Genomic DNA, 46,058 nt, shown 5'->3' on the forward strand with positions numbered 1-46,058 from the left:
GTTGCGCTTCAGCGCTCTTATTAGCGCTGAAGCGCAACAACGTACTTTTTTACAGTGATAGTTCGTTGTAAGAATTAGTTTTTAGGTGACAGGATAGCCAGCAGATGCGATCGCTTCCCGAATTTCTGTCTCCGGTTTTTCCGTTTCTACATTCACTAACTTAGTTTTAGGATCGGCTTGTACCACAGCGTTAGGATCGACTGTTTTAATCGCTTTGGTAATAGTATCGCTACAAGCAGAACAAGCCATGCTAGGCACTTTTAATTCCATGTCCAAATTTTACTCCTGTTCGAGATATTCAGTTATTTACTATTTTACTAAACCGCAGAATTTAGGATTAACGCAACTAGTTATCAAGATTACCGATTAGATCGCCCCTAATAGATCCCCCCTAACCCCCCTTACCAAGGGGGGAACTAATCTCAAAGTCCCCTTTTTAAGGGAATAACTAATCTCAAAGTCTCCCTTTTTAAGGGGGGAACTGATTTCAAAGTCCCCCTTTTTAAGGGGGGAACTATTTCAAAGTCCCCCTTTTTAAGGGGGGAACTGATTTCAAAGTCTCCCTTTTTAAGGGGGGAACTATTTCAAAGTCCCCTTTTTAAGGGGGGAACTGATTTCAAAGTCCCCTTTTTAAGGGGGGAACTATTTCAAAGTCCCCCTTTTTAAGGGGGGAACTATTTCAAAGTCCCCCTTTTTAAGGGGGATTTAGGGGGATCTACAATTTACATCCAACCTCCACCAAAACGACCATTTCTTCCACCCATCATGCCCATACCACCAGCATTAAACCAGGTTCTTAGCCAAGATTGCATTTGATGAATTTCTTGACGTTGGCTAATACTAATTTGTTCGGCTAATTTACTCACTTCATTGTGTTTAGCCAAATTATTTCCTAATAGCTGATGAGACATCATAACTGCGCCCATGTGATGAAATCGCATATCTTCCAAAAATGCTCGATCTAAATCATTTCCTTTGAGTTTAGTTAAATCTCGCATCATTGGATGATATGTTACTTTGGTATTTTGATTCGGATACCACTGTTTTAACCATTGTTGCATTTGCTGAATTTCTGCACTTTGTACTCGGATAATATCATCAGCAAATTTTCTCATTTCTGGGCGATTTGTTCCGGCTTTTAATAGTTTAGCAGTGGCGATCGCTTCTTGATGATGGGGAATCATTTGGCCCAGAAAATCAGCTTCATTTTCCACCCTCATCGAGTGCATCATTCCCATCCCCATGCCGCCGATCATTCCGGGACAACCTGTTACTGAAGAATTTGTTTCTTGATCCGTTGAGGGTGAACCAGCATTTGTTACTTGGCTAGTGGCTAAGGTTGCTGCGCCAATACCTGCAATGGCAAGAGCAATTAATAATCTGTTTGGCATTAACATATCTTTTAACCTCCCAAAGCTATTGTTTCAGCTTTCAGGAATTCATAACTTTTATGATAAAGTCTCCTCTTAGGCGGAGAGTCAAGAGAAAAAAGCGAAAATTAACTTTTTTTTCAGTTTTTTCCTTGTTCAGTGCCTTACTGCCCTCCTCTAGGTATGTTGTTGTATGTTGTTGCGCTTTAGCGCTACTGTGAGAGCGCTAAAGCGCAACAACGTACAATATTAATCAATTTCAGGCATGATAAATAAGCACTTGCCAAATTTTTGTTAGGGTAATTCACTAAAATTATGGATCTGCAACAAACTGCACAATTATTTGTCAATGGAATTGCTGTAGGTAGCGTTATTGCTCTAGCAGCAGTTGGATTAACGTTAACTTACGGAATTTTACGACTTTCCAATTTTGCTCATGGCGACTTTATGACATTAGGAGCCTATTTTACTTGGTTAGCTAATACTGCGGCGGGGATCAATATTTGGCTGTCGATGATGTTAGGGGCGATCGGTACAGTTGCGGCAATGTTATTGTCAGAAAAAATAATTTGGTCGCCAATGCGCGATCGCCGTGCCACTTCCACAACCCTCATTATCATCTCGATCGGATTGGCTTTATTTATTCGCAACGGCATCATTTTTATTTGGGGCGGTAGCAACCAATCTTATGCTTTGCCTGTAGTTTCCGCAATTGAATTTTTTGGCATTAGAATTGCTTTCTATCGAATCTTAGTGGTAATTTTGGCAATCTTAGCAATTGTGGCGTTACATTTACTATTGCAAAATACCAAAATTGGCAAAGCAATGCGGGCAGTTGCCGATAATGTTGATTTAGCCCGTGTGACAGGAATTAATGTAGAACGAGTCGTAATTTGGACTTGGGTAATTGCTGGGAGTTTAACGGCTTTGGGCGGGGGAATGTATGGTTTAATTACCGCTGTGCGCCCGAATATGGGCTGGTTTTTGATTTTGCCGATGTTTGCTTCGGTAATCTTGGGTGGGATTGGCAACCCTTATGGTGCGATCGCAGGTGCTCTAATCATCGGTTTAGTCCAAGAACTCAGCGTTCCCTTCTTGGGTAGCGAATACAAATTAGGCGTAGCACTCTTAATGATGATCGTCGTGCTACTCATTCGTCCCCAAGGTTTATTCAAAGGCACGTTATGAGTAGCAGCGACGATCGATTTTATGAGTTCAACAAAGCGAGATTACTCAATGATGTGGAAATAATAAGCAGCCACTAAAAAGTTGACTGCTAACAGAAACAGCGCCCAACCTGTACGAAATGGGTAAGGTGGTTTGCCAGTTTTGGGTACAGTTGCACCAGTCGGATTGGTAGCTGGGGTTGCCATAAAGTTTAGCTCCTAAAAGATGAGACTTTTATTAAGGAATACCAAAGAACCTTACCCTTTGGTACAAACCGATATAAATCTTTTCGTCTCTTAACAAATGCAGGGGGGCAGAGGAGAAAGTTTTAGTTTTGAGTTAATTAACTTCTCCTTGTCCCCTTGTCCCAAGAGTCCTCTGCCTACTCAAAAGCGTGGTAGGAACTCCGCACCAAGGGGCCGGAACGGACGTGGGAAAAGCCGAGTTCATGAGCGATCGCACCCAGTCGCTCGAACTCTTCGGGTGTCCAGTATTTCTGCACTGGTAGGTGTTCTAGGGAGGGGCGGAGATATTGACCGAGAGTGATGCGATCGCAACCCACTGCCCTTAAATCTTTCATTGCTTCGATGATTTCTGCTTCGGTTTCCCCATGCCCCAACATTAATCCTGATTTTGTCGGGATGTTTGGGTCAAGATTTTTAACGATTCTGAGAACGTTTAGGCTGCGATCGTATTTTGCCCCCCGACGCACTGGGTTTTGCAACCGTCGCACTGTCTCAATATTGTGGTTATAACAAGCGGGTTTTGCCTTGACTACAGTGGCAATGCGCTGATATTGCTTTTCTTCCAGCGAGATTTTTACTCCCAAGTTGCCCGGATCTAAAACACTTTCCTCTTCCCCTTGTCCCCTTGTCCCCTTGTCCCCTTGTCCCAAGAGTCCTCCCCAGAAATCAGGGGTTAATACTTCAATTTGGGTTTCCCGGTTGAGTTGGCGAATCGCTTCCATTGTTGCCACAAACCAACCTGCACCCCCATCGGGCAAATCATCTCTGGCAACAGAAGTCAGCACCACATAACGCAACCCTAACAATTGGACTGACTCGGCAACTTTTTGCGGTTCATCGGGGTCAAGGGGCATGGGTGCGTGTCCTTTGTCTACCTGGCAAAAGGCGCAAGCCCTAGTGCAAGTCGGTCCCATCAATAGAAAAGTTGCGGTTTTTTGCGAATAGCACTCACCTCGGTTCGGACAACGCCCTTCTTCACAAATAGTATGAATCTGTCTTTGTTTAATGATTCGTTGTACTGTGGAAATTTCACTTGCTTTGCCAATGCCTCGCTGTCTTAACCAAGGAGGCATGGCTTCAATTTCCTGGCGCATTTGCGAATTGACAAAACCAGATATAACTGTTGGGTTAGTTTCAGAAGACATGATAATTGGAGTAATTATATGTTAAAGAGGTTAACAGAACTCTTAATAAATAGCATGATGCACATTGTAGAGCTTTGGCTAAACTAGCATTATGATTAAGAGGCAACTTCAATCAAGCGTAATATAGTCCCTATTAGAGGAATTGGTCGTGCCAAACAAAATCTTAGTTATTGATGACAGCGGAGTGATCCGTAAAACGGTAAAAGATATGTTACCTGCTGGTAAGTTTGAGATTGTAGAAGCCAAAGATGGTGTAGAAGGGCTCAATCTCGCCAAGAAGGAAAACCCGAATTGGATTATGTTAGATTTCATCTTGCCGAAAATGAGTGGCTGGGATGTTTATCAAGAGTTGGAAAAACAACCAAAACTTCGCAAGATTCCCTTAGTAGTAATGTCAGGGCGTAAGGAAGAAGTAACATCAAAAATTCCCGATGCTTCTTTCCAATTTATTGAGTTTCTTGTTAAGCCGTTCGATCAAAAGCAACTAATGGCGGCTTTAAAAAGTTCATTCGATAAGGCAAAGCTCAGAACAGACGTAGTACCCCCTACACCAGTACCCCCAGTAACACCTCCAGCACCCCCAATAGCTGGCGATGGTGCAAGTGCAGGGGAAATTCAAGCTTTGAAACAGCAAATTGCTAAGTTGAATGCTGAGGTAGAAGGTTTGAAGAAACAACTGGCTCAAATTATGACTTTTATTAAGCAGAAATTAAAATAGTAGCCTTTGTTAAATAGGTATTTTCCTAAGTCTAGTAGTCATGGGACGCTGCTAGGCTTATTTTTATTAATTTAATATTTAATTTAAGATTTTCTCCAATTTTGCTTGCGATCGCTAAATCAGAGAACTTTGCTACAGATAGTTATATAATCAAGTTAGCTTTTAAAATTAACACCTGAGCAATTTTATTCCAATTGTGTAGCTTGACCAAACTCTACTTTTCTCAGCCTTAAACTGCCTTAACTGAACAGTATTGATGGTAATTTGTGCATTTAAATGGAGACAAGAGAATGACATTAAATTCAAATAAATCAGTCGAAAATTTTGAGGATTCTGGTTTTCTTGACTCTGAAGTTAGTTCCGATCCGGCAAATCCTGATTATGATGCTAATGTAGCAGGAATTGAACAAGATATTAATCATTTTTCCGATATTATTGCCACAGTTCCGCTTCATTCTGAACCAGAAAATGATGATAAAGCTGCTGAACGTCAAAAAAGAATTATGAGTCGCATTCCGCAGTAAGTGGCTACATAGATCCCCGACTTCTTCAAGAAGTCGGGGATCTGGCTGAATCATTGGGCGCTAAGTAGCCTTTCAATTTTTCCAAAAGCTTAGAATTTTGCAGGGTTACTCCCACTTGATTATTAAAAATTTGCATATATTTTTCATCACTTTCATCAAAACTAGCTTGGAATTGATGTGGTACTTCTAGATCGTAAGCTAGGGAAAATTCGGAAAAATCTCCGTGTTTTCTTTTATTAATTAATTGGGTGACAGCAATCAAATCACCATCAGGGTTAAATACTGGCATACATAGTAAACTGCAAGTGCGATAACCTGTTTGTCGATCGGTTTTTCTGGCTGTTTCTGAGTCTGGGTGATTGTACAAATCAAAGGGAATATTTAACAGTTTTTTGCTGGCGGCAACTTTACCAGCGTAACCTTGTCCAACTTTAATTTTGATTTCTTTAAATGAACCATCATCAAAGAGAATTTCTGTCCATAATTCTCGTTCATCATTATCTAATAACCAGAGGGTACTGCGATCGGCATGGGTAAGTTTTTTCGCTTCTTCCATTACCCTTTGCAGAATTTCTTTAATCTCCATGCTACCGTTACTAACAGTGCGTGTAGCAGCAATTAAAGCCGCTGCTACTCTTTGTCCCCGCGCTGTTTTATGATAGGAACGGAAACTTTCTAAAACTATTTTAATTTCTTGGGCATCCTTCAGCAAACGTTGTTCATCAGCAGTAGTAAAACCAAGTCGATCGATCTTTTCTGCTAAAGGCTTACTTTGAGAAACTCCCGGTTTTAATTTGTTGAGTAATTGCACCACTGCTACTAAATTTCCCTGCTCATTTAATAGCGGAGAAGTTAACATTGTATAAGTACGATAGTTATTCTTTCTGTCTTGTTCCTTTGCTGTAGTTGAGCGAGGATCGTCATAAAAATCAAAGGTAATATTAATAATTTTTTTCGAGGCTGCTACTTCACCGAGAATACCTTTATTTGTGGGAATGCGAATTTCGAGAAATTCATCACTGTCTGATTCAGCAACAATTGACCAAAATTCATTCCTTTCTTCATCTAATAAGAAGATGCTGGTGCGATCGGCATTTAACGATCTACCCATTTTTAAGGTAATTCTGCGTAAAATTGAATCGATAATTTCATCACAACCTTGAATATCCATAACGCTAGTGAGTACCGCTAAAGCTTGCGTCACCACGTTATTGGGTTGATTTTTTAATTCTTGTTTTAACGCCTCAAATTTCTTGGCATTATGCAGTGCTACGCCAGCTTGTTCGTTAAATGTTTTCATCGATTTTTGATCTTGAGAATCGAAGCTAGCTTGAAAACATTCTGGTGCTTTAGGCCAATCATTTGGGTTATATTTAGGAAAATCACCCAATCTTTTTTTGTTAACTAATTGAGTGACACCAAGTAATTCTCCATCAGGGCTAAAAACTGGCATACATAATAAACTACAAGTGCGATATCCAGTTTTTTGATCTGTGTTTTTGGCGGTTGCCGAATCGGGGTGTTTGTAAAGATCGAAAGGAATATTTAAAGGTTGGGTTGTTTGAGCAACTTTCCCAGCAAAACCTTGTCCAACCTGCACTCTAATTTCTTTAATTTCGCCATTTTCAAAGGGAATTTTTGTCCAAAGTTCATTTTTTTCTGGATCTAAAAGCCAAAGGGTACTGCGATCGGCATTCATCAATTTTTTTGCCTCTTCCATAACTCTAGTTAAAGTAGCTTCTGAGTCTAAACTACTTTGAGAAAGAGATACTGTAGCTTCTGTTAAGGCTTTTAATGCTTGGACTTTTTGAGTTTGTTTATAAAATAATTGGCACTTTTGCAGAATTTGGCGAATTTTTGGGGCATATTCAGCAAATTGTTTTTCATCTATTTCAGTAAAACCTTGGCGATCGATTCTTTCTGATAATGAGGTGCGGGGATTATTATGGGGTTTAAGCTTATTAATTAATTGAATAACTGTAACTACATCTTTCTGTTCATTGAACAGTGGTATAACTAACCTATTGTATATGGGATAGTAAGTTTTTTCTCTGCCAACATCTGTAAATAAATTAATATTTCCATTGCCAAACTTAAAGGGCTGATTAATCAGTTTTTTGAAGTTACTAACTATACTTTCACTTTGTTGATTAACATTTATTTCTAATTCTGGTTGCTGCCCATACCTATCTGTAGCAGTAATTGACCAAAGTTCTTGATTTTCTTCATCAATGAAAAAAATTCTCGTGCGTTCAGCATTCATCAATTCACCTAATTTCTTGGTGATTGAACCGATTATTTCTTTCAAAATAAAGTCAAAAGCTTTGCCTTCCATTGCATCTAACATAGAAAGTAATTTTTGCTCTTGAGCTTCAATAACCTGCAAAAAATCTGCCTGCAATTCAGCTAAAGCTTTGCTAACCCAAATGTGGTGAAATATCTCTCGATAGATGCGGTTACAAATTTTTAATTTTCCTTGTTGTTTAACTACTAAACCGGAAAGACGCAATTCTATTTGTTCTGTACTTTCATCGGCTATAACTTCTTCTGACCGCAAAACTTTTTGATAAATGTTTAGTAGCGATCGCGATCTTTTACTAATTGTCAGTAACCGATCTCTAATCGTTCTTAAATGTGGTGGTTCATCTCCGGCTTCCCAATTTTCAATTAAACGCGATCGCACCAAGTTTTCTACAAATTTTTCTTCTTGACCTGTGGGAATATCAGCTTCTAAACTATAAATTAAATTACACAATTTTTGGGTGAGAAATGGTTGTCCGCCCGTCCAATCTAACACAGCTTTTAATATAACTTGAGGGTGACGTACTTTATTGGCTAAACCTGCCACTAAAGAGCCAATTTCCTCTAGTTTAAACCCATTTAATTCAATAGCACGTCCAATATTAAAAGGTGTAGTTTTCTTGTCTTGAATTAAATCGGAGGGAGTTGCTACCCCCATTAAAGCAAAAGTAATTCGGTTGTCAGGTTCATTGCAAGAACGAATATAAGCAAAAAAATTATCGGTGGGAAAGTTGAGGTTAAGAACGCTATCAATCTCGTCAATAAAAATAATAATTTTTTGATTAACTGATTCTAAAAGTACTTCTTCGATAAATTCGCTTAATCGATGTACAGGTGTGAGAAAAGCGCGATCGCGCAACCAACATTGTAAATTAATTTTTTCTACTAATTGAAAGCTGGTTAATAGCCGTCGCATGATTCCCGCATACCATTGATCCGGCGTAATATCCTGACTACCAATTTTATTTAAATCAATTGCTGCACAGGCGAAACCTTTAACTTGTAATCTGTGCATTGTTCGCACTCTCAAGCTAGTTTTCCCCATCTGTCGGGAATTCAAAACATAACAGAACTCACCAGCTTTTAAACCTTCATAAAGTTCTCGATCTGCTTGTCGTACAACATAGCTAGGTGCATCTAAAGGTAAATGTCCGCCAACTTTATAAGTGTAGGTTGAGTTTCCTGTGGTAATCATTATTATTTATTAATCAGTAGAGAACACCGCTAGTGCAAGAAGGCAGAATGGAAGAAACTTTTTTTGATGATTCTCTCGCTATTGGTCAATACTTAATTGCTTGTTCATAGGCGATCGCGAAAATAAAATTTGTACAAATTAAATCGCGGAATTACTTGATTACCCTGAAATTTCACCAATCCCATACTATGTAATTTAAATGCTGGCACAGATTCCAATTCTATCGCTGTGTCCGCCGTCACTACTTGAGCAAAAGCATCTGCTAATTCTGGATGCTGTTGCAAACTCCATAAATGTCTCCGCAAATGGTCATTATAAAGACCCGCCTCTGTAGGCGCAGTTTCTAAAAGTTTTTCTAAGGTAATTTCCTTTTGAGAAATTCGATAAAGTGCTAATCTAATTAAATAAGGATGTCCCCCTACTAAAGCCATTAATTGCTCAATCTTACTGGTTTGCCAATTTAAGTGATGTCGCTCGATTAAAACCTGTACCTGATTAAAATTAAACTCCGGCAATTCAATGGGCAACCCCACATTAAACGGTGATTGGTTAACATTTAAAGGTATATAAACTTCAGTGGAATGTACTACCACTAACCGCAATTTTCCCCAAAGATTACTATCACCACTGCCATATCCCGCTTCCTCAAACCAAGCACGTAGCAAGCCAAAAAAATCATCAGCAATTTTCGGGTATTGGAAAATGCGATCGACTTCATCCAAACCTAAAACTAACGCATTATCTGCTGCTGGTAACAGATATTCTTCAAAATAAATTGTGCAATTGTCCTTACTTCCGTAGGTATCACTCCAAAATTTATCTAGTTGAGAAGCTAAACCTAATTTGCGCGAAATAATCGCACAAAACCATCTCAAAAGCTGATTTAAATCCGTAAAAATTTCTGTATCTGCTAACTGAAAACTCAAAGGAACTGTCCGGTAACTTAATTTTTCTTCTGCATGATACAAAAGCCTCGCCATTAAAGATGTTTTGCCCATCTGTCTGGGTGCTTTAATCCGAATTAACGCCCCCGGTTGAGAAATAGCTGAGTAGCACTGATTTTCACAAGGAACTCTTTCCACATAAAAAGCTGAAGCTAGGCGCACTTGTCCGCTGGGTATTTCTGGGTCTGCTACTGGTAAAGGAATTGCAGGCGTAACCTCGTCAGTATATGGAGGTGTAGATTTATCCCATGTGACTTCTTTTCCTGATAATAAATTACTGATTTCTTCGAGTAAACAAGGCGTATCATTAGGGGAATTCCACTCCCGTTGTCGTACTTCTGCTAAATAGCCACGTAAATCATGATTTAGAATAGTATTAGCTGGACAATTTACCCGAATAGTTAATAATGTTAACTGATGATTTCGTTGGCGATCGCGCAACTCCCGCACCCGTCGTAAAATTTCAATCACCATTTCACTTACCGCAGATTCGGGAGATAACAGCAGCAAAAAATAATCTGATTGCTGTAATTTCTGATTAATATCAGCCACCCAATCTGCCTGGGCTTGATATGAATGAGAATTTCCGACTACCCCATTGTTAAAATTTAGAGGAAACTTGTATGATTGTCCGCCTAATTGGGCGATCGATCGCTCTAACTCCGTAGCTAAACTAGTATCCGGTTGCTGATGATGATAGCTAATAAAAAAAGTCTTGCTGGTACCTGTCCTGTCTAATTGGGAATTTTTAGCTTTATATGCTCTGGTTATTGCACCTTGTAAAGTTTTTTTCTTAACTTCTTCACCTAATACTTGAGATAACTTTCTCCATAGCCTATAAGCAACATCCTTTTCCACATATTCAGGATTTTCAGGATGAATCTTTTCGTAAGTCAGTCCCGACCAAGAACCAATAAATACCTTTCTTTCTAAATCACTCAAATACTTTCCCGCATCATCATAGACTAACTTATCTACAAATTCCAAAGCTTGCTCAACTTCCATATAATCAACTTATTTCCTATTGCTGCTGCCTGGTTAAAATTCTCTAATCTTAATTCACCCTGAGCAATCAGGATTAGTATAACAAAAATTTAGAATTATTGTCCATAAACCTTAAATTACTGAGCTTTACAGAGGTTTCCTGAAAAATTCTGAATCAAGTAATTTAATCGCACAGACTTTTGCTAAACCATCAAAAATTAAATAGATCCTGAATTTTTCTATACATGGACTTTTCTGGTTTGCTATTGCTTAAAATATTGCTATAACTACTATTAAAGCCTATTAATGGTTTATTTTGAACTCTAAGACAAAACAGATAATACTAACGCAGTTTTCCCAGGGACAGTCTATCAAAATACTAATAAAGCAGGCCAATACTTACCCAAACAACCAATTGAAAATATTTCCGGGGGGGGGAACTAATGTACAATCCTACAAAATACATGATCGATGGTTTCGTAGAAAACATACAAGCGGGCTACCGTCGCAATTACGGAGGTTTGAAACCGGACTACGCCGACATTATCGGCTGGGCGGCTAACATGGCGCTAGAAAATATTGCCAACAGCGACGCTCTCTACCACAATGTTGAGCACACAATCTATGTCACCTTAGTGGGACAGGAAATTCTTTGGGGTAAGCATATTCGTGAAGGTGGAGTAACTTGTGAAGATTGGTTACATTGTATCATTTCTCTTTTATGTCATGATATCGGATTTGTCAAAGGCGTGTGCAGAACTGACAAACCATCGGAAAGAAAATATGCTACAGGTATCGATGATTTGATGATTACACTACCCTTTGGTTGTACTGATGCCAGCCTGAATAACTATCACGTAGACCGAGGTAAATTATTTATTCAAGAACGTTTTGGCGGTCACAGAATTATTGATGCCAATATCATCAAAAAGAATATTGAATTAACTCGTTTTCCCGTACCAAATGATAAAGACCACCAGGATACCAAGGAATATCCTGGCTTAGTGCGTGCCGGGGATTTAATTGGTCAATTAAGTGACCCCCGCTATTTACAAAAAATTAGTGCTTTGTTTTATGAATTTGAAGAAACAGGAACTAATAAAACTTTGGGTTATAAAAACCCCAATGACTTACGCAAAAACTATCCCAAATTTTATTGGGGAGTAGTTTACCCTTATATTGAACCAGCTTTGGAATTTCTCGACGTAACGTTGGAGGGTAAGCAAATTTTGGCTAATTTATTTTCCAATGTATTTCGCATGGAACATTCTAAACAGCAAGATAATTAGCAAGTAAGTAGGTGTAAATAAATAAAGTGATAATAGTTAGATTCGGATGGGGCGGGCAGGATGCCCACCCCACAAGAAAGCTGTAACTCTTGTGGGGTGGGCATCCTGCCCGCCTTAATTTTCATTTTATTTATATCTACCTACTTAATGGGATTTGGAGATGGGATAAAATCCCAAAAATCCCTTCTTTTCCCATTACTAATACCCCTAATCTATCTCTCTTCTGCCCTCCAAAGCACGGGCTAATGTTACTTCATCGGCATATTCTAAATCTCCACCTACTGGTAAACCAAAAGCAATTCGCGTTACTTTGGTGAAAGGTTTTAATAATTGACCGACATAAAGAGTAGTTGTCTCACCTTCTACGCTAGGAGTAATTGCTAAAATTACTTCTTTTGGCTTTTGCTGACTTACCCTTCTGACTAATGGGGAAACATTTAATTGTTCGGGTCCAATGCCATCCATCGGGGAAATTACACCACCTAAAACGTGATATTTGCCGCTAAATTCTCGCGTTTTTTCTAAAGCAATGACATCGCGAGAATCAGCGACTACACAAATAGTATGGTTATCCCGGTTTTGATTGCGGCAAATTTCGCAAACTGGTTCAGCTGATAGGTGAAAACAAACGGAACATAAACCTACTTGCTGTTTAGCTTCGATTAAAGCTTGGGCAAGTGCTTGTACTTCATCTTCGGACCGTTTCAAAATATGTAAAGCCAAGCGTTGCGCCGTTTTTGGGCCAACTCCTGGTAAACGTTGTAATTGTTCAATCAAACGAGCTAAAGGGCGTGTATATACCATTTTCAGTTATGAATGCTGAGTACTGAATCAGGATTTTCGCCTCAGCATTCAAATGCTAACAAGTTTAGAAGTCAAAGTAGATATAAGGTAGACCTTGTTTGGGGGCTAACATCCAAACTGCGTACAAACTCAGGGGTACTAACATAATTTTGATCGGCCAATTTAGTTGTAGCTTTAAACCGCGATGTAGGGCGAAAATTATTGCCATGATGCCGACTATTGCCCAAAGTAATAAGGCGATTTCTCCTCTTTGGAGTCCGATCGCTTCTAAGTATACCTTTTGGGCAAACTGAATATCAGCATTGTGTCCCCACAAATGAGTAAATACCCAAGTCGCATCTCTTAAATTAGGCAATCGGAAAAAGATCCAAGAAGTAAATACCATTAATTGCGTAATCGCCCAAGCTACCAGGATACCGGGAATAGTTTGCCACCATTTTTTCAGGATTGAAACATTATCAGATAGAGTTTCTGTTAAGCGGTGAACTACTAAAGCGATGCCGTGATATGCACCCCAAACTACAAAACCCCAAGCTGCACCATGCCAAATTCCGGCAATTAACATGACAATTAATAAGTTTAAACAGGTGCGTTTTAAACCTTGTCGAGAACCGCCCAGGGGAAAGTAAAGATAATTCCGCAACCAATCTCCTAATGTAATATGCCAACGTCGCCAAAATTCAGCAATGCTAGTAGTAAAATAGGGAAAATCAAAATTTGGCGGTAAGTTTAATCCCATTAACAAAGCTGTACCCAAGGCAATATCAACATAGCCACTAAAATCGAGGTACAGTTGTAAACCATAAGCAAAGGTCGCTAACCACAAATCTCCGCTACCAGCACGTTCTAAATTATCAAAGCTGACTCCGACTAAAATGCCGATTCGATCGGCTATTAAGGCTTTTTTCACTGCCCCACAAGCGATTAACCAAAGTCCTTCTACTATTTGATTGGTGCTAGGAAATCGCAGGGTATTTAGTTGCGCTGCTAAGTGATGATATCGGGTAATTGGCCCAGAAATTAATTTAGGAAAGAACAGTTTATAGGTAGAAAATTTGAGGAAGTTTCCGGTAGCTGGCGCACCGCGATAAACATCAATTAAATAAGCGATACATTCAAAACAGAAGAAGGAAATTCCCAAGGGGGCAATTAGTTGTAGATTCAGCCAAGTTGCTTGTTCTTTGATTACTGGTAAGTTAAATAGATATGCGATCGAATTTAAAAAGAACGGTATATACTTAAAGCCAAACAGTAAGACAACATTCAAGAAAATCCCTAGCCATAAAAAGCGCAAGCGTTTCTTATTCCAGTTTTCTTGTACTGTTTGCCATTCTTGATTAGACATTCGCCAATCTTTAGAATTTAACCTTAATAGCGATCGTTTACCTAAGATTAATCCCAGACGAAAGTTAAACAATGTCAGGGCAAAAAGTAGCGGAATGTAATAAATTTGGATCGAAGCATAGAAGATTACGCTGGCTAACAAAAGTATCCATAACCGCAACCACTGACTTTGAATTAACCAGTAAATTGCCAGGACAGCTAATAAGAATACGCCATATAACAGGGAAACAAATGTCATTCTTGCTAGTTGGTAGTTAGTAGTTGGTAGTTGGGGACTAGGGCGGGGTTAGGGGTTAGGGGGTAGGGGTTAGGGGATGGGGGAAAGGGTGTAGGGTTTGGGGAAGAAGACATATTCCGCTACACCCCACACCCCAACCCCCAACCCCCAGATTCTCCCCATCTCCCCATCCCCCCATCTCCCCATCCCCCCATCTCTCTATCTCCCCACTTCCCCGTTATTTTTGGGCCAAGGAATCAGGGGATCTTGTGCTAGTCTTTTAGCTACAGCAGCAGCACCGTAGCGGTTTAGGTGACTGGGATCTGAGAAATATTCATTTTTTCTCGGCCATAATTGATTCCAATTGCGGAACACGAATCCTTTTCTTAAGGAAAGGCGCAACATATACATTTCAAATTCTTTTTCGTATTGTCGCCTGTGGGCATCTAAGTATTCTCTAGTTAGGGGTAAATTAATGAAAACGAGGGGAATTTGCCGGGATTGAGTATACTGCACTAAAGATTCTAAGGCGGCGTTTTGTGGCCCTCCTAAATAAAAATCTTTGTAGTCAGTATCATAATCTCCTTTGACTTTGGCGTGTTTTTCGTAGTAGGTTTCAGGATCGAAGCGGAGAGAAATTGGTAAGAAACCATCCCAATTTAGGGGACGTTCTTCTATTTGTTGATTTTCCGATCGCACTTTCTCCGGTTTTTCTGGTTCCCCAAAAGTCTTGGCAAACCAATCGCGTAATTTGGCATTTAAGCGATCGCGTTCTTCATAACTTGCGGAAATCTCACCTAATTTTTGATTTAACACATTATCAACATCTTGGGCTTTTATTTCCCCGATATTTCCTGATAATTCCGCCACTATTGGTGGAGTTTCTGACTGCTTTTCTGGAGTTTGATTATCTAAATTTTTTGGTTTATGAAATGTCCCTGTTGCTACTTCTTTGTAACCTGGAGATGCTGCCAGTTTGCTATAAGTTAAATCAAATCTCCCGCTATTGACAGCCCTTGCACCATCTGCCCAAATAATCAATTTTGGCATTTGTTCTGGGGTGAGAATCCGGCGAACTAATAGGTCAGCAATTTGAGCCGTTGCGCCATTAATTCCGAAGTTGAAAATTTTAACTTGGCCGTAACCTTGCTCTGCTAAAGCTTTTTGCAAAATTGCCGGATCGATACCACGCATAGCGCGAGAACTGCCGATAATTAATATATCAGGTGGGCCTTGTTTCTGGACTTGCTTTTGGTAAATTGCCAGCTTTTCATCAAACTGATCGTTGTCAAAACTGGGAAAATCTGGCTGTTTCACACTTAAGGTAACATTTTCCCCGGTTGGGTCTACCCTTACTTCAGTATTTCCTGGTTTTGTAAATCCAGTGGTATCAAAAATATTTTCTGGTAGGCGGCGTTTTCCCTGGCGAGATCTTCGGTTTTGGGTGGTATTTTCCTGAACTAATTCTCTGTTTGCTGCTGCTTGTTGTTCCGGGGTGAGATTTTCATATCTTTCTCGGAAAGCGGCATCATTTAACACCGCAGAATTTTCTTGGGGACTGTCAGGAATTTTCAGTACACTACCGACAATTAAATCTGTACTTAAAGCCAACATAATGCCCAAAGCGCCCCAAACTAAAGCTACTCTTGCGCCGCTGTAATTAGCATTTCCTGGTAAAGCTAAGAAATTTTGTTTGGTTTCGCTGGGGGTGCAAATTTGCGATCGCGTCAACACCCCATAGCAAGATTGCCCAAATTTATTAACTCCCTCTTGAACTTTTTCAACTTGCGTTTCTAGCCAACCAGATGGTATATCTTCTATATTGGGAGCCGCACTTTTTAAACCCGAATCTTCTGGTTCCGAGTCAATTTCTTCGGTGACAAAATGTTCGGTAGTTGCAAAGTCTGGGGCAGTTTCTGGAACTACTACACCGCGAGCCGCAAAATCTTTTCCGAAAGTCCAACTTGGTTGTTTTTCCCCCGATCGCCGACCGTAAACTCTTACCCCAGCAATCCCCGGAATTTGCAGTTCACCGATCAACTGAATCACGGGCGAACTCACTTGCTGTTGCAGCGGACAAACTAGCGCATCAGTCATCACATACAGCAAATCTTCCCGCCGCCGCACTTGAATGCGAATTCCGCCTGTTGCTAAGCGCCAATCAATATCTGTATTTAATAATTGTCCGAGCAAAAATTCCAAAGCTTCTTCATCGCCATTCGCTGCTAGGGAGCGAGTAGACTGCGCTAATTGGGGATGATTATTCCCTGGTAAATCTAACCATTCTACCCAAACTGGGGTTTCGTCTAAATGTTCGTGACCATAAATAATCGCTGCTTTCAACCCTTGGGGAGCTAAGCTTCTTAACATTGGGGTGAGATTTGCGATCGCCTTATGCTTATTTGGCACAATATCTGGGCGAATATTGTAATCTCCCAGGTGCAATTGCTTAATTCTTTCCCTGTTCGGCGTAGTGCAGGAAATATGTAGTGTTGACTCCTTAATCACCACCGAAATTTCCATACCATGATCTTGCGGGCGGTTGAGCAAGCGTTCGATCGCTGCCTCATCCCCCCACTGCGCCCACTCCCGCAGCATCTCTTCTGGCGGCGTTAAATCCACCCGTAGCATCCAATCAGGAGACTCTTCCCCTGTCACCTGACTGAGAATTACTGCATCTTGGAAACCTTCCAACTTTAACTCCCGTAATTGTTGCGCTACGGGTGCAGCTAACAAGGAAGGATCGGGACTGTAACCACTTTCGCAGAATACCCATAACCGCTGCTTCGGTGTCCCTAAATCTTGACTTTTAAAAGGATTTTCCCGGTGGCTACTTTTTGTCTTCACCGGGAGGATTTTGGTAGCTACTTTCACCGTCACTCCCAGATGACTCAGAAGCTTAGTTAAATAATGAGCGATCGCTTCTGGATTACCTTGACGCGCCTGACTTTCCCAATACTCACTATCACCAACTACCTGGGCACTAACCGTTTTTGAAGCTGTTCCCTCACTGCTTGATTTCATCGCTAACTCTTGACTCTTCTTAACTGGTAGGGCTTCTCCAGAATTGGTTGCTATTGGTGTGAGCAACTGTTGAATATCTAGTTGTTCTGTCCAATTTGGTCGTTTTTCACCCAACACCCGACCGTAAAGAAACACCCGGTTAATTGGCAGATGTTCCCCACCCAACAAGTCTTCTAGTTTAGTAGCTTCCAGAGCTTGTGTCACTCGCTCGATGGCGTTTTGCTTGTTGGGACAATCTTGACCTTCCCAGAGAATATGCAGAGTATTCTCCCGTACCCGGACTCGTACCTGCATCTGTGCAAGTACTAGCTCTCTTTCAACCCACTGAGTCAGGTTGATTGGGTCAGATGTAATTTGGCGTTGCTCTATGTTCAACATTAGGGCGCTTAATAAAGACTGAGGAAGAAACAGAGGTCTAACCTTACTTTTTTGAATGCCGACCCAGGTTTCTCGCTAAATCAAATTACGAGTGGCATTATATCCTGCTCCGGTCAAAATACAATCATTTAATCGGGATTTTTGGATCTCCCAATGGCAAATCTGTCTCACAATAATGAATAAGTAGTTGCTCTGCCTCCTCCAAAAAAAAGTAATCAATTTTACAGTTTCTCGAAAAAGAGGACTCAGGAGAAGAAACACTGCCTTATTTAGTTATACTATCGAGGTACAAGATGAACACTAATAGCATCAACCAGCCAGAAACACCAACATCCCCAACCCCTTTATCAACCTTTCCGGTGGAAATAATAGTCAGTTTGGCTACAGCCCCTTTACTTCTAGGTGTATTATGTGGAAAGGCTTCACTAAAGTTTCTCCAAGCACTAGGGGAAGCAAGCGAAGAAGTATTTCGCGGCGATCGCTTGCCAGTGCTGCAATTTCCCAAAGTTGAATCTCAAGGAGATTAAGACTTGTGCAGTGGAAACAAAAATCTGTAGGATTTCCCCATACCGGGCAACTAAATATGTGACGCGAATTACAAAAGATCAAAGAATAAGACAATTGTAGAAAAGATTTTCCAGGGCAACACCGCAGAAACAACGACTGAGTTGAAAAAGGTAAAAGCTGAACATAAAAGCCTTCTGCCTTGAAGCTGGGAAGCCTTCTTACACTAAGGCAGGCTGGATTGGTTGAATTTGGTACTAATCTAGCCCAATAAGCCTCGTAAAATTTGTTGGTTATTATTGCTTGGATAGTAAAGAACAACACCTATGAGTCCTACACTTCAATCCGATCAGGCAGTTCATCTCGCTTCCCCATCAGACCTATTTTTGCGACATCGTCTTAAAGTCGTAGAGGACTTATGGGAATACGTTCTCCGCACAGAATGCGGTCAAGAACTAGTAGATTTGTGTAATTATTTGCGATCGCTATGTTCAGAAGAAGGGCAAGCAACTGGCGACAGTCTTCAAGAAGAGGAAGTTTTTCGGATCATTCAAAATTTAGAAATCAATGATGCCATCCGCGCAGCGCGTGCTTTTGCCCTTTATTTCCAATTAATTAATATTGTGGAACAGCACTACGACCAAAGGGCGCAACAACAAGCTTTACGAATGTCGTTTAAGCAAGAAGTTCCCGATCCCGCACTGCAAGCATTTACTAAATTAGATGCCGAATCTAAAGAAACTATTCCCGGGTCTGATTCGTTAGAAAAAAGTTGGCAAGCAGCAAATTGGTCACGCAAGGAAAAGGGAACTTTTCAATGGTTGTTTCCTTACTTGCGAAAATTGAATATGCCGCCTCAAGCTGTCCAAAAATTAATTGACAATTTGGATATTCGGTTAGTATTTACCGCCCACCCAACCGAAATTGTCCGGCATACAATTAGAGATAAACAGCGCCACATTGCCAAAATTCTTCAAGAACTTGATGATTTAGAAGAAGGAAGTACGCTGAGCGAAGAAGCGGAAAATTCTTGGGAAGGTAAGTTACTCAAAGAAGAGTTAACAGAAGAAATTCGTCTGTGGTGGCGAACTGATGAATTGCATCAGTTTAAACCTTCAGTTTTGGATGAAGTAGATTATGCTTTGCACTACTTCCAAGAAGTTTTGTTTGAAGCAATTCCCCAACTTTATCACAGGTTAGAAAATGGGCTAAAAAGTGTGTGGAGAGATCTGCGTCCTCCAAAACCTAATTTTTGTAAATTTGGTTCTTGGGTAGGGTCAGATAGAGATGGGAATCCCTTTGTTACCCCCGCAGTTAGTTGGCAAACAGCTTGTTACCAAAGGCATTTAGTTTTGGAGAAATACATTGGCTCGGTAGACAAATTAATTAATCGTTTAAGTTTGTCTTTGCACTGGTGCGATGTTCTGCCAGAGTTGTTAGAATCTCTGGAACAAAATCGTTTACAAATGCCAGATGTTTATGAGGAATTGTCAATTCGCTATCGCCAAGAACCTTATCGGTTAAAGTTATCTTATGTGAAGAAGCGGTTGGAGTATACACGCGATCGCAATTGGCGACTCTACAAAGGTGAAGCTTTACAACCAGAATCTCTCCAACAAAAACCGCAAACGCCGATCTATAAAACAGCCGAAGAATTTTTGGCACAACTGCGATTAATTCAACGCAACTTACAAGAAACAGGTTTAATTTGCCGCGACTTAGAACACCTGATTTGCCAGGTGGAAGTTTACGGATTTTGTTTAGCATCTTTAGATGTCCGCCAAGAAAGTACCAGACACTCAGATGCCATCAACGAAATAGTTGATTATCTGCAAGTATTACCTTGTCAGTATAATGAATTAGAAGAAGAGGAAAAAATTAAATGGTTAGTTTCGGAACTGCAAACTAGACGACCTTTAGTTCCTAACGAATTACCCTTTAGTCCTCAAACTTGCGAAACAATTGAAACATTGCGCGTAGTGCGGCAAATGCAGCGAGAGTTTGGAGAAGACATTTGCCAAACTTATATTATTAGCATGAGCCATGATGTCAGCGATCTGTTAGAAGTTTTGCTGTTTGCCAAAGAAGCAGGACTTTACGATCCCTCCACAGGTGAAGGAACTCTGCAAGTAGTACCACTATTTGAAACAGTGGAAGATTTGAAAAAAGCGCCTTCCATCATGCAAACTCTGTTTGAGTTGCCATTTTATCGCGGTTTACTGGCTGGTGGTTATCAGAAGTATGAAGCAGAGAAGAAAAAGGAAGTTGGAAATAATGTTACCTCTGTGGGTTCCTTACCTTCATCATTACAAGAGGTAATGTTGGGTTATTCTGATAGCAACAAAGATTCTGGTTTCTTAAGTAGTAACTGGGAAATTCACAAAGCACAAAAAGCTTTGGAATCGATCGCTTGTAAATACGGCGTTTCCCTCCGCATTTTTCACGGCAGAGGCGGTTCTGTGGGACGTGGTGGCGGCCCTTCCTACGAGGCGATTTTAGCCCAACCAGGACACACAATCAATGGCAGAATTAAAATTACCGAACAAGGCGAAGTCTTGGCTTCTAAATATTCTTGGCCTGACTTAGCTTTGTATAATTTAGAAACTGTCACCACAGCAGTAATTCAAGCTAGCTTACTCAGAACTGGGTTCGATAATATTGAACCTTGGAACGAAATCATGGAAGAGTTGTCTACGAAATCTCGCGAACATTATCGCGCTTTGATTTACGAACAACCAGACTTTGTTGATTTCTTCATGCAAGTAACGCCAATTGAAGAAATTAGCCAATTACAAATTAGTTCTCGTCCCGCCAGACGAAAAACCGGGAAAAAAGATTTAAGCACATTAAGAGCAATTCCTTGGGTATTTAGTTGGACACAAAGCCGCTTTTTATTACCAGCTTGGTACGGCGTAGGCACAGCACTTAATCAATTTTTGCAGGAAGATACCCAAGAAAATTTGAAGTTGTTACGCTACTTCTACTACAAATGGCCTTTCTTCAAAGTAGTGATTTCTAAAGTAGAAATGACTTTATCCAAAGTCGATTTACAAATCGCTCACTACTACATGAAAGAATTGTCAGCACCAGAAGATTTACCCAGATTTGAAAAGTTGTTTGCTCAAATCGCTGATGAGTATCATTTGACTCGCGATCTAGTCTTAAACATCACCGATCACAAACGTTTGTTAGATGGCGATCCTGACTTACAGCGATCGGTCCAAATCCGCAACGGAAACATCGTACCTCTAGGATTTTTACAAGTTTCCCTCCTAAAACGCCTGCGCCAAAGCAAATCCCAAAGCCTCACAGGTGTAATCGACTCCCGTCACAGTCGCGGCGAACTACTGCGAGGTGCATTGCTAACAATTAACGGTATCGCAGCCGGAATGAGAAACACAGGCTGATCCAGTAGGGTGCGTTACGGCTGCGCCTAACGCACCATTTTTTAGGAAAATTTCCCACTTTGAATTCTCTTTTCTATTTCCTAGTGAACTACCCCAAATATACCTAAAGGTATATTTGGGGCTTCTAGTTTCACAGGGGAGTGAGGCACAAAGAAACCCGGTTTCGTAGAAGTTACCGGGTTTGCAGGAGTGTACTTCATAAACCTGCAATCTGCTGGATCAGTAAAGTGTGAAAATTTGTGTGTTTTTGTATTGCCAGATGCACTCCTTAACCTGAGCTTTATCACTTAACCTTACTCTCTATACTAAAAAGCATAAATTAATACTAAGTATGTTAAAGATAATTCAATTAAAGCGGAGAAATCAACTAATTTTTCTCTGCCTATTTGCCTTTGTGATTAGCAGTAACTCTACCAACCTTTTTCATCCCCAAACTGCCACTGCAAAAGATTCTTCATTGCTTTTAGCGCCAAATAAAGTAATGCTTACTGGTGCTGGCGCTTCTTTTCCAGCTATTTTATATCAGCGCTGGTTCTTAGAATTAAACAAAAAAAATCCGCATATTCAAATTAGTTATCAATCAGTTGGTAGTGGTGCTGGAGTACAACAGTTAATTAATGGAACCATAGACTTTGGTGCCAGTGATGTGGCGATGACTGATCAGGAAATGGCAAAAGTTTCTAGAGGTGTAGTGTTAATTCCCATGACCGCAGGTAGTGTGGTTGTGGGTTACAACTTACCTGGAATTTATTCTTTAAGATTTTCTCGTAGTACATTAATTGCCATATTTTTGGGTCAAATTAACACTTGGGACGACCTCAAAATTGCCAAAGATAACCCAGGAGTCAAGCTACCAAATACACCGATTAGTATTGTCTATCGTTCTGATGGTAGCGGTACAACTGCTATTTTCACTCAACATTTAAGCGCTATTAGTTCTGAATGGAAAAGTAAAGTTGGTGAAGGTAAGTCTGTATCTTGGCCTACAGGTGCAGGTGCGAAAGGTAATGAAGGTGTAACTGCTCAAATTCTCCAAACTCCAGGAGCAGTTGGTTACTTAGAATATGGTTACGCCAGAAATAACAACATTCCTGTAGCTACATTACAAAACAAAGCCAGCAATTTTGTCGCACCGACTCCTGCTAATTCTGCGACTGCGTTAGCTTCAGTGAAGTTACCACGAAACTTACGTGCTTTTGTTCCAGACCCTCTGGGAGCAAATTCCTATCCCATTGTTACTTACACTTGGATCTTGGCTTACAAAACTTACCCAGATGCGAACAAAGCAAAAGCATTGAAGGAAGCTTTGAATTATGGATTAACTACAGGACAGGATATTGCTGATGATTTAGGATACATTCCTTTGCCGGAAAGTGTTGTCAAGAAAGCGCAAGCCGCTGTTAACTCTATCAAGTAGATTAATTTTTGCTAGGGAGCTTTTGCTGAAGATTTAGCCAAATTGCGGTTAAAGCAGTAAGTGTAACATACGGTTTTCCTGTGTTCTCGGTACATTGCATAGCACTCACACAACCCGAAGTAACTACTACTAAAGATAGATTTATTTATAAGAATATTGTAAAGATTTGTATAAATTAGTATTCCAAAACACATTCCTTAACCTGCGCTTTATCACCTAACCCTACTGTCAATACTCGACAGCATAATCCAATAGATTTTTAAACTATGTCGGTCAGAGTTCGATTAAAGCGGAGAAACCTGCTGGTTTTTCTGTGTCTCTCAGCCTTTGTTATTGCCAGTATCGCTTCCAACCATTTCCGTCCTCAAAGCGCTACTGCCAACGACTCTTCATTGCTTTTAGCCCAGGGTAGAGTAACTCTCACTGGTGCTGGTGCCTCTTTCCCAGCCCCCTTATATCAACGTTGGTTTTCAGACTTCAACAAAACTAATCCCAATGTTCAAGTCAGCTATCAATCTGTTGGTAGCGGTGCGGGTGTACAACAGTTAATCAATGGAACCGTAGACTTTGGTGCCAGTGATGTGGCGATGACTGACGCGGAAATGGCAAAAGTTTCCAGAGGCGTAGTGTTAATTCCGATGACCGCAGGCAGCGTTGTTGTGGGTTATAACTTACCTGGTGTTAATTCTTTAAGACTTTCTCGTAGTACATTACCTGCCATATTTTTGGGTGAAATAAAGACTTGGAACGATCCCAGAATTGCCAAAGATAACCCAGGAGTCAATCTACCAAGTACACCTATTAGTGTTGTCTATCGTGCTGATGGTAGCGGTACAACTGCCATTTTCACCCAACATTTAAGCGCTATTAGTTCTACCTGGAAAAGTAAAGTTGGTGAAGGTCGCTCTGTATCTTGGCCCACAGGTTCAGGTGCTAAAGGTAATGAAGGCGTAACTGCTCAAATTCTCCAAACTCAAGGAGCAATTGGCTACATCGAATATGGCTATGCCAGAACTAACAAAATTCCACAAGCTACCTTACAAAATAAAGCCGGAAATTTTGTCGCACCAACTCCTTCTAATTCTGCGGCTGCGTTAGGGTCAGTACAGTTACCAGCCAACTTACGCGCCTTTGTTCCAGATCCTCCGGGAGCAAATGCCTATCCAATTGTTTCTTACTCTTGGATCATGGCTTACAAAACATACCCCGATCAAAATAAATCCAGAGCACTGAAGCAAGCTTTGAATTATGGATTAACCACAGGACAGAACGTTGCAGATGATTTAGGTTATATTCCTTTGCCGTCCAGTGTTGTATCTCGATCGCAAGCTGCAGTTAACTCAATTAAGTAAATTAATTTTTACTAGCGGACTTTGAAGTTTAGATCCCCGACTTCTTGGAGAAGTCGGGGATCTAAATGGTTTTGTAGTTTTTACTACGTATATCTTGCTGATTCCACACTAAAAAGAAAGCATAGTTAATATAAGAAATGTTTGCGTAAAGTAAAGCTCTTCAATTTTAGTAAAGAGGATAACTCTAATGATAGATGCACAAACAAATCAAGCACCTCATCGTGTAGTAATTGTCGGTGGTGGTTTTGGCGGGTTGTATGCGGCGAAAGCTTTGGGTCGTGATCCTGTAAAAGTGACTTTGGTTGATAAACGAAATTTTCATTTGTTTCAGCCACTTTTGTATCAAGTAGCAACGGGAAGTTTGTCTCCTGCTGATATTTCTTCTCCCCTCCGGGCGGTATTAAGCGATAACCAAAATACGCAGGTGTTGTTAGCAGAAATGTTGGATATCGATCCAGAACGAAAAAAGCTATTTTTAAATAGTGGTGAAGTTGATTATGATACTTTAATTATTGCGACTGGAGTTAAGCATCACTATTTTGGGAATGAGCATTGGGAAACAGCTGCACCGGGATTAAAAACTGTGGAAAATGCTTTGGAAATGCGGCGACGAATTTTCATGGCGTTTGAAGCGGCGGAAAAGGAAACTGATTTAGAAAAACGCCGTGCTTGGTTGACTTTTGTGATTGTGGGTGGGGGACCAACTGGGGTAGAATTGGCTGGCGCGATCGCAGATTTAGCCTTTGCTACCTTAAGAAAAGAATTTCGTAATATTGATACATCCGAAGCTAAAATCTATCTCTTGGAAGGCATGGATCGAATATTGCCTCCCTATAAACCAGAACTATCTGCTAAAGCGGAAAAGTCTTTAAATAAATTAGGCGTAACTATCTTAACTAAAACTTTAGTTACTAACATTGATGGCGATGTTGTAACTATGAAACAAGGTGACACAGAATCACAAATTGCTGCTAAAACAATTTTATGGGCAGCTGGTGTCAAAGCTTCTCCTGTTGGCAAAGTTTTGGCAGAACGCACAGGCGTAGAATTAGATAGAGTCGGTAGAGTTATTGTGGAACCAAATTTGACAGTTAAGGGTTATCCCGATATTTTTGTCATTGGTGATTTGGCAAATTATGCCCACCAAGATGGTAAACCTTTACCGGGAGTTGCGCCTGTAGCCATGCAGGAAGGAGAATATGTTGCTAAACTGATTCAACAGCGGTTAAAAGGTAGTGAAAATGCTTTTCCTTTCCGTTATTCTGATGTGGGAAGTTTGGCAGTTATTGGTAAAAACTACGCTGTAGTTGATTTAGGTTTTGTGAAATTATCTGGTTTCCTAGCTTGGCTAACTTGGGTGTTTGTGCATATCTACTTCTTAATCGAATTTGATAACAAATTAATAGTAATGATTCAGTGGGCTTGGAATTATTTTACCCGCAAAGGTGGCGCTCGTCTAATTACAGGAAATGAATCTATGGGCGTAGTGGGAGTTAACGAAAAAGGTGAGTACTATGTACCACCAGCAAATAAATCTCCTCTGGAAGTCCGCTATTGACTCCCGTCACAGCGTAGGGGTAATTTATGAATTACCCCTACGCTGTGACTTGTTGATGGTGTGGGCGATCGATCGCCCTCATTATCACATCAATTGCTTTGTGTCAAATTTAGAATTTACGTATTTATCACGATACACAGAGGGGGGTACTGAGTGCATCTTTAGAATTTTCTGGCTTTAATGCTATAATTGAAAATCTTATCTACTGTTCTGGCTGCTGTAAATTTTGCAGTTTTGAATCAATTGTGAGTAGTCAAATTCGCTTCTCACTTAATTCATTATAAATAACAAACAAAATACCGTTTCTCAGGTTTTAAATAGAGAGTTAATTAATCTCAGTAGTAATACGGAAAACCAAGAGACTCTCTAAGGTAGTCTCACTCAAGGTTAATAAAATTAACTATGTTAGAACTAGGTTGTAGGATTGAGTTTTGAAAAATTTTCATGACAAACGATATTGTGCTGATTTGATTTATTGATGAATGCGATCGCTAAATAGGTTTGCATTTCCAGCTAATTTCCAACCAATTTTAAATGCAATCAAGCAAATAAAAATCAGTTATGAACGGCATAGAAGAATCAGGGGAAAAATTTAAAATTCTCGATCGAATACCCATTGGTATTTGCCTGTTACGAGAAGATTTTGTTGTCATATATTGGAATAGTTGTTTAGAAAAATGGACAAATATTCCAAAACATAAAATTGTCGGTGCTAATATTACTACCTATTTTCCTCATTTAGGTCAACCGAAATATGTTAGCCGTCTCCAGGAAGTCTTTGCCGGAGGTTCATCAATAATTTTCTCGTCGCAAGTTCACAAACATTTAATTCCGGCTTACTTACCTGATGGAAAATTGCGAGTGCAGTATACCACCGTTACTGCTGAACCTGCGCCTGATGGAAGTTACTATGCCTTACTTTCTATCCAAGATGTTACAAAGCTTACCCAAAGAGTTCAAGATTACCGCACCAAGAGAGACAGGGCGCTAGCAGAGGTGCAAGAACGGCAACAAGCAGAGGCAGCGCTACAACAAACAAATGACCAACTGCAAGCAGTTTTAGACGCTGTTCCTGGCTTGGTTTCTTGGATTAGTTCTGACCTAAAATATATCGGTGTCAACGAACATTTGTGTACAACTTTTAACCAAGCTCCAGAAAATTTTATCGGGAAAGATCTGGGTTTTTTAGGAAGTAGCTTTGACTTTGCTAATTTTATGAGTTCTTTTATGTGTAGTGAGCAAAAAGCTGCTCATAAAGTCATTGATGCCAAAATTAAAGGTAATATCAAAAATTACTTAATTGCTGCTCAGAAGTATCAGCAAAGTCAAGCTGCTGTAGCGGTAGGAATTGATATTACCGAACAAAAACAGGCAGAACAACAACTGAAGACTTCATTGCGAGAAAAGGAAGTATTACTAAAGGAAATTCATCATCGAGTTAAAAATAACCTCCAAGTTATTTCTAGCTTGCTTAAATTGCAATCTGAGTTTACCAAGGACAGGGAAGTAATTTCACTTTTAAGTGATAGTTATAACCGAGTTAGGTCAATGGCACTAATTCATGAAAAACTCTATCAATCTCAAGGTATTGCCCAAATTGATGCTGCTGATTATATTAAGAGCCTAGTTTACAATTTAGTCTCTTCCCACACACCAATTTCTGAAAGAATAAATTTAGATATCCAAGTCGAGCCAATATTCTTTGATTTAGATACAGCTATTCCTTGCGGATTAATTATTAACGAGTTGATTTGCAATACTTTAAAATATGCTTTTCCCGAGGGAGCAATTGGTAAAATTTATCTTAGGTTATCCCTGCTAAAAAATCAATTCATTTTGTTAGAAGTAGCCGATAATGGCATTGGATTACCAGCAGATTTTGATATTGAGATGAGCGAAAGTTTAGGCTTACAGTTGGTCAATAATCTTACTAATCAGTTAGAGGGAAATATTGAAATTGATTTGCAATGTGGAACATTTTTCCGCATTACTTTCCCTTTTAGAGGTAACATTTCTCAAATTCCTAGTCCTGTTTGAAAATTGCTTGCTATCCTTTGAGTAGGAGCAAGCCTTGTGATAGGTAAACTTATGCAATTTAACGATTCATGGCTAAACTTACCCAAATTAGAGCAGGCTATTAACCGTCATCCTACCCTGATAGCTGCTAATACGCTATTGGTAGATGTGATATCTTTGATGGGCTTTTCCCCGGGTAATCAAACTACTATTACTGGTGGCGATCGCCTTGAAGAGAACGAACAAACTGAGGATTTACAAGATCTCAGTTGTAATTATGTTGTAGTCATGGAAAATGACCGGGTTCTGAGCGTATTTACTGAGCGGAATCTGGTGCAGTTAATGGTATCTGGAGTTAAGGTAAATAATCAAATTAAAATTGCTGATTTAATTACCAAACCCTTAGTTAATTTGCGCTTCTCTCAGACGGAAAATATTGTTACTCCGCTAGTATTTTTCCAACAATATAAAACTTCTTATTTACCAGTTATTAACGAGCGAGAAGAATTTTTAGGAATTGTTACGCCTACGACAATTCTCCAAACTTTAAAACTGACGAATTTATTTAAACTCGGCACGGTAGGAGAGGTGATGAACACTGAAGTAATAAGTGTCGATCGCGCAACCTCCGTCCAAAAACTTGCTCAATTAATTATCGCAAACCAAGTAAATTCACTAGTAATTACCGCAGAAATAGCACCAGAAAAAATTGTGCCTATAGGAGTAGTTACCGAACGGCAAATAGTCCAAGCTTGGACGCTAGGTATGGATATAGCGCAAACACCAGCGTCTTTAATTATGCGGAGATTAGGACAGGAATTAAATCCTACAAATTCGCTGCTTTATGCTTATCAGCAAATGCAAAGCGATCGCATGGATACCCTATTAGTTTCTGAAAGTCAAAGCGAATTTTCAGATAAAAAATGGGGAATAATAACAGCAATGGAATTATTGCGATCCCTAGAACCAATGCACATCTATCGACGACTGAAGCGCACTCAACAATTTGTACACCAACTCCAAGCTGAAAAAGCGCAACTATTGTCTCGTCGTAATGCTGAATTAACCGAACAAGTACAACAACAAACAGAAAAACTGCGCCAAGAGTCAGAGAAACTAAAGCGACAAGTACAACAGGCGAAATTAATTAACCAAATTACCCAAGCAATGCGGGGAACTTTGGTATTAGATGAAATTTTGCAAACTACAGTTAATCAGTTACATGAAGCATTAAATCCTAGTCGTTGCTTAATCTTTCGCCCAAATGCTGATAATCAATTAGCAATCCATTATGTTTCCGAAGCTACATCGGAAGGCAACAGTTTAATTGGTATAAGCTGCGATTTTTATCAGGTTTATCACTCCCAATTAAGTCAAGGTGAACCGCTGGTTTTACCTGAAATTAATTCTAGTTTGACTGGGAAAATTCAGGAAACAGCTAAAGGGTGTAATATTCGCGCCATTATGATTATGCCGTTGATTTATCAGCAAACTTATATTGGCGGAATTAGTTTAGATGAATGCGATCGCCAACGAGAATGGACAGAAGATGAAGTAGCTTTTGTGAAAGCAATTGCCGATCATTGTGCGATCGCCATTCATCAAGCAAAACTTTACCAACAATTACAAATAGAACTGCAAGAACGGCAAAAAGCCGAAGCAGCCTTAAGAAAACAAAAGCAATTTCTCCAAGATGTTATTGATATTAATCCCAACCTAATTTTTGTTAAAGATTTCCAAGGTAGATTCATCTTAGCTAATCAAGCTTGCGCGGATATTATCGGCTTAACTGTTGAGCAAATGCTTGGTAAAACTGATGCCCAATTAAATCCAAAATTAGGAGAAGCGCAACAATTTTATCATGACGATCGCGAGGTAATGATCACCCGCAAAACTAAATTTATTGCCGAAGAACAACTAACTAATATTACAGGTGAAGTGCGCTGGTTGCAGACAGTAAAAAAACCAATATTAGCTTCAGATGGTGAAACAATTCAAGTGTTGGGTGTAGCTACTGATATTACCGAACGCAAACGTGCCGAAATTGCACTACAAAAACTTAACTCATTATTAGAAACTAAAGTTGCAGAACGCACCGAACAATTGAATCAAATAATTAGGGGACTAGCAAAGGAAATTGTGCAACACAAACGCACAGAAGCAGCACTAAAAGAAAGTGAAAACCGATTCCGCAATTTAATTGAAACTACTAACGATTGGGTATGGGAAGTCAACGAGAATCTTGTTTATACTTATTCTAGCCCGAAAGTAAAAGAAATTTTGGGTTATGATCCAGAAGAAATTTTAGGTAAAACTCCCTTTGATTTGATGCCACCTGATGAAGCAACGCGAGTTCTAAATGCTTCTCAGCCAATGGTGATGGCACAACAAGGTTTGACCTGTTTAGAGAATACTAATATTCATAAAAATGGTCATCTGGTTGTATTAGAAACTAGTGCCTCTCCCATTTTTGATGAAAAGGGATTATTTAAAGGTTATCGGGGGATCGATCGAGATATTACCCAGCGCAAACGTGCAGAAGCTTCATTGCAAGAAAGCCAAGCACAATTACAAGCTATTCTCGATAATTTACCAGCAGTTATGTACCTATACGACACTCAAGACAGATACTTACTAACTAATCGTCAGTTTGAAACTTTATTTAATGTGAAGAAAGAAGAAATTGTTGGTAAAACTGTATATGATTGTTGGCCGCCAGATATTGCTGAGGTATTTGCCAGAAATAACTGCCTGGTAAGGGAACAAGGAACTGCGGTACGCACTGAAGAAGTAGCACCTAATGAAGATGGATTACATACTTACCTGACGGTGAAGTTTCCTTTAAGAAATAGCGATGGTGAAATATATGCAGTTTGTGGGATTTCTACCGATATTACCGATCGCAAACAAGCCGAAAAAGCACTACAAGAAAGTCAAGCAAGATTAGAAAAATTAGCAGCCAGTGTACCCGGAATGATTTATCAGTATGTTCTACATCCTGATGGTTCCCCTTCCTTCCCTTATATTAGCGCTGGTTGCACTCCAATTTGGGAATTAGAACCAGAAGAAATGCAGTCAAATCCTCAGCTTAGCTTCGCTCTGATTCATCCTGAAGATTTACCATCTTTAATTAAGTCAACGGAAATTTCCGCTGAAACTTTAGAACCTTGGCAATGGGAAGGACGCATCATTACACCATCAGGTAAGTTGAAGTGGGTGCAAGGAATTTCTCGTCCTGAAAAACAAGCTAATGGCGATATTTTATGGGATGGTTTGTTTATTGATATTAGCGATCGCAAACTAGCAGAAGCAGCCTTAAGCGAAAGTGAAAGACGATTAAGAATTGCTCTTAATGCTGCTAATATGGGAACTTGGGATTGGGAAATGCAAACTAGTAAATTAACTTGGTCTGAGCAAACGGAAATAATTTTTGGTTTTGCTCCTGGCACTTTTCCAGGAAATTATCAAGCTTATTATAATCTGATTCATCCTGACGATCGTCACTATCTCACCACAGCAATAGCTCACTCCCTAGAACAAAGAAGTCCCTATAACGTTGAACATCGGGTAATTTTGCCTGACGGCTCAATTCGTTGGGTGGCTGGTAAAGGTGATGTAATTTGTAATTCATCAGGACAAACTCTAGGTTTGAGTGGTGTAGTTATGGATATCACTGAACGCAGACAAGCAGAAGCAGCATTGCGCGACAGTGAATATAAACTCCGCTCCATAGTAGAAAACTGTAATGATGCGATCTTTCTTAAAGATACAGAAGGTCGTTATCAATTTATTAATCGCATAGGAGCCAAAATTTTAGAGCGTCCAGTAGAAGAGATTTTAGGCAAACGAGATGATGAATTATTCACTCCCCAAACAGGTAGGCAAGTTTGGGAACTTGACTACACAATTATGAGGAGTGGAATCACTTGGAGTTATGAAGAATCAGCAGAAGTCAATGGCAAAAAATACACTTTTCTTTCTACTAAATCTCCCTATATGTCATCCGAAGGCGAAGCAATAGGTTTAGTAGGAGTTTGCCGTGATATCACCGAAAGTAAAGAAATCGAAGAAAAAATGCGGCGACAAATTGCTGCTGTAGAAGCCGCCAGTGATGGAATTGCGATCGTTAATGCTACCGGGGAATATATTTATCTAAATGAATCTCACGTTAAGATTTTCGGCTACGAAAGCGCACAGGAATTAATTGGGAAGACTTGGCATTGCTTGTACAATAGCGAAGAACTTCAGAGACTAGACCGGGAAGTGATTCCCATTGTTTTGCAAAAAGGAAAATGGCAAGGAGAAGCAACTGCTACAAAACGCGATGGCACAACTTTTACTGAAGAACTTTCTCTCACTTTAACTCCAGATGGCGGATTAATTTCTGTATGTCGTGATATTACCGAACGCAAGGGAATAGAAGAAATTTTAAGGTTAAGAAATCGCGCGATCGCAGCGAGCAACAACGGTATTATTATTACCGATGCTAGAATACCCGCTCAACCCATTATTTACGTTAATCCAGCCTTCGAGCGAATGACAGGTTACTCAGCTGCTGAAATATTAGGAAAAAACTGTCGTTTTCTCCAAGGTAAAGAAAACAAACAACCAGAATTAGAACGATTGAGAACTGCAATTCGCCAACAAGAAAATTGTACTGTTCTCCTACGTAACTATCGGAAAGATGGCAGCTTATTCTGGAATGAATTAAGCATTTCACCCATTCACGATGACGATGGAGTTCTGACTCACTTCGTTGGTATTCAAATCGATATTACTGAACGTAAGCAAGCAGAAGAAGAACTGCGAGCTACAACTTCCCGCCTCTCAACATTGATGGAAAATTTACAACTCGGTATTTTAGTAAAAGATGAAAATGAACTAGTTGTTTTACTCAATCAAGCATTCTGCGATCTCTTCAATATTCCCATAGTACCTGGTGCTTTAATTGGTGCTGACTTTTCCGATTATATAGAAACTTATCAACATTGTTTTGCTAATCCCGAACAAGTTATTCAACGCTATAAAGAAATTTTGCAATCTCGAAAAGTAACAACTAACGAAGAAATTTTAATGGCAGATGGTCGAATTTTAGAACAGGATTATGCACCAATTTTTGTCCAAGGAGAGTACAAAGGACATTTATGGATGTATCGAGATATCACCGAACGCAAAAAAGCCGAAAGTGAAATGAAGACATCACTTAAAGAAAAGGAAATCCTGCTCAAAGAAATTCACCACCGAGTTAAAAATAACTTACAAGTAATTTCCAGCTTACTGAAGCTGCAATCTAGCTACATTAAAGATGAAGAAGCCTTGATTTTATTCACAGAAAGTTACAACCGTGTCAGGTCAATGGCACTAATTCATGAAAAATTATATCAATCCAAAGGTTTAGCCAGAATTGATGCCGCTGATTACATTCACGACCTGACAGATAATCTATTTCGCTCTTATAATGTAGCAACAAACACCATTAAATTAAACCTGCAAGTAGAACATATAGAATTAGATATAGATACAGCAATTCCTTGTGGTTTAATTATTAATGAATTAGTTTCTAATTCGCTGAAATACGCCTTTGTTGACAAAGGAAAAGGAGAGTTATATATTAGCTTTCATCACCAAGAAGAGAGTCAGGAAATTACTTTAGTAATCAGTGATAACGGAATCGGGTTGCCACCTGATTTTGACGTTAGAGAAATTGAATCATTAGGATTGCAATTAGTCGGCAATTTAACCGAACAATTAGATGGAGAAATTGAAATTAATTCCGACCTGGGTGCTAGTTTCAAAATTACATTTACCAACCGGAGTGCTAAATAAAAATGACGGCTACAATTTTAGTTGTTGAAGATGAAGTAATTATTGGCATGGATATCAAAAATAGCTTAAAAAAATTAGGCTATAACGTCCCTGCTGTTGTGGCTACTGGCGAAAAAGCGCTCGAAAAAGCCGCAACAATTCAGCCAGACTTAATTCTTATGGATATTATGTTAAAAGGTGCGATCGATGGTGTACAAGCCGCCGAAAAAATTCGCACTCAGTTACACTTACCTGTAGTTTTCTTGACTGCTCATACCGACCAAACTACTTTACAACGTGCTAAAGAAACCCAACCTTTTGGTTATATTGTTAAACCTTTTCAAGAAAAAGATTTACACACTACAGTAGAAATTGCCTTAGCTAGGTGTAAAGCCGAATCAGAAATCCGAAAAGCCTTGGAAAAAGAAAGGGAACTTAACGAATTAAAATCTCGTTTTGTCTCAATGGTTTCCCACGAATTTCGCACACCAATGTCCACAATTTTATTCTCAACTGACCTTTTAGAAATGTATATTAATGAATGGCCGGAAGAGAAAAAAAAGACCCATCTACGGAGAATTCAATCTGCCATTCAACGCATGATTGAAATGTTAGATGATATACTAGTAATTGGCAAAGCCGAAGCCGGAAAACTAGATTTCAACCCCTGTACCCTGGAGCTAGAAAAATTCTGTCGAGAATTAGTAGAAGACATCCAAAATGCTGATAAAAATCAGCATCCTCTGAATGTAAATATCCAGTGTACATTAACAGAGGTTAAAATGGATGACAAATTGTTGCGGCACATCCTAATAAATTTACTTAGCAACGCTACTAAATACTCCCCTGAAAATACCCCGGTTAATTTTGCTGTTTCCTGCCAAGATAATCAAATTATCTTCAAGATTAAAGATTCAGGAATCGGCATTCCTGTAGAAGACCAAAAACGGCTGTTTGATGCTTTCCATCGCGCAACTAATGTCGGTTCAATTCCCGGGACTGGACTAGGTTTAGCAATAGTGAAAAGGTCTGTTGATTTACATGGAGGAACAATTACAGTAGATAGCGAAATGGGAATTGGAACCACATTTACCGTGATTTTACCACTGAGCTAGGAGTAACGAACTTCAACGAAAATGCCAGTAATAGATTTCGGGTAGGAGTGAAGTAAAATAAATTAACTTACACAAATTTAGGTCGGTTAGTTATGAAAGTAAAAAATGAAAAAATAAAAATCTTGGTAATTGAAGATGAAGAGTCTGTGCGAGCTAATATTCTAGAAATATTAGAATCAGAAGATTTTACTGCTATTGGTGCAAAAAATGGTCAAACAGGAATTCAAGAGGCAAAAAATAAACTTCCCGATCTGATACTGTGCGATATTATGATGCCTGATATAGATGGTTATACTGTGTTGAGTGAATTACAAGAAGACCCTTTAACTGCTATTATTCCCTTCATTTTCTTGACAGCAAAAACTGAGCGAGACGATCTACGTTTAGGAATGGAATTAGGTGCAGATGACTATATAACCAAACCTTGTACGGTGACTGAGTTACTGAGTGCAATTAGCATCAGACTGAAAAAACAAGCTATATATAACCACCAGTTTGAAACCGAACGTAGCAAAGCCAAAGGATTACAAGCAAGAGTTCAAGAATTACAAAGGTTAAGCAAAAACCGGACAGATTTATTACAAAGACTTACCCAAGAATTGCGCGATCCTTTGTCTAATATCACAATGGCAATTCAAATGCTAAAGCTAGCACCTACAGAAAGAGCACGCGCTAATTATTTGAAAATTTTGCAACAAGAATGTTCTCGTGAAATAGCCATAATTAATCAATTATCTGACTTTCAAATATCTGACGTTCAAGAAATTTTACTAACGGAAAATGTCAAACTCTTACAACGCTTTCAATCCTCTACCGATCAAATCTCAGACCAAAATTTTAGTGATAGAGGATGATGAGAATATTCGCGAAAATATTTTAGAAGTTTTAATAGGACAGAATATTAGAGCTATCGGCGCAAAAAATGGTCGCTTAGGTATCAGTTTGGCGCAAAAAATTATTCCAGATTTAATAATTTGCGACATTATGATGCCAGAATTAGATGGCTATGATGTGTTAGCAGAGTTACGCCAAGATCCTTTAACAGCAGTAATTCCTTTTATTTTTCTTACGGCTTTAGCTGATAGAGATCATAATCGTAAGGGAATGGAATTAGGCGCAGATGACTATATTACTAAGCCTTGTAAACCTGTGGAATTGTTAAAAGCGATCGCCATCAGATTAAGCAAAAAAACAGCTATTACTGATGCTTACACAGCCGCTTTAAAACAAGCATCACAACAACTGAATAAATCCCTGCACTATGACAGTTTAACTAATTTACCAAATCGCGTCTTATTCAAAGAAAGATTCACTCAAATTCTCAATTCTTTAGCTTTAAATAAGCACAACTATAATAGCGAGCAACTAATATCAATTTTGTACCTCAGTTTAGATAGATTCAATCGTATTGTTGAAGTTTTAGGACATTCTCAAGCAGATAAGTTAATCCAAATTGTAGCTCAACGCTTACAAACATATAGTAGTAATTATCATACTATAGCGCGGTTAGCTACTGATGAATTCGCCATAATTATGATAACGGATAATCAGAGAAAAATAGTGATTGAATTTGTCCAAAACCTTTTAGAGACTTTGGCAAAACCTGTAATTTTAGAAAATAATATTGAAATTTTAATTACAGCTAGCATCGGAATTTCTCTATATGCTGGGGATGACAGTGAACTAGAGAAAATGCTGCAATTAGCTCATAAAGCGATGAACTATGTTAAACAACAAGGAGGAAATACTTATGCGTTTTATCAACCAAGTCTTATTGTTACAAGTAGCGATCGCTTAAATTTAGAAACCAGCTTAACTTATGCTTTAGAACGAAAAGAATTTGAAATCTATTATCAGCCAAAAGTTAGTTTAAAAACTGGGAAAATTGTTGGTGCAGAAGCGCTTTTAAGGTGGTTTCATCCAGAACAAGGAATAATTTCACCACTTAAATTTATTCCCATAGCTGAAGAAACAAACTTAATTATTCCTCTGGGTGAATGGGTTTTAAAAACCGCTTGTCAGCAAACAAAATTTTGGCAAAATTTAGGTTTCCCAGAATTAGGAATAGCCATCAACATATCAAGTCGTCAGTTCAATCATAGTAACTTTCATTCTCGACTAGTTGAAATATTAAAAGAAACTGACTTGGCTGCCGAATGTTTGGAATTAGAGTTAACAGAAACCACACTCATGGAGAATTTGGAAATTGGTAATGAGAGATTAACTGCTTTTAAAGAGTTAGGTGTGCAAATTGCGCTCGATGACTTTGGAACAGGTTATTCTTCTTTAAGCTATTTGCAACAATTTCCCTTTGATACTTTGAAAATTGACAAATCTTTTATTCATCAATTAAACAAAAATGCCAAAACTAAAACTATTACCAGTTCTATTATCAATATGGGACACGAACTCAACTTAAATTTAGTAGCAGAAGGAGTGGAAACCAAAACAGAATTAGAGTTCTTATGTCAAAATAATTGCGATGAAATTCAAGGTTTTCTTTTTAGTCAACCTCTCAGCGTTAAGGATTTTACCAAATTGTTGAGGTCGAAAAAGACCTTAACTTGGCCTCAAAATATTAGGGAATAAAGTGCTGTTCACCTGGAAAACCAACAAATTTAATTTACATAGGATGGATTAGTCATGACAAAGATTTTAATTATTGAGGACGAACAATCAATCAGAGAAAATATTTTAGAACTCCTAAACGAAGAAAATTTTGAAGCCATAGCTGTAGAAAATGGTTCTAAAGGCGTTCAATTAGCTAGAGAAAAAAAACCCGACTTAATTATTTGTGATGTATCCATGCCAGAATTAGATGGCTATGGTGTTTTACAAGCCTTGCGAAGTGAACCCGCTACAGCAATGATTCCCTTCATTTTCCTCACAGCTTTAGCGGACAAAGCAAATAATCGCAAGGGAATGGAACTAGGCGCAGATGACTATTTAACTAAGCCTTGTAGACCTGTAGAACTGTTAAATGCGATCGACACTCGCCTGAAAAAACAAGCAACAATTAATCAGCAACAAAGCCAAAAATTAGAAGAATTACGTAGTAGCATCACCTTCTCCTTACCTCACGAACTCAGAACACCCTTAAATGGAATTCTAGGCTTTTCCGAACTTCTATTAACCGAACTAGATACCCTAGAACCAGAAGAAATTAAGGAGATGGTCGAGCAAATTCAAACATCAGGTAACCGCTTATATCGGCTAATTCAAAACTTTTTATTATATGCTGAATTAGAATTAATAGCTACTAATTCAGAACGCATCAAAGCATTACGAAATTACCAAACAGATCATGTTGATTCTGTAATTTCCCATCAAGCAACTCAGCAAGCACAACAAGCACATAGACAAGCTGATTTACACTTAAAACTAGAAGATACTCAGCTAAATATTTCTCCCATACGCTTGAAAAAAATCGTCGAAGAATTACTAGATAACGCTTGCAAATTCTCAGTTCCGGGAACCCGAATTAATATCGTCAGCCAGGTAGTCAATAACTCATTTATTTTATCTGTAAGCGACAAAGGCAGGGGAATGAAAACCGAACAAATTGACAGCTTAGGTGCTTATATGCAGTTTGAACGCAAACTTTATGAACAGCAAGGATCGGGATTAGGATTAATAATTGTTAAACGGATAGCCGAACTACACGGAGGAAGTTTAACCATAGAAAGTATTCCCGATCAACAAACAACCGTTAAAGTTATCCTTCCCACCAATTAATTCCTCTAATTAAGTTCGTTGTGACGACTTTAGTCGTTCTCTGCCTACATAATAAAACTAAAGTCCTCACAACAGACCGGACAATACAGGATTTAAAAACTGCGTTAAAGTAAACGCATCCACACCTAATTCTGTCCTTTCCTTTGCCGCTAAAATACCCGCTTGCGCGTGCCACCAAGCTGCAATTACTACCCTTTCAACCAGAGAATTAATATTAGCAGCAACCCCTTGCGCCAGCAATCCACCAATCAATCCGGTTAACACATCTCCACTACCACCACGCGCCAAAGCTGGCGTACTTTCGGGAACAATCCAAATTTTACCAGAAGCATTTCCGATAACCGTTCTTGCTCCTTTTAATAATACAATTGCGCCAGTTAATTCTGCCGCTTTTTTCACTGCCTCAACTCGATTTTGTTGTACATAGTCAATCTCAGGAAACAAGCGTTTAAATTCGCCAGCATGAGGAGTTAAAACCGTTGTTGCTTGACGTTTTTCTAAAGTTGAAATAGTTCCCAATTGTGCTAAAATATTTAAACCATCAGCATCTAAAATTACAGGGTTATTGTTAGCTAAAACTCCTTCTACAATTGTAGTTGCTTCGGTGGTGATACCGGGGCCACAGGCGATCGCATCATAACTCCCCAAATTCACCGCATCTGGTAAACTAGCGATCGCACCATTTTCCGTTTCCTCACAACCAATAATTAACGCTTCCGGCAAATGAGAAACCAACAAAGATTTCAAAGATTCAGGAACAGCAATAGAAAGCATTCCCACACCACTTCCCCTCGCCCCCAAACCAGTTAAAATTGCCCCTCCAGCATACTTTCGCGAACCACAAATTAACAACAAATGTCCTTGTTTATACTTATGCGTAACCGCCGGACGAGGTAGCGGCAAATGTTGCTGAATAAACTCTTTAGTTACTCGCTGAATTTGCGGCGCTTCCCCCAAAATTGCCGTAATATCTGCTAAGGGAATATCAAAATCAATTAACTCTGCCTTACCCACATATTCCAAAGCTCGATCTTGCAATAATCCCAACTTCCACAAACCCAAACAAAGAGTATAAGTAGCTTTAATTGCAGTTCCTAAAACCTCTCCCGTATCCGTCTGTAAACCCGAAGGTAAATCGATACTTACAACAGGTTTAGACCACTCATTTAACTGATTAATTGCCTCAGCCAGATTATCTTTAATCTCTCTTTCTAACCCAAATCCAAATAACCCATCAATAATTAGGTCGCAATCTTGTAAATCAGCAATATTTTCTACATAACAAATCCCTAAACTTTGGGCGTATAAATCATGTTGCACCGTCAAATCTTTTAACTTAGAAAAAGGGCGATAAATCTTAACTTCATAACCGCGAAAATGTAACTCCCGCGCCACAACTAGCGCATCACCACCATTATGTCCAGGCCCTACCAAAACACCAACCCGCACCGCAAATCTTCTCCCCTCCCTGTATAACGGGGAGGGGTTAGGGGTGGGGTTTAACAACAATGGAAAAAGCGACTGAACTCGCACAGAAATTAAAATTGCCACTTTTTCCATTAAAGCCGCCACAGGCATTCCCGCCGCAAAGATGCGCCCTTCAATTTCCCGCATTTGGGCTGCGGTAACAGCTATTTCCTGAATCTTTTCCCACCTGTTCATTGACTCAAACTTGGAGATTTGTGAATTTTAATTAGCATTATTAATTATGACACTCCCAACCCCATAATCTTGCAAATAAGCTTCCCATTGTTGCGCTACTTGTAAATTATTGAAAGGGCCAACGATCAATTGGGATTTATTAGCATTAGCTTCGATGAGAACTTGATTTTCTGTGCCCCAATCTGTAGCCATTTGCCGCGCTAGGGCTTCAATAGCAGCCAATTCATCTGGACGGATGGGAATTACCAACTTATAGGCAGTTTGAGGTGCAGATCTAATTGCAACTGGTTGGGTTTGAACAGGAGTAAAGCGATCGACATTATTTGATATATCTGATTCTAATTCCACACCAGAAAAACGATTCTGATTACTTGATATTTCTGGTTCCAATAGTCTTACTGGACTTTCATAAATTCCACCCCTCAAACCATTACTCCGCAATTCATTAACCAGACTTTGCGCTTGAGCAACATTGTCAAATCGTCTTACCAAAATCACAGTTCGCCTACCAATTTGCCCCACTGTAGCATCTGGTTCTAAAGACTGCACCCGATCTAAAAGTGCAATTCTATCATCTCCACGTCTAATTCGCACATAAACCACATAGCGGTTGTCTGGTACTAAACTACCCGTAGACCGAATCACATCCATTTCGACAGGAAGACCTTTTTCCTGTAATGCCCTAATAGCACGGCGTGCCGCACGCAAGTCACTCTCCGTAACTACAATCACTCGTCTTCCTCTGGAAATAAGTGCTGAGGAAGCAGAGGGTGTTACTTCTTGTTGGACAAATACTAAAAGTTCATCACTATAAGCAGGTACATAAACTCGATAAAGTTGAGGATTAAATCTGTCTCGAAATTGTGCCAATTCTATAGTATTAGCATCAGCTTGGCTGATTAACTCTACCCTAAAATCCTCAACATACCTTTGGGTAAAAGTTTGAGTAACTACACAGCATTCCTCAGAATATCTCGTTGTATGTCTTGCTTCGGCTTTACCTTCACTAACTACCGCCAAAAATCCTCCAATCAACAAAGGTAACAGAGATAGCAGCGCCGAAAAATTGCTCATCAGTTTACCCAATGACCAAAACTGCAACTTGCCAATTCCCCGCAATTCATGTCTGAGATTTCTAGTCATACTCGTTTTTACTCCTTTTGTATTAGTTTCCCGCACCCTAGCCACAAACTTAGTAATTAATCTAACCCAGAGAATCTAACATTTATTCTTAACTGGAATAGTTATTAATAAATTTGTGGCTAGTAATTGTGGCTAGTAACCCAAACTGGGACAAAGTAACAGAAATATTTGTTCCCTGCGCCTGTTGCCTGTTGCCTGTTCCCTTCCCTCTGCTCTGGAAATCCCTAATAGAAAGATTTTTGGAAAGAATGTTACCTTAGAGAAAGCCCCGAAAAATTTGGGCAAAGTCTTAGAATGCTTATGAACAAAGTAGTAGTTGGCCTCTCCGGTGGTGTAGATAGTTCTGTTGCAGCAGCCCTGCTTCATAATCAAGGATATGAAGTAGCAGGGTTGACCCTTTGGTTGATGAAAGGCAAGGGTCAATGTTGTTCTGAGGGGATGGTCGATGCTGCCTTCATTTGCGAACAGCTGGGCATTCCTCACCATATTGTCGATAGTCGGGAAGTTTTTCAAGCCCATATAGTTGATTATTTGGTGGCAGGGTATAGTGACGGTATTACCCCTCTGCCTTGTTCCCAGTGCAACAAAGCAGTAAAATTTGGCCCGATGCTGCAATATGCTCAAGAAAAATTGGGCATTAATCAAATTGCCACAGGTCACTATGCCAGGATTACTTACAATGAGGAAACCGATCGCTATCAGTTGCGACGCGCAGTTGATTTGAGCAAAGATCAATCCTACTTTTTGTATGACCTGCCCCAAGAATTGTTAGCAGCAAGCATTTTTCCTTTGGGAGACAAACTGAAAACAGAAACCAGAAAAATTGCGGCAGAATACGGTTTAAAAACTGCTAGTAAGCCGGAAAGTATGGATTTATGCTTAGTAGAAAGCAATGGTTCCATGCGGGCGTTTTTGGATAAGTACATTACACCCCAAAAAGGAGATATTGTTGACCAGTCCGGCAATGTTTTAGGACAGCATGATGGTGTACATCACTATACTATTGGACAACGCCGAGGTTTAGGAATTGCAGCGGCCGAACCTTTGTATGTAATTGGTTTGGATGCTGTCACAAATCGTGTGATTGTCGGTACTCGTGATAGTGCTAATCAAAGAGAATGTGTTGTCCAACGAGTTAATTGGGTTTCTATTACTGAACCTGCTGCACCTATTCGCGCCGAAGTGCAAATTCGTTACCGTTCTTCAGCAACTCCAGTAACAGTAATTCCTCTGGAAAATTCCCGTGTCAAATTAGTTTTTGACGAACCCCAATTTAGCATTACTCCCGGACAAGCTGCGGTTTGGTATGACGGAGATATGGTGTTAGGTGGGGGAGTTATTGAAAAGGGAATTGGGGATTAGTAATAGGGGACCCGGATAGTTTTGCGGGTAGAGACGTTGTATACAACGTCTCTACAGCTTCGTTTTTTGAGTTAATATTATGTCCGGTTGATCAGCCATAATATCTTTTTTCCACGACCGTTCGACTGAGATCACGCCGAAGCCCTGTAGAGACGTTATATATAACGTCTCTACAGGGTGGGTAATCGACCAGACATGATATAACTAGCAACTTGAGTTATTAGCCGTTATAGCAACTAACAAATTCTCTGATTACCCAACCCCAAACTCGATATTTACCATTTTGAAAACTGCCTACCTTAGCCCAAGTGCGTCCTTGTTCGTCTTCAGCAAGTTGATCGATACGGATTTGTCTGCCATTTCTTAAAGTGTTGACCACGTTACCATTTGGTCGATCGCGAACATTTAATGGAGTCCCAGTTGGATCGGTAACTTTACAAATAGTCTCAGCTTTTGTCGGTAGCGTAGAAGCACTTAGACAAACTGTAATTGTTGCCAGAATCAGCAGTATTTTTTTCATAAAACTCAGCCTTTATTTTAAGTGGTTTTAAGGAGATTAAAGTTAACTTTATCTATGCCAATCTTAGAACTATAAAAGCTAATTTGCCGCGAATATTTACAGAAATTAAATAGTTTAAATTCCGCTCTCTTAACTTTCCTTTTGGTAAGAAAGCGACCAAAAATAAAATAATTAATTGCTACTTTTTTCCTGGCTGAAAACAAAAGTCGGAAGCTTCCTACACTTGTTCCAGACCACTCTGGCCTAGAGAGAAGCAAAATTTTCCCTACCAGGATTAACTTGTAGGGTACTCTACTACCATAAATCTGATACGCCTACGGCACGCTACGCGAACGACAACATCAGGGTTTTAGCTTAGTAGAACACCCTACTGATTATGCTAGTTGCGTAAGTCCTATTTAAGTTTGATTTTCTAACCAAGGCACTAAGTCATCTAAACTGGAAAAGTCGATTTGGGCATCGATTAAGGATTCTAATTGAGGAATTGATAAAGAGCGAATTTTTTCTGCTAATTCAAGGGGTATTTCTCCAAAGCGTCGTGTTAGGATGCAAAGAAGTGCGATCGCTTCCCCTCGCTGTAATCCTTGTTCTAATCCTCTTTGTAAACCCCGCTCAAGAATATCTTGGTAAATTACAGATTCTTGCATCAGTTCCTCCCGAAATAATCGCCGAATTAAACTTTTTTCAAATCGCAAACCCGCTAGAATTTCAGCTGCTGCTGCTAGACTTTGCTTTTGTGCTGGCTCTTCTAGCATAGCGACTCTTTGAGCAACTTGTTCTAATAAGTTGGTTGGATTATTACTGCGGGTTAAAGATGCTAAAGGTAATAAAGCTGGTTCAGCTAAAAAAGGTGTAGGATCTTGTTCCCATAAGCGAATGATTCGATAACTATGTCGAGTATTACGCCTTTCAAATCGATCGAGAAAAACTTGTTCTGATGTAGTTTCTTTAATTAGTTGAAAATTAGACTTAACTCCAAAATTCATCTAAATTCACTTCTGCTATTTCCTGCTGCACCTCTTGAAAGTAGCTACTTCCGGTTAGCATAGCTACTTCCTTTTCCCGTTTCTTATGGTCAATTTCAATTTTCAATTCTTCTAATTGTCTTCTTAATTCATCCTCACGGTTTTTCCGGTCTGTAATATCTTGAATCATGCCTTCATAATATAAAAGTTGACCTTGATGATCGCGGACAGCACGGGTATCTTCTTGAATCCAGATGATACTACCATCTTTTTGATAAACCCGATACTCAAAATCATTGACTTGATCGTGTTCTTCTAATTGACGTTTAAACTCTGCTTGATCTAGACGATCGACATAAATTTGCGTACCAATATCTGTAATAGTTTCAATCATTTCTTGGGGTGAATCATACCCATATATTCTTGCCATTGCTGAATTGACGTTGAGATAACGCCCTTCAAGACTAGACTGAAAAATCCCTTCTAAAGCATTTTCAAAAATGCTGCGATAGTTTTCTTCTGCAATTCGTAATGCTTCTTCTGCGCGTTTGCGATCGGTAATATCACGCACCATCACCAGCACCTCATTTTCTCCGATAACTATCACCCGCACCTCTTCATCAATTAACTGCCCATCAATTAACAATTGATGTTCGTACATCTGTAGTGTTTTCGTCTCCAGTGCCCGTTTAATGGCATCCATTCGCTGTTGTGCTTGGGCGGGTGGCAGAGAATCATAAACTGTGGTTGTGTTTAAAGCAATATTATCTCCTGAGAAACGCTTCACCCTTCCCGCACCGACTGCATCATCCAGATAAACTCCATCACCGCGAACTCTTAACAATAAATCAGGAATAGCTTCTATCAAAGCACGGGTTGTTGCTTCACTTTGTTTTAGTGCTTCTTCAGCTTGTTTGCGATCGGTAATATCAATTCCCACAGATACGATCGCACCACCTTGTTGGTATTTTTGAGCCGCCATCAAATAATACTGCTTTTCCTGTTTAACCTCAAAATCAATAATCGAAGATGCCCAATTTTCCGAACTTTTAATAAATTCTGACAAAAAGCTTGTTAACTTATCATTCTGTTGCATAAACCCTAATTTTTTACCAACAAAAGCTTCGGGAGATAAGTTAAATTTTTCAGCTAAATTGCGATTTACTCCCATGTACTTACCTGACGAATCAATCCAAGAAATAGAACCTGGAACGGCATCTAAAACCGCCTTTAGTTGTTCTTTCGCACTAGCTAATTCTTGCTCTCTTGCTTGAATAGTTTGAAAAGATTCTTGCAGTTGTTTGCCCATAAAGTTAAATGATTGGGCGAATCGATCGATTTCGTCACGAGTAAGATCGGGTGCTTGTTGATTCAGATTCCTGCCAGCCAGTTCTTGTACAATTTGAGTTAGTTTAACAACAGACAAGAGAATAGATTTCCTCACTACAAAAGCTGCTAAAATCACCACCAATAAAGTAACAAACCCGAAAACAATAACTATTATTTTTAATTCTTTTAAATAAGACAAGGCTTCGGAAGTATTAATTTGTCTAAATAGGGTAGGGTACAGGAGAAATAGGTTTAATTGAATTCCAAACGATTTAAAACTGTCCATTTTTTTTGATCCAACTCACTCTAACTGTTTACGGCGTTTGCGATCGCTAATATCTTGCACCATACCTTCCTATTCACACTCCTCGCCCTATAAGTTGGTAGGGTGCGTCAGACTGTACAATTTGGGCAAGCCACAGGAATTGTTAGTTCTGACGCACCTTACAGATGATAACTAGTTGGTAGGGTGCGTCAGACTGTACAATTTGGGCAAGCCACAGGAATTGTTAGTTCTGA

At 39.5% G+C, this 46,058-nt stretch carries 30 protein-coding genes and 1 pseudogene; 16 read left to right on the plus strand and 15 right to left on the minus strand.

The window, feature by feature from the left end; translation table 11 throughout:
* Nucleotides 1–81 precede the first annotated feature (81 nt).
* On the minus strand, nucleotides 82–270 hold the full coding sequence (locus ACE1CC_RS23290; protein WP_413272822.1) for a heavy-metal-associated domain-containing protein: 189 nt from the start codon (nucleotides 268–270) through the stop codon (nucleotides 82–84).
* A gap of 452 nt (nucleotides 271–722) precedes the next feature.
* The gene (locus ACE1CC_RS23295) at nucleotides 723–1,397 is read right to left on the minus strand and encodes a DUF305 domain-containing protein (protein ID WP_413272823.1); all 675 of its coding nucleotides are present in this window, start codon (nucleotides 1,395–1,397) and stop codon (nucleotides 723–725) included.
* 288 nt (nucleotides 1,398–1,685) lie between these two features.
* Between ACE1CC_RS23295 and ACE1CC_RS23300 the strand changes: the two genes are divergently transcribed.
* A complete protein-coding gene (locus ACE1CC_RS23300) occupies nucleotides 1,686–2,558 on the plus strand; it encodes a branched-chain amino acid ABC transporter permease (RefSeq protein WP_413272824.1) in 873 nt (290 codons plus the stop codon).
* Between the two features lie 41 nt (nucleotides 2,559–2,599).
* Here ACE1CC_RS23300 and psaX read toward each other — a convergent pair whose 3' ends face one another.
* Both psaX and ACE1CC_RS23310 read right to left on the minus strand, forming a co-directional pair.
* Nucleotides 2,600–2,743 carry a photosystem I protein PsaX gene (gene psaX, locus ACE1CC_RS23305; RefSeq protein ID WP_413272825.1) on the minus strand — a complete coding sequence of 48 codons (144 nt, stop codon included), beginning with the start codon at nucleotides 2,741–2,743 and terminating at the stop codon, nucleotides 2,600–2,602.
* A 176-nt stretch (nucleotides 2,744–2,919) separates the two neighbouring features.
* Complete coding sequence (locus tag ACE1CC_RS23310; protein WP_413272826.1) at nucleotides 2,920–3,927, minus strand: lipoyl synthase; 1,008 nt, start codon at nucleotides 3,925–3,927, stop codon at nucleotides 2,920–2,922.
* Between the two features lie 148 nt (nucleotides 3,928–4,075).
* Here ACE1CC_RS23310 and ACE1CC_RS23315 point away from each other — a divergent pair, with 148 nt between their 5' ends.
* Nucleotides 4,076–4,645 carry a response regulator gene (locus ACE1CC_RS23315; RefSeq protein WP_413272827.1) on the plus strand — a complete coding sequence of 190 codons (570 nt, stop codon included), beginning with the start codon at nucleotides 4,076–4,078 and terminating at the stop codon, nucleotides 4,643–4,645.
* A 290-nt stretch (nucleotides 4,646–4,935) separates the two neighbouring features.
* The gene (locus ACE1CC_RS23320) at nucleotides 4,936–5,169 is read left to right on the plus strand and encodes a hypothetical protein (RefSeq protein ID WP_413272828.1); all 234 of its coding nucleotides are present in this window, start codon (nucleotides 4,936–4,938) and stop codon (nucleotides 5,167–5,169) included.
* Nucleotides 5,170–5,194: 25 nt separating this feature from the next.
* Here the strand turns inward: ACE1CC_RS23320 and ACE1CC_RS23325 are convergent, their stop codons facing one another.
* Together ACE1CC_RS23325 and ACE1CC_RS23330 are read right to left on the minus strand one after the other, a co-directional pair.
* Nucleotides 5,195–8,665: a GAF domain-containing protein gene (locus ACE1CC_RS23325; RefSeq protein ID WP_413272829.1), complete on the minus strand. Its 3,471-nt coding sequence runs from the start codon at nucleotides 8,663–8,665 to the stop codon at nucleotides 5,195–5,197.
* Between the two features lie 104 nt (nucleotides 8,666–8,769).
* Nucleotides 8,770–10,614 carry an AAA-like domain-containing protein gene (locus ACE1CC_RS23330; protein ID WP_413272830.1) on the minus strand — a complete coding sequence of 615 codons (1,845 nt, stop codon included), beginning with the start codon at nucleotides 10,612–10,614 and terminating at the stop codon, nucleotides 8,770–8,772.
* Nucleotides 10,615–11,036: 422 nt separating this feature from the next.
* Here ACE1CC_RS23330 and ACE1CC_RS23335 point away from each other — a divergent pair, with 422 nt between their 5' ends.
* The gene (locus ACE1CC_RS23335; protein ID WP_413272831.1) at nucleotides 11,037–11,882 is read left to right on the plus strand and encodes an Npun_R2479 family HD domain-containing metalloprotein; all 846 of its coding nucleotides are present in this window, start codon (nucleotides 11,037–11,039) and stop codon (nucleotides 11,880–11,882) included.
* 207 nt (nucleotides 11,883–12,089) lie between these two features.
* On the opposite strand, the gene recR is transcribed toward ACE1CC_RS23335, so the two are convergent.
* From recR to ACE1CC_RS23350, 3 genes are all read right to left on the minus strand, one after another.
* Nucleotides 12,090–12,686 carry a recombination mediator RecR gene (gene recR / locus ACE1CC_RS23340; RefSeq protein WP_413272832.1) on the minus strand — a complete coding sequence of 199 codons (597 nt, stop codon included), beginning with the start codon at nucleotides 12,684–12,686 and terminating at the stop codon, nucleotides 12,090–12,092.
* A gap of 64 nt (nucleotides 12,687–12,750) precedes the next feature.
* Nucleotides 12,751–14,268: an MBOAT family O-acyltransferase gene (locus ACE1CC_RS23345; protein WP_413272833.1), complete on the minus strand. Its 1,518-nt coding sequence runs from the start codon at nucleotides 14,266–14,268 to the stop codon at nucleotides 12,751–12,753.
* 198 nt (nucleotides 14,269–14,466) lie between these two features.
* Complete coding sequence (locus tag ACE1CC_RS23350; RefSeq protein WP_413272834.1) at nucleotides 14,467–17,649, minus strand: hypothetical protein; 3,183 nt, start codon at nucleotides 17,647–17,649, stop codon at nucleotides 14,467–14,469.
* Between the two features lie 293 nt (nucleotides 17,650–17,942).
* Between ACE1CC_RS23350 and ACE1CC_RS23355 the strand changes: the two genes are divergently transcribed.
* The 11 genes from ACE1CC_RS23355 to ACE1CC_RS23405 all read left to right on the plus strand — a co-directional run bounded on the left by ACE1CC_RS23355 (nucleotide 17,943) and on the right by ACE1CC_RS23405 (nucleotide 38,558).
* Nucleotides 17,943–18,176 (plus strand): hypothetical protein, encoded by a 234-nt coding sequence (locus ACE1CC_RS23355; RefSeq protein ID WP_413272835.1) that lies wholly within the window; start codon nucleotides 17,943–17,945, stop codon nucleotides 18,174–18,176.
* A 303-nt stretch (nucleotides 18,177–18,479) separates the two neighbouring features.
* Nucleotides 18,480–21,560 carry a phosphoenolpyruvate carboxylase gene (ppc, locus tag ACE1CC_RS23360; RefSeq protein WP_413272836.1) on the plus strand — a complete coding sequence of 1,027 codons (3,081 nt, stop codon included), beginning with the start codon at nucleotides 18,480–18,482 and terminating at the stop codon, nucleotides 21,558–21,560.
* Between the two features lie 331 nt (nucleotides 21,561–21,891).
* A complete protein-coding gene (pstS, locus tag ACE1CC_RS23365) occupies nucleotides 21,892–22,977 on the plus strand; it encodes a phosphate ABC transporter substrate-binding protein PstS (RefSeq protein ID WP_413272837.1) in 1,086 nt (361 codons plus the stop codon).
* Between the two features lie 266 nt (nucleotides 22,978–23,243).
* Complete coding sequence (gene pstS / locus ACE1CC_RS23370; RefSeq protein ID WP_413272838.1) at nucleotides 23,244–24,329, plus strand: phosphate ABC transporter substrate-binding protein PstS; 1,086 nt, start codon at nucleotides 23,244–23,246, stop codon at nucleotides 24,327–24,329.
* A gap of 187 nt (nucleotides 24,330–24,516) precedes the next feature.
* Nucleotides 24,517–25,887 carry an NAD(P)/FAD-dependent oxidoreductase gene (locus ACE1CC_RS23375; RefSeq protein WP_413272839.1) on the plus strand — a complete coding sequence of 457 codons (1,371 nt, stop codon included), beginning with the start codon at nucleotides 24,517–24,519 and terminating at the stop codon, nucleotides 25,885–25,887.
* A gap of 561 nt (nucleotides 25,888–26,448) precedes the next feature.
* Nucleotides 26,449–27,924: a PAS domain-containing sensor histidine kinase gene (locus ACE1CC_RS23380; RefSeq protein ID WP_413272840.1), complete on the plus strand. Its 1,476-nt coding sequence runs from the start codon at nucleotides 26,449–26,451 to the stop codon at nucleotides 27,922–27,924.
* A gap of 51 nt (nucleotides 27,925–27,975) precedes the next feature.
* Nucleotides 27,976–33,729 (plus strand): PAS domain S-box protein, encoded by a 5,754-nt coding sequence (locus ACE1CC_RS23385; protein WP_413272841.1) that lies wholly within the window; start codon nucleotides 27,976–27,978, stop codon nucleotides 33,727–33,729.
* Nucleotides 33,730–33,731: 2 nt separating this feature from the next.
* A complete protein-coding gene (locus ACE1CC_RS23390; RefSeq protein WP_413272842.1) occupies nucleotides 33,732–34,823 on the plus strand; it encodes a hybrid sensor histidine kinase/response regulator in 1,092 nt (363 codons plus the stop codon).
* A 92-nt stretch (nucleotides 34,824–34,915) separates the two neighbouring features.
* Complete coding sequence (locus ACE1CC_RS23395) at nucleotides 34,916–35,677, plus strand: ATP-binding response regulator (protein WP_413272843.1); 762 nt, start codon at nucleotides 34,916–34,918, stop codon at nucleotides 35,675–35,677.
* Nucleotides 35,604–37,412 (plus strand): putative bifunctional diguanylate cyclase/phosphodiesterase, encoded by a 1,809-nt coding sequence (locus tag ACE1CC_RS23400; protein ID WP_413272844.1) that lies wholly within the window; start codon nucleotides 35,604–35,606, stop codon nucleotides 37,410–37,412. The genes ACE1CC_RS23395 and ACE1CC_RS23400 overlap by 74 nt, the downstream gene beginning before the upstream one ends.
* A gap of 54 nt (nucleotides 37,413–37,466) precedes the next feature.
* Entirely contained in the window at nucleotides 37,467–38,558 is a 1,092-nt protein-coding gene (locus tag ACE1CC_RS23405; RefSeq protein WP_413272845.1) for a hybrid sensor histidine kinase/response regulator, read from the plus strand.
* A 66-nt stretch (nucleotides 38,559–38,624) separates the two neighbouring features.
* On the opposite strand, the gene ACE1CC_RS23410 is transcribed toward ACE1CC_RS23405, so the two are convergent.
* Nucleotides 38,625–40,220: an NAD(P)H-hydrate dehydratase gene (locus tag ACE1CC_RS23410; protein WP_413272846.1), complete on the minus strand. Its 1,596-nt coding sequence runs from the start codon at nucleotides 40,218–40,220 to the stop codon at nucleotides 38,625–38,627.
* A 27-nt stretch (nucleotides 40,221–40,247) separates the two neighbouring features.
* Nucleotides 40,248–41,363 (minus strand): hypothetical protein, encoded by a 1,116-nt coding sequence (locus ACE1CC_RS23415; RefSeq protein WP_413272847.1) that lies wholly within the window; start codon nucleotides 41,361–41,363, stop codon nucleotides 40,248–40,250.
* 300 nt (nucleotides 41,364–41,663) lie between these two features.
* On the opposite strand from ACE1CC_RS23415, the gene mnmA reads away from it, so the two are divergent.
* Nucleotides 41,664–42,725 (plus strand): tRNA 2-thiouridine(34) synthase MnmA, encoded by a 1,062-nt coding sequence (mnmA, locus tag ACE1CC_RS23420; RefSeq protein ID WP_413272848.1) that lies wholly within the window; start codon nucleotides 41,664–41,666, stop codon nucleotides 42,723–42,725.
* Between the two features lie 220 nt (nucleotides 42,726–42,945).
* Here mnmA and ACE1CC_RS23425 read toward each other — a convergent pair whose 3' ends face one another.
* The 4 genes and pseudogenes from ACE1CC_RS23425 to ACE1CC_RS36915 all read right to left on the minus strand — a co-directional run.
* Complete coding sequence (locus ACE1CC_RS23425) at nucleotides 42,946–43,245, minus strand: hypothetical protein (RefSeq protein WP_413272849.1); 300 nt, start codon at nucleotides 43,243–43,245, stop codon at nucleotides 42,946–42,948.
* A gap of 398 nt (nucleotides 43,246–43,643) precedes the next feature.
* A complete protein-coding gene (locus ACE1CC_RS23430) occupies nucleotides 43,644–44,231 on the minus strand; it encodes an Rpn family recombination-promoting nuclease/putative transposase (RefSeq protein WP_413272850.1) in 588 nt (195 codons plus the stop codon).
* Complete coding sequence (locus tag ACE1CC_RS23435) at nucleotides 44,215–45,519, minus strand: PAS domain-containing protein (protein WP_459563901.1); 1,305 nt, start codon at nucleotides 45,517–45,519, stop codon at nucleotides 44,215–44,217. Before ACE1CC_RS23435 ends, ACE1CC_RS23430 begins: the two co-directional genes overlap by 17 nt.
* Nucleotides 45,511–45,825, minus strand: a pseudogene (locus ACE1CC_RS36915) (HAMP domain-containing protein); the annotation flags it as partial. The gene ACE1CC_RS23435 and the pseudogene ACE1CC_RS36915, both read right to left, overlap by 9 nt.
* Between the last annotated feature and the right edge of the window lie 233 nt (nucleotides 45,826–46,058).

It is taken from the genome of Floridaenema aerugineum BLCC-F46 (genome assembly GCF_041929345.1).
GTDB lineage: Bacteria > Cyanobacteriota > Cyanobacteriia > Cyanobacteriales > Aerosakkonemataceae > Floridanema > Floridanema aerugineum.

What these genes read in the sequence shown, in the direction of transcription:
- ACE1CC_RS23425 (WP_413272849.1), bottom strand. Translation starts at nt 43,245, where the DNA reads ATGAAAAAAATACTGCTGATTCTGGCAACAATTACAGTTTGTCTAAGT.
- recR (WP_413272832.1), bottom strand. Translation starts at nt 12,686, where the DNA reads ATGGTATATACACGCCCTTTAGCTCGTTTGATTGAACAATTACAACGT.
- ACE1CC_RS23410 (WP_413272846.1), bottom strand. Translation starts at nt 40,220, where the DNA reads ATGAACAGGTGGGAAAAGATTCAGGAAATAGCTGTTACCGCAGCCCAA.
- ACE1CC_RS23345 (WP_413272833.1), bottom strand. Translation starts at nt 14,268, where the DNA reads ATGACATTTGTTTCCCTGTTATATGGCGTATTCTTATTAGCTGTCCTG.
- ACE1CC_RS23385 (WP_413272841.1), top strand. Translation starts at nt 27,976, where the DNA reads ATGCAATTTAACGATTCATGGCTAAACTTACCCAAATTAGAGCAGGCT.
- ACE1CC_RS23435 (WP_459563901.1), bottom strand. Translation starts at nt 45,519, where the DNA reads ATGGGCAAACAACTGCAAGAATCTTTTCAAACTATTCAAGCAAGAGAG.
- ACE1CC_RS23390 (WP_413272842.1), top strand. Translation starts at nt 33,732, where the DNA reads ATGACGGCTACAATTTTAGTTGTTGAAGATGAAGTAATTATTGGCATG.
- ACE1CC_RS23300 (WP_413272824.1), top strand. Translation starts at nt 1,686, where the DNA reads ATGGATCTGCAACAAACTGCACAATTATTTGTCAATGGAATTGCTGTA.
- mnmA (WP_413272848.1), top strand. Translation starts at nt 41,664, where the DNA reads ATGAACAAAGTAGTAGTTGGCCTCTCCGGTGGTGTAGATAGTTCTGTT.
- ACE1CC_RS23355 (WP_413272835.1), top strand. Translation starts at nt 17,943, where the DNA reads ATGAACACTAATAGCATCAACCAGCCAGAAACACCAACATCCCCAACC.
- ACE1CC_RS23350 (WP_413272834.1), bottom strand. Translation starts at nt 17,649, where the DNA reads ATGTTGAACATAGAGCAACGCCAAATTACATCTGACCCAATCAACCTG.
- ACE1CC_RS23290 (WP_413272822.1), bottom strand. Translation starts at nt 270, where the DNA reads ATGGAATTAAAAGTGCCTAGCATGGCTTGTTCTGCTTGTAGCGATACT.
- ACE1CC_RS23335 (WP_413272831.1), top strand. Translation starts at nt 11,037, where the DNA reads ATGTACAATCCTACAAAATACATGATCGATGGTTTCGTAGAAAACATA.
- ACE1CC_RS23310 (WP_413272826.1), bottom strand. Translation starts at nt 3,927, where the DNA reads ATGTCTTCTGAAACTAACCCAACAGTTATATCTGGTTTTGTCAATTCG.
- ACE1CC_RS23400 (WP_413272844.1), top strand. Translation starts at nt 35,604, where the DNA reads ATGTCAAACTCTTACAACGCTTTCAATCCTCTACCGATCAAATCTCAG.
- ACE1CC_RS23320 (WP_413272828.1), top strand. Translation starts at nt 4,936, where the DNA reads ATGACATTAAATTCAAATAAATCAGTCGAAAATTTTGAGGATTCTGGT.
- ACE1CC_RS23295 (WP_413272823.1), bottom strand. Translation starts at nt 1,397, where the DNA reads ATGTTAATGCCAAACAGATTATTAATTGCTCTTGCCATTGCAGGTATT.
- ACE1CC_RS23375 (WP_413272839.1), top strand. Translation starts at nt 24,517, where the DNA reads ATGATAGATGCACAAACAAATCAAGCACCTCATCGTGTAGTAATTGTC.
- pstS (WP_413272837.1), top strand. Translation starts at nt 21,892, where the DNA reads ATGTTAAAGATAATTCAATTAAAGCGGAGAAATCAACTAATTTTTCTC.
- psaX (WP_413272825.1), bottom strand. Translation starts at nt 2,743, where the DNA reads ATGGCAACCCCAGCTACCAATCCGACTGGTGCAACTGTACCCAAAACT.
- ACE1CC_RS23330 (WP_413272830.1), bottom strand. Translation starts at nt 10,614, where the DNA reads ATGGAAGTTGAGCAAGCTTTGGAATTTGTAGATAAGTTAGTCTATGAT.
- pstS (WP_413272838.1), top strand. Translation starts at nt 23,244, where the DNA reads ATGTCGGTCAGAGTTCGATTAAAGCGGAGAAACCTGCTGGTTTTTCTG.
- ACE1CC_RS23380 (WP_413272840.1), top strand. Translation starts at nt 26,449, where the DNA reads ATGAACGGCATAGAAGAATCAGGGGAAAAATTTAAAATTCTCGATCGA.
- ACE1CC_RS23325 (WP_413272829.1), bottom strand. Translation starts at nt 8,665, where the DNA reads ATGATTACCACAGGAAACTCAACCTACACTTATAAAGTTGGCGGACAT.
- ACE1CC_RS23415 (WP_413272847.1), bottom strand. Translation starts at nt 41,363, where the DNA reads ATGACTAGAAATCTCAGACATGAATTGCGGGGAATTGGCAAGTTGCAG.
- ACE1CC_RS23430 (WP_413272850.1), bottom strand. Translation starts at nt 44,231, where the DNA reads ATGAATTTTGGAGTTAAGTCTAATTTTCAACTAATTAAAGAAACTACA.
- ACE1CC_RS23395 (WP_413272843.1), top strand. Translation starts at nt 34,916, where the DNA reads ATGAAAGTAAAAAATGAAAAAATAAAAATCTTGGTAATTGAAGATGAA.
- ACE1CC_RS23405 (WP_413272845.1), top strand. Translation starts at nt 37,467, where the DNA reads ATGACAAAGATTTTAATTATTGAGGACGAACAATCAATCAGAGAAAAT.
- ppc (WP_413272836.1), top strand. Translation starts at nt 18,480, where the DNA reads ATGAGTCCTACACTTCAATCCGATCAGGCAGTTCATCTCGCTTCCCCA.